The organism is Rhodococcus sp. IEGM1339, assembly GCF_050321925.1.
GTDB classification, from domain to species: Bacteria; Actinomycetota; Actinomycetes; order Mycobacteriales; family Mycobacteriaceae; genus Rhodococcus; species Rhodococcus pyridinivorans.
On the sequence record NZ_JBNQFT010000025.1, the window covers coordinates 1 to 54,887 of the forward strand.

A 54,887-nucleotide genomic window follows, 5' to 3' on the forward strand; every position below is an offset into this window, starting at 1 on the left:
GCTCTCGGCGTCGGCATAGGTGTCGAATGTCGCAATCACCTGGCGAGCAGGTGGGTGTGGACTTACGGCGGAGGTTCCGCCACTGGACTCTGACATCACGCCCCCTCGGCGTCGATGGTGTGGGGTTTCGCCGAGCCTGTGCGTACCCGGTACGGCCCGGCTGTCGGTCAACCGGTTGGGCTCACGAACGGCCTAACCGCAATGCGAGTTCTTCATCCGCCTTCGGGCTGTCAACACAATTCGCCTATCGACAGTCCTGGCTTGCAATCACTGAAATGACGCTAACCCTTGTCGGGGGTCGACGCAAATTCGCCTATCGGGCGTCGACAATAAAGGCGCAATGGCGTCCATACCTGCCCTGGGCATAGATGTCCGCCGGAACCCGCTCGAGGCGACCGGTACACGCAACTCCGGGTACCGGCCACTACTGCGGTGCGTCCACGAGTAGAACTCCCGATGCAGTCATCTTCGCAGCCGACGCGGTGAGTGGCAAGGCCCGCACAAGTCGAAAGCGGGAAGCGAATTCCGCAATGACAGTACAGTCGCTGACACGCTGGCAATAGCCGTTCCTTCATGCTCACGTACAGGAGCAGGTGCTCGATGGCGGAACGACAAGTTCCTGGCGCCGAGAGAAACCGGCGGGAGAAATCCATTTTCCGAACGGTCGGTTTATCCATCCACTGGAGCCATGCCCACCGGATTCCACTGGTCGGCAACCGAATCGGAGACGCTCCAGATTAGAATTGTATGAAAAGTTGGCAGCGCAACAAGATACGAAGCATCTTGGCTCTCAGTGGTGGAGCATGCGCGCTGCCGTTCGTCGATGCCGGTTGCCTGGGTGCATCGAAGCGGTTCGGTGACCGGTCTCGGGCGCCGCCGGGGGTATGTTGATCGGGTGTGCCCGCTCGCGGCAGGTGCAAGTAGGAGACCGATTCCTCACGGAGGTGGTGGCTGATGCGCGTACCGTCGACCGTACGTTCCTCGATCTGGGTGCCGCTGGTCGCGATCGTGGTCCTCCTCCTCGCGGGATGCGGCGCCTCGGCTCCCACCACCTCGACGCCCTCAGCGGGACCTGCCGTAGACCTGCCGGCACTGGTCCGGCAGGTGGAGGCCTCGGTTGTCACCGTGCTTACCGGGTCCGGTGTGGGCAGCGGCATCGTCTACAAGACCGACGGCACCGTCGTCACCAACGCCCACGTGGTCGAGGGTGCCCGGCAGGTGAGTGTGGCCTTCGCGGACGGGCAACAGGTGTCCGCGAACGTGCGGGCCGTCGATCGTGTGACCGACGTCGCGGTCCTTCAAGCGGACCGCACGGATCTGACTGCGGCGACGTTCGAGACAGCGTTGCCAGAGGTCGGCGCGCTCGCCGTAGTCGTGGGCAGTCCGCTGGGGTTCGAGGCCACGGTCACCTCGGGCATCATCTCAGGATTGCACCGTCAGATCCCCGGGTCGGCTTCCACCGGGGCGCCGCTGGTCGACCTGATCCAGACCGACGCCGCGATCTCGCCGGGTAACTCCGGGGGTGCCCTGATCGACGGACAAGGGCGGGTCGTGGGGATGAGCCAGGCCTACATTCCCCCGTCGGCGGGTGCGGTGGCTCTGGGCTTCGCCATCCCCGCGGCGAATGTCGTCGACGTCGCAGACCAACTGCTGGCCTCGGGAACTGCCCAGCATGCGTACGTCGGCATTCAGCCCGGCACGCTGAGCCCGCAGATCGCCGAACAACTGGCAGTCGACCGCACCAGCGGTGCCGTCGTCCTCGAGGTCGTCCCGCTCGGTCCGGCTGCGACGGCGGGTATCCGGCCGGGCGATGTCATCACCGCGGTCAACGGCCACGACATCGAGTCGGCGGAGGACTTCATCGCGGCGCTCCGTGCCCTCGACCCGGGCGATCGAGTCGATTTGACCGTGCTCCGCGGTGGCGAGACCCAGCAGATCTCGGTCACAGTGACAGACCGCCCCGCCAGCTGAACGACTATTCCAAGAACGACCAAAACGGGGCGGGCGGGATCTGTGTTGCGGGCGGTCCGGCCCGCAGCGTTGCGGATATCGCAGGCGTTGAGCAGCATTACCGTCCGCGTGTCCTTGGGACACAAAATTGGGAATACCAACTTCAACTTCGGGTCAGCCACGAACTGGGTGGACTGTCCTGTGCTCATCGGATTTGCTGACGCTCCTGATGGGCGCCGAGGGTGACGAGGGCCTCGATGCCGACTTTGTCGGCGGCGAGGTCGCAGAAGGCCTCGAATCGGGTCGTCGCGGCCGTCCTGTCGTATCGGGAGGTGGGATCGTCGATGTCGGTGGCCTCGGCCAGCGCGGTCAGATACCGCTGGGCCGTGCACAGGTCGTCGTTGGCCTCGATTACGGTGGCGTCGCGCAAGTCGTGCCGGCAGAACGGACGCACCTTCCGATCGGCGCTCTCGCGCGGACACCGTTGGGGGCAGTGCCATGGCGGGCCGTGGCTGCCGAGCCAGGTGGTGTCGGAGAATGGCACCTGCCCGCAACCGGGACACCGGGTCTGCAACCGCAGTCGGTGCCGCAGGCAGATCGGAAGCAACGGGTGCGCCCATTGCCTCTGCCAGATGCAGTCCGGCTCGGCGAGACACCGTGGACAAAACCGGGACCCGCTGAAGTGGTGCCGGATCCCGCGGCGGTGCGCGAGGTAGCGGCCGAGCGAGGCCTCGGCCGGCCAACCACACAATGCCGGCGACAAGGCCCGCGGCGCGAGGCCGAGGCACCAGGTGATCTCCCGCGAGCACTCGGCGACCTGGTCCAGTACACGGTCGACGGTGGCGGGCCGGGAAGTGAAGCCGAACTCCCGCAACAACTGCGCCGGAGACAGCTGGTACCGGGAGGCGAAATGCAGCAGCCATCCGGGGATGGCCTCGCCGGGGCGGATCGGGACGGTGATCGGCCAGCGGTCGATGTCGTAACCGCCGGGAATCGGCCTCAGCCGCGCCGCCGGGGGCGCGGTGGAAGGTGTGGGTCAGGCCGTGCGGGCGGCGGATTCGCCGGCATTGTCGATGGTGGTCGCGGCGATCAACTCGGGTGATCGTCTCGGTGCCGGAGGCGATCGCCAGGTAGCAGACGCGGTCGATGAGGTTGGTCAGCGACGCTATCCGGCCCTGGGTGCGCCGGTGCAACACCTTCGCCTGCTCGACGAGCATCCCCTCGTGGGCGTCGGCCAACTTGATGTGCCCCTCCAACGTGCGGAGCAGGCTGATCCAACTCCGCAGCCCCGGATCGGTATCGACCGCGAACGGGGCGACCGGGCAGCGGGTGGCACGGCGGCTGGTCTGCGCGTAGGCGGCCTGTTCCCCGAGCTGCCCTTCATCGAAGAACCGCTTCTCGGCGAGCTGAACTCCGACGTAGACGAACGTCGCCGCCATCTCGTTGGCCAGACCCTTGAGGTGGTTGGACACCTCGATGCCGTTGCGATGCTTGAAGTCCACGAAGTGCAGGTCGTCGAGCACGACCAACCGGGTTTCGCAGCTGGTGACACAGTCGACGGCCAACGCACCCAGCTTGGAGGTCGACGCCCGGTCGATGGCGGGGTGGCCGTAGAACTGCAGGATCTGCTGGTTCAGACCCTTCAACGTGATGCCGGCGCTGAGCGGGACGAACGCCACCGGCAACCGCTGATGCCCACCTAAGGTGACCGGGCCCTCCCGGCGGTAGGCGCGGCGGTGGAAGTCGCGGGCGTACCGGGTGGCGATGGTCGTCTTCCCCAAACCGGGTTCGGCGTCGATCACCACCGACCCGCGCAGCTTGTCCCCGTCCCGCCGCCCGGAGGCCAGGACCTGATCGATCACCGAGTACGCGGCGGTCGTGGTATCTATCGAGCCCGTTCTGCGCGCGGCGCCAATGGTCCGGATATTCGCCAGCACCACCGGGTCCGCGCCTGTCCACACCTCGTACGACCAACCCCGCGAGGCGTACACCCGCCCAGTCCAGGCGAATACCTGCGCCGCCTCCTCGCGGCGGGCGAACTCTTCCGGTTTGACGTCCACGACCGTGAACCCACCATCAGCATGTTCGAGAAGCATGTCGGGAACGTGCCTACGTGTGCTCGTCCCGTCCGAGCCGCACATCCACATCGGTTGCGCCGCCATCCGGATTACCCCCGGAGCGAAGTCGGCCAACCACAGCCGATCGAGCTCCAACCGGCTCTCGTAGAGCACGTGGTCACGATTGGTCGCTGACCAGAACCAGCCCGCGTAATGCCTCCGTCGAGGATGACTTCGCACTCGTCGAACCGGCAAACCGCGCACTATTCGTAGCGGATCCGCGGCGGCGACCGTCGTCGCGACAGGACCACCGTTGCCCTGCACGTACCTGACCTCGACCTCACCGCTTCGCGGCACCTACATAGCTTCACTCGTGCTGACACGAAAATGAGAAACCAACACGCCGCTGACAGACAACTGACACGAAATTGAGAAACTGACACCGATCGCGAGAACCTACACCTACGAGGGTGATTGCGCCGCGACCCTCGAGGAACTTGCTGCGGCATACGAGGAACGGTTCGCCGCCGAGGCGGACGTGCGCCGTGGCCGAGCACCGAAATCCGATTGACGGTGCTCGGGCGCTCGGTACCCTGGAGATCATGATCCAGGCGCTCTACTTCCACTGACGACACACCCTCCGCGGCTCGGGACGTCCTCCGAGGTCGCGGTTCGAGCCGTACCCGAATACGGCCGAGTGTCCGGCCGTTCGTCAGCGAGCGCATCCTCCCACCCGTGATCCGGGGACGAGTGCGCCTCCGCACGGAGGAAACCACATGACCATCAGCATCACCATGCCCCGGCGCTCTCGCGCCCAACTCGGCGCCGTCGACGTCCACCTCGCCCGCGACGGTCATCCCGTCCTGCGCGGCGTCGACCTCGCGGTCACGCCGGGCTCCCGGCTGGGCGTCGTCGGGGAGAACGGGCGCGGCAAGTCCACGCTGCTGCACGTCCTTGCCGGCCGCCTCGAACCGGACTCGGGGACGGTGCGTCGGTTCGGCTCGTTCGGTATCGCCGAGCAGGAGATGACCGTCGCCGAGGGGCGCACCGTCGGCGATCTCGTCGACATCGAGCTGGCGCACGTCCGCGCCGCGCTGCGGGCGCTCGACGAGAGCACCGCAGCACTCGCCGACGAACGTCCGGGCGCCGCCGACGCGTACGCCGACGCCCTCGAGATCGCCGAGCAACTCGACGCGTGGGACGCCGACCGTCGCGTCGACACCGCCCTCGAAGCGCTCGGCGCCGTCACCGACCGCTCGCGACCGCTGGCGGAGATGTCGGTCGGGCAGCGCTACCGCGTGCGCCTGGCCGCACTGCTCGGCGCCGAACACGATTTCCTGTTGCTCGACGAGCCGACCAACCATCTCGACGCATCGGGGCTCGACTATCTCACCGAACGCCTGCAGCAGACCCGCAGCGGCGTGGTCCTCGTCAGCCACGACCGCGCCCTGTTGACCGACGTCGCCACGTCGATCCTCGACCTGAACCCGAGCCGCGACGGTCGTCCACGCCTGTACGGCGGGGGATACGCCGGCTTCCGGACGGGACGCGAGGCCGAATATGCCCGTTGGGTGAGCGAATACGCCCGTGAGCAGGCCGAGCGGGCCCGGCTGGAATCGGACCTCGAGTCCGCGCAGGATCGGCTCGTCACCGGCTGGCGGCCGGAGAAGGGCACCGGCAAGCACCAGCGTGCCACCCGCGCGCCGGCGCTCGTGCAGTCGGTGCATCGCCGTCAGGAAGCGCTGGACGACCATGCCGTGCCGGTACCGGTACCGCCGCTGCAGTTCTCCATGCCTGCGCTCGGCGCGGAGGCCGACGGGATCGACCCGGACACACCCTTGGTGCGCGTCGAGGACGTCATGGTGCGCGGCCGACTCGACCGTCCGGTCGATCTGGCCGTCCTCGCCGGTTCGCGGCTCGTCATCACCGGACCCAACGGCGCCGGCAAGTCGACGCTGCTCGCGGTCCTGGCCGGCGAGGTCGAACCGACGGCGGGAACCCGCGAGAGTGATCCCGTCGTACGGATCGGCCGGCTCGCCCAGGAGTCGCCGGCACCGTCGGTGGCGCGGGTACAGCAGGTCTACGACGCGCACGTCGGCGAACTGATCGTCGCCGGCCTCGTCCCCGACCAGGGAGCCGTCGATCTCGACGAACTCGGACTGTTCACCGAACGTGACCTCGGCAAGCGGGTCCGAGACCTGTCGATGGGCCAGCAACGACGCCTCGACCTGGCGATGGTTCTCGCCGCGCGACCGCACGTGCTGCTGCTCGACGAGCCCACCAACCACCTGTCGATCACGTTGGTCGACGAACTGACCGACGCCCTGGGGGCGACCGACGCCGCGGTCGCCGTGGCCACCCACGACCGGCAGATGCGACGCGACATCGCCCACTGGCCGCATCTGGCGCTGGGGCTCGCCCCGAAGGAATGCACCCGGAAAGGACCGAAGCCATGAACGCTCGGGTGCGCGCACTGGCACCCCTGCGGCACCGCGACTACCGCCTGCTGATCGGTGCCGTCGCGGCGGAATTGTTCGCGGCCGGGATGTGGACGGTCGTGATGGTCTTCCAGGTGATCGCCATCCGCGACACCCCGACCGCCCTGTCGATGGTCGCGGCGTGCCTGAGCGCCGGCCTGCTCGCGTTCGCGCTCGTGGGCGGGATCGCGGCCGACCGGTTGCCGAAACGGGCCGTGCTGGTCGCGGTGCAGGCGGTGAACCTCGTGACGGTTTCTCTCGTGACGGCGCTGGCGCTCTCCGACGCGATAGCGCTGTGGCACATGGCGGTTGCGTCGGCGGTGCTGGGCGCGGGCACGGCGTTCTTCTTCCCCACCTACACCGCGCTGTTGCCGAATGTGTTGCCCGCGGAGGAACTTCTCGCCGCGAACGGGATGGAGGGCGCGCTGCGACCGACCCTCCAGCAGGGCGCCGGACCGGCCGTGGCCGGAATGGTGGTCGGGGCGTTCATCCCGGCGACGGGCGCGTTCATCGTCGCCGCCTTCCACGCGTGTGCGCTCGTGTTGTTGTTGTGCGTGCGCGTCCCCCGGGAACGGATGGAAGAGACCGAGTCGCAGGAGAAGACGAGTGTGCTCGCCGATCTGAAGGAAGGCATCTCCTTCACGATCACCACACCGTGGCTGTTGTGGACCCTGATCGCCGCGTGCGTCATGACCTTCGTCGTCATGGGGCCGGTCGAGGTGTTGCTGCCGTTCATCACCCGCGAATTGTTCGACAACGGGGAGCAACGGTTCGGCACGATCCTCGCGGCCTTCGGTGTGGGTGGAGCCCTGGGTTCGTTGGCGGTGTCGTCGCGACCTCTGCCGCGTCGCTACCTGACCATCATGCTGATGTGCTGGGGTGTGGGAACTCTGCCGTTGGCCGTCTTCGCCTTCACGACGTCGTTCACGGTCATGATCATCGCGACGTTCGTCATCGGATTCGCCGACGCGGCGGGCATGGTCCTGTGGGGGACCCTGCTGCAGAGGCGCGTACCGCTCGGCATGATCGGCCGGGTGGCGAGCCTGGACTTCTTCGTCTCGCTCGCCCTCATGCCGGTGTCGATCGCGGTAACAGGTCCGCTGTCCACGGTGGTGCCGCGGTGGGTGCTGTTCACCGTGGCTGGTGTGGCACCGCTGGTGCTGATGCTGATCGCGCTCGTCGCCGGGCGGATGTTCGCGGACGAGATCGCGAACCCCCTGGACACCGGCAACGAGCGCGTCGACATCGTGGTGGAACCGGCTCAGCGTGCCGAGTCGGTGGAGACGGCGGCAGGCACCGCCTCGGACGAGGCGTCCGCCGAGTGTGCCGGGCGCAGCGCGAACAGTGCCACTGCGGCGAGCACGACCACGCCGGCCACTCCGAAGTAGAGCTGTTCGGGCGTCCATCCCGCATCGAGGAGCACACCGGCCGCGGTCGGTGCGAGGATGGCACCCGCTCGGCCGATACCGATGGCGGAACCGACGCCGGTGGCCCGCACCTGCGGTCCGTAGAGGGACGGCGCGAGGGTGTACAGGCCGGCGATGCACCCGTTGATGAGTCCGCCGATCAGGATGCCGAGTGCGAACGCCAGCGTCAGCGTCGAGATCGACATGATGAAGACGGTCATGGTCGCGGCGGCGGCGATGGTGAAGGTGAGCAGGACCGACCGGGTGGCCCAGCGGCTGGCGAACACTCCGAAGAGCACCGAACCGACGGTGCCGCCGAGGGTGAGCATCATGCCCGCCGTGGCGCTCTGGTCCTTCGTGAGACCGGCGGTCTCCAGCAGCGACGGCGTCCACGAGTTGACGAAGTAGAAACCGAACATGGTGGCGAAGAAGGCCGCCCAGAGCAGCACCGTCGAGCGGGTGTTGCTTCCGGAGAACAGGTCCGAGATCCGTCCTGCCCGCGGTGCCGCCTTGTCGGCGGAACGGGCGAGCGCCGGGACGGGGCTCTGGCCGATGCGTCGCGCGATGGTGTTGATCCGGTCGAGATCGCCTGCGCGTCCCCGGCTGGTGAGGAAGTCCAGGGATTCGGGCAGCAGGACGACGAGGAGGGCGAGTGCCAGGCCGGTGAGGACGGCGCCGGTGACGAAGACTGCACGCCAACCGTATCCGCTTTGCAGACCGACGGCGGCCATGCCGCCGATCGTGGCACCTACACCGTATCCGGCGGTGTAGATGCTGATGGCCAGACCACGCCAGCGGGCCGACGAGTATTCGCTCGCGATGACGGTGGTGCAGGCGAGGACGCCACCGATACCGAGTCCGGTGATGACCCGCCAGATGCCGAGTTCCCACGCCGATCCGGCGCTCGCGGACAGGCCCATGCCGGCGGTGGCGAGTGCGACCGACATCAGGATCAGGGGCCGTCGGCCGATCCGGTCGGCCATCGGGGCGAGAGCGAGAGCGCCGACGGCCATGCCGATCAGACCCGCGCTGAGCAGCACGCCGAGTTCCGATCCGCCGAGGCCGAAGTCGCTGCCGATGCTCTTGGCGGTGAACGCCAGGGCCATGACGTCGAATCCGTCGAGGATGTTCAGCACGACGCACAGGGCGACGACCATCCATTGGTAGGGATGCATCGGCGAGGCGTCGATGCGTGCGCGAAGATCCATCGTGTTTCCTCGTGGTGTGAAAATGCGCGGTTGTCAGGGAAGGTCGAGCGTGACGACACCCGTCGTCGATCGGGGCGATGCCGAATCGCGCACCACGCGTGACACGCAGGCGCACATCCGACGCGAGGAGCGCTTCTGCTCCTCGCTGAAGAAGACATCGCGGTGGTCGACGCGACCGTCGAGCGAGGCGACGGAGACCTCGCACAGGCCGCATTCGCCCTTGCGGCAGTCGAACATCATGTCGACGCCTGCACGCCGGAGGGCGTCGAGCATCGATTCGTCGGAACCGACGGTGGTGGTGACGTCGAGTTCGGGCACGGTGACCGTGAACTCCTCGGCGTCGAACCATCCACTGTTGCCGAAGGTCTCGTAGCGGAGGTTCGGCATCGGCAGGTCGCGGTCGTGCCACCGGCGCCGCACGGCGTCCATCAGGCGGATCGGACCGCACATGTACAGCTCGGTGGTGTGATCGACGCCGTCGACGAGCGCGGCGACGTCCAATCCTGTTCCCTCGTCGTCGATGTGGACGTCGAGACGGTCGCTGTGGAGGGCTTCGAGTTCGGGCAGGAAGGCCATCGCGGAACGGCTGCGACCGACGTACACGAAGCGGTAGTCGGCACCGAGGCGGCGGAGCACGGCTCCCATCGCGCGGACGGCGGTGATGCCGATGCCGCCGGCGAGCAGGACGTAGCGCGGTGCGCCGACCCGCAGCGGGAAGTTCTGGAGCGGCTCGGTGATCTCGAGTTCGTCGCCGGGACACAGCGAGTGCATGTACTCGGAGCCGCCGCGCGAGGTGGGGGAGCGGTGGACGCCGAGTGTGAGGCGACCGTCCGGACCACCCGCCGCGAGGGAGTACGAACGCGTGTCGCCAGAGGGGAGACGCACGTCGATGTGGGCGCCTGGTTCGACGCGGTGGGCGGTGTCGGCGGCGAGGGTGATCTCGGCGATCGAATCGGCGGCCCGCTCGACACTCACGACTCGGGCCCGCTGCCAACGGATCTGGTTGTTGCTCATGTCAGTGGGCTCCCTCGGGAACGGCGGTGGCCGAGTTGAGGTTCCGCTCCGCTTCGACCATGCGCTGGATCAGGCGTCGCACCCACATGCCGCCGGCGTCGATGTTGAGGTTGTAGAACTCGTGATCCGGGTTCGCCTCGATGGCCTTCTGCTGCGCGGTGAGCATCGCCTCGTCCTCACCGAACACGCCGTGCACGCCGTCGCGCAGCTGCGTGGTGATGAGCTGGCTGTCGAGGCGGTAGTTGCGCATGAACGCCCAGAAGTAGAGGGCGGTGCTCTCGTCGACGGGGGAGATGGTGTTCATGACGAAGCCGTTGACGCCCTGGCTGCGGTCGACCTCGGGAGCACCGGTGCCGGCCTTGGCCACACCGACGTCGATGCGGATCGTGGACGGTGCCTGGAACTCGATGATCTGCCAGCGGTCGACCTTGCCCTCGAAGCCGGGGAACTTGTCGCGCATGTTCTTGAGCCAGAACGGTGGTGCGTCGATGTCGTGCATCCAGCGGGTGACCGTGACGGTGCGGTCGTCGTGGGTGACGACGAAGTCGGACTCGCTCAGCTCGTCCTGGCCGATGGACGACGAGTGCACGAACTCCTCGTGGGTGAGGTCCATGAGGTTGTCGAGGACGAGCTGGTAGTTGGCCTGCACGTCGATCGTGCGTCCGTCGCCCGCCCAGTCGGGGGAGTCCATCTGGAACATGTCCGGGATGAGATCGGGATCGGCCTGCGTCGGGTCGCCCGGCCAGACCCACACGAAGCGGTGCCGCTCGACGACGGGATAGGACGCCACCATCGCGGACGGGTTGATCGTCTGCTGGGCGGGCATGTGTGTGCAGCGACCTGCGGAGTTGTACTGAAGACCGTGGTAGGGGCACTGGATGCCCTCGCTACCGATGAGCTTGCCCATCGACAGCGGCGCGAGGCGGTGCCAGCAGGCGTCGGCGAGGGCGACGGGACGGCCCTCCTCGGTGCGGTAGAGGGCCATCGGCTTGCCGGCGATGGTGCGGGCGAGGATCTCGCGGCGACCCACCTCGTGATCCCAGGCGACGACGTACCAGGCGTCGAGCGGGTAGGCCATGTTCTTCGCGGTCGCCCCGGTGGGGCCGAGATCGGTCATGTCGGATCCTCCGAACACTGAGGGTGAAATAACTATCTACATAGATAGTCGGTGAGCTGGAGCACACACTATCTATCGAGATAGTTATTCGCAAGGGTGGAATACTCGCCCGAGGAAAGGTGGTGGTCCATGAGCCTGCGATACGCGCTGCTCGCGTTGCTCACCGCCGAGCCTCTGACCGGCTACGACGCGGCGAAACGGTTCGGCGGGTCGGTCGGGCACGTCTGGCATGCGCCCGACTCGCAGATCTACCCCGAACTACGCCGGATGGAGCGCGAGGGCCTCGTCGAGGGCGAACAGGTGCGCTGGGGTCCCAACAGCACCAAGACCCGGTACTCGATCACCGGGGAGGGCGTCCGGGCCTTCCGCGAATGGATGTCCACCCCGCTGGACTACGCCCCGGTGCGCGACGCCGCCCACATGCGCGCGGCCTACTTCGAATGGACCGACCCGGACAGCGCTCGCGAGTGCCTGGAACGGCACATCGATCACTACACCGAACAGATCGCCCAGTGGACCACGGTGCGCGATGCGATCCTCGACCTCAGCAACGCGACCATCGCGCGACGCGTGCAGAAGTATCCGGCCGAGGACCACGAGCGGATCATCGCGTTCAAGGCGTTCGCGTACGACGGTCTCATCGGCCGGGGCGAGGCCGAGATCGCGTGGGCACGTCAGGGCCTCGAACTCCTCGACAAGCTGTCGCCGCGCAACTGAGGCGCCCCGGGACCGCAGCGACGCGCGAACTGGTCAGCGGAGCGCGGAATTGCACGCACCGATGACCGTTTCGCGCTCCGACGTGTGCGATCGGATCACGGCGTGCTGTCCGTCGGCGGCACGATCGAATGGGCGAGCGCCCGCATGAGGAACTCGAGTTCGGGATTGGGCGTCGCGTTGCTCCGCACCACCCCGCACACCGGAACCTGCAGCCGGTGGTGGATCTCGCGCATGAACTTCAGCCCCTTGCGGGGTGTGTCGGCCGCGGTGCCGGCGTAGAGCACGGTCCACGCCCTCGGGTTGGTGAGCACCTCGAGAGTCGCGGTGTGGTCGCTCGCGATCGGAGGTCCGAGGCGCACGCGACGACCGACCTCGACGAAGGCGTCCTCGACCACGCGGTGCAACAGCACCTGGCTGCCGCGCGGCGGCAGCAGCAGCGGGTAGTGGGCGAGGTCGCCGAGGTCGACGGTGGAGAACGCCGACAGCGGGTGCTCGCTGGACGTGACGATGACGAGTTCTTCGATGCCGAGACGGATCGCCTCGAGCCCCGGGCGGTCGACGTCGCCGCGGATGAGCGCGAGATCGGCATCCCCGGACGCGACGGCGTTGACGCGGTCGGTGAAGTCCTTGATGACGAACTCCACGTCGATCTTGGGGTGACGTTCGCGGACGCTGGAGATGGCGTCGAGGCTCTGCGCCGCGAAGCTCATGTTCGCCGTGATGCGGATGCTCTCCCGCGGTTCGTGGCCCACTTCCAGGGCCTTCGCCTCGAGGCTGAGCACCTCGGCGGCGATCGGCATCAGGCGTCGGCCGGCCGAGGTGAGCTTGACCGAACGGGTGGTGCGGTCGAACAGGGTGGTGCCCAGTTCGTGCTCGAGCTTCGCGATCTGATGGCTGATCGCCGACTGCGAGATGAAGCAGCGCTGGGCAGCACGGGAGAAGCTGCCCTCCTCGCCGACGGCGAAGAAGTAGCGCAACTGACGGAAATCCATGGCTCCTCCCGGGAACGTGCCATCCTCATTTATGAGCGAAACAGATAGCAGTTTTTCGAATATCCCAGGTTAGTGGATAGTGAGGGTACTTCGTCCCTACCTTGGTAGTCATACATCAACGGAGATGACAAGTACGTGGAGGTTTACGACAGCATGGACGATGCGGACACAGCGACCCTGGTCGATCGGACGGACGTCGTCATCGTGGGTTCCGGCTTCGGAGCATTGGCCACCGCCAAGAAGCTCGCCAAGGCCGGCACGCCCTTCGTTCTGATCTCGGAGACCACCGAGCATCTTTTCCAGCCTTTGCTCTACCAGGTCGCCACCGGCGTCCTTTCGCCCGGCGAGATCGCCCCGTCCGTGCGCGCGATCCTGGCCGAATACCCCAACGCCGACGTCCGCCTGGGCCGCGTCGTCGATGTGCTCCCCGAGGAGAACACGGTTGTCTACGAGGCCGGCGGTCAGCGCCTGCGTCTCGGCTACAAGTACCTCGTCGCCGCGACCGGCGCCCGCCAGGCGTACTTCGGACGCGACGAGTTCGCCGACCTGACGTACGCGCTGAAGACCGTCGAGGACGCCGAGAAGCTGCGTCGCCAGATCGTGCGCTGCTTCGAGGAAGCACACGTCACCACCGATGCCGAGCGTCGGAAGAACCTGCTCAGCTTCATCGTCGTAGGCGCCGGCCCGACGGGCGTCGAGCTCGCGGGACAGATCAAGGAGCTCGCGCAGCGCTACTTCGCCGAGAACATCGGCAACATCCGCGCCGACGACGTCACCGTCACGCTCGTCGAGGGCGCAGACAAGGTTCTGCCCCCGTTCGGTGGCAAGCTCAGCGAGTACTCCAAGGAGTCGCTCGAGAAGAGCGGTGTCGACGTCGTCCTCGGCACGATGGTCACCGACATCGACGAGCACGGTGCCACGCTCACCACGCCCACGACCGAGGAGACCCGCCGCCTCACCGCGGAGACCATCATCTGGTCGGCAGGCATCCAGGCCAACGACTTCGCCGACGTACTCGCCGAGCGCACCGGCTGCGAGACGGTCCGCGGCGGACGCCTGCTCGTCGACCCCGACTTCACCGTCGGCCGCAGCGACAACATCTTCGCCATCGGCGACATGGTCACCCTCGACAACCTGCCGGCGCAGTCGCCGTTCGCCATGCAGGGTGGCCGCCACGTCGCGAAGATGATCACCGGCAAGGTCGCGATGGGCACCCCGTTCCAGTACAAGGACAAGGGAAGCATGGCGATCATCAACCGGTTCCGCGCCATCACGCGGGTCGGGAAGATCGAGCTCACCGGCTTCATCGCGTGGGTGCTGTGGCTCGCCGTCCACCTCGTCTACCTGGTTGGCTTCCGCAACCGCTACATCGCCGTCATGTCGTGGTGCGGTTCCTTCCTCGGACACCGCCGCCCCCACTTCTACTATGCGCAGGACGCCGTCCCGGTGCCCGCTGCGGAGAAGGAGGAGCCGGCAGCGAAGGACGAGCCGGAGAGCGACAAGGAACCCGTGCGGACGTCCGCATAACTTCAGATCCCCGAAAGGCTCCGACCACCCGGTCGGGGCCTTTCGTCATTGACGCGCCGAACCGGGATCGACGCCGCGTGTTGCGGTGGCGAGCCCCGGTTCACCGCGTGAACCGACGCGCCCGGCGGGTGAAAGTCGGGGTGATTTCCGGGATGTCCTGCAAGCCAGAGACGTTCGGCTGGTGTACATCGGCCGACCTGCGGCTACCGTGTGCAGCGCATCCCGAGGAGTGACCATGAACGATGGCAGCGGCCCCCGCGTCGCGACGACACGTGTCGGCTGCGATGTCGTCACCGTCCGAGACATCGCGTCGAGCATCGACCGGTTCGGCGACCGCTACCTGCAGCGTGTGTTCACCCCGCACGAGCTGGACGTATGCACCGGACCGGGGCGCGCCCAACGCCTCGCGGCGCGCTTCGCCGCGAAAGAAGCCGTCATGAAGGTCCTGCGTCCGCGCGAGCACGCGGTTCCCTGGCAGGCCATCGAAATCCGCCGCGCGGACTGGGGCGGATGCGCTGTCGTACTGGCCGGTAACGCGGCCGCCCTGGCGCGAGATGAACAGGTGACCGACATACAGGTCTCGATCTCCCACGAGTCCGAATACGCCATCGCGACGGTCGTGGCGACCCGCGTCGACGAAGCAGAAACTGGAGAACACCCATGACGGAGCAGGTGATCCGCAAGGTCCTCGGTGAGCACGCGAAGCTGTCGGTCGACAGCACGGCGCTCGACCCCGCCGCCGACCTCTACGAGCTCGGCCTGACATCGCACGCCAGCGTGAACGTGATGCTCGCCCTCGAAGACGCCTTCGACGTGGAATTCCCCGACGAACTGCTGCGCAAGAGCACCTTCGCGAGCGTCGGCGCCATCAGGTCGGCGTTGACGGAACTGGGCGTCGCGTGACGTCGACGTCCGCGCCCCTCACCGTCGCGGAGAAGGCCGGGCTGTCGCTGCTCGCCCGTGCCGAACTCGTCGGACGCGAGAGCGCCGGCCCCGCGGCCGCCGCGGTGGATCGTGAGGGACGGTTCCCGCACGAGGCAGTCGACGCGCTGCGCACCCACAAGCTGCTGAACTGCGCCGTCCCCGTCGATCAGGGTGGGGAGGGAGCATCCCTCGGTGAGCTGTGCGCCGTCGCCCGAATCCTCGGCCGGTACTGCGCCTCCACCGCGATGATCTTCGCGATGCACCAGACGCAGATCCTGTCGCTGGTGCATCACTCCACTCCCGGTCTGGCCACCTTCGTCGCCGAAGCGGTGGCGAACGATTACCTGATCGCTTCGGCGACCACCGAACTCGGCACCGGTGGCGACGTGCGCAGCAGCGTCTGCGCCGTGGCCCGCGACGGCGACACCGTCACGCTGACGAAGAACGCGCCGGTCATCTCGTACGGCGAGTACGCCGACGCGATCCTGGTGACCGCGCGTCGCACCGCCGACAGCCCGCCCAGCGACCAGGTGCTCGTCGTGTGCCGACGCGACGACGTGACCCTCGAACCCACCGGCAGCTGGGACACCCTCGGGCTGCGCGGTACGTGCAGCCCCGGATTCGTCCTCACCGCCACGACGTCCGCCGATCTCGTGGTCGGCACGGCCTACGCCGAGATCTCCTCGCGCACCATGCTTCCCGTCTCACACAGTGTGTGGTCGGCGGTGTGGCTCGGAATCGCCGACGCGGCGCTGGAGAAGGCCCGCTCGTTCGTGCGTTCGGCGGCCCGCCGCAGCCCGGGGGTCACCCCGCCCGGTGCGCTGCGACTCGCCGAAGCGGCCGCCGTGCACCAGCAGTTCTCCGATCTCGTCGCCGCGTCCGCCGCCCGGTTCGACGCCGCCGCGTCGGCGCAGGAGGAATCGATGTCGGGCATGGGTTTCTCGCTCGCCATGAACAACCTCAAGGTCACTGCGTCCACGCTCGTCGTGGATCTGGTGAACCGCGCGATGCTCATCTGCGGGATCGCCGGATACCGCGAGGATTCGCAGTACTCACTCGGCCGCCACCTGCGCGACGCGCACGGTGCCGCCGTGATGGTCAACAACGACCGCATCATGAACAACTCGGCCCAATTGTCGATCGCCTACCGGGGGACGCTGTGACAAGTACAGCCATTGCCAGCACCGCAACCGACGAGCTGTCCGAGCTCGAGCGTGCCCGCCTCGACTTCCAGCAGCAGTTGCTCGAGGCCGAACTGCTCGTGGAGACCGGTGTTCCCGGCCTCTACGGTCGGTCGGGTGTCTTCGAGGACATCGTCGACGGCATCGACCGCGTGGTGGTCGCGGCAGGTCCGGGCCGGGCCGCGACGCGCCTGCGCTTCCCGCCGGTCTTCCCGCGGACGAGTTTCGAGCGCACCGACTACATCGCCTCCTTCCCGCACCTGACCGGAGCGGTGAACACCTTTACGGGCAGCAACGCCGAGCACGCCGAACTGCTCGCCGCGCGGTCGAAGGGCGAGGCGTGGGATCCGTGGCTCGAACCCGCCGACACCGTGCTCGTCTCCGCCGCATGCCATCCCGCCTACTCGCGGTACACCGGTACGCTGCGTGAGGGCGGTGAACTGCTCGACGTTCTCGGTTACTGCTTCCGGCACGAGCCGGCCGTCGACCCCGCTCGCATGCAGGCCTTCCGGATGCACGAGTTCGTGCGTATCGGTACCGAGAACGACGCTGCGCAGCATCGTGATTCCTGGGTGGAGCGAGGACTCGAGGTGCTCGACTCGCTGGGCCTCGACGCGACCGCTGTACCTGCCAACGACCCGTTCTTCGGGCGGGCCGGGCGCATGCTGGCCGTCAACCAGCGCATCGAGAACCTCAAGACCGAGCTGACGGTCCGGCTCTACGGCGACCTCGACGACGGCACCGCCGTGGTCTCGTGCAATTGCCACCGCGAGCACTTCGGCGAGACCTTCGAGATCCGCACTGCCGACGGCGAAGTCGCGCACAGCGCGTGCGTCGGATTCGGAATGGAGCGGATCGCCCTGGCGCTGTTGCAGACCCACGGACTCGACGTCGACCGCTGGCCCGCACCGGTACGCGACAGGCTGTTCCCGTGAGCGATCGGCTCATCGACGTCCGCGTCGACGGGTACTCGCCGCACTTCGTGCACGCTGCCGACCGGATCTGGACCGAGACCAACTGCTACGTCGACCTGTGGGTAGAGGTGCTGCATTCGCTCGGCCACGATCCGGTCCCCGCTGCCGCGTGCGCGTTCTCGGCCCGGTTCGACGGCGCCCAATGGACCTTCCTCAAGTTCCGCCCCGAGGATCTGTTGGCGCTGTACGGGATCGACGTCGCGGAGATGAACGTCTGGCGCCGCCCCGTGGATCACCTCGAGGACAATGCCGCCGCCGGACTGCTGTCGACGATCGAGGTGGACGCCTTCTGGTTGCCCGACACCGAGGGAACCGGTTACCGGGAGAGTCGTTCGAAGACGACGATCGTGCCCAATCTCATCGATCGCGACAGCGGGACGCTCGAGTACTTCCACAACAGCGGCTATCACGTTCTCACCGGTGAGGACTTCCGCGGAGTCTTCGGCCTCGACGAGCCGGTACCCACCTGGCCTCCCTATCTCGAACAGGTGCGCCTCGACGCGGCACAACCGCAGTGCGACGCCTTCGACACCGTGGTGCTCCGGCACCTGCGCATGCGCGCCGGCTCGAATCCGGTGCGCGCGCTCGGCGAGCGGGTGCTCGCCGACATCGACCCGATTCGCACCGGAGGGATGGACGTCTTCCATCCGTGGACGTTCGGGGTGCTCCGTCAGTGCGGTGCCACCGCCGAACTTGCCGCGGACGTCAGCGTCTACATGGACGGTCGCGGATATCCCGGTGCGGCTGCCGCAGCCGACGGATTCCGCGCGGTCGCCGAGGGCGCGAAGAGCGTGCAGTTCCGGATGGCGCGTGCGGCACGCGGCCGCAATGTCGACCCCGGCGACCAGCTGATAGCGATGGCCGCTGCCTGGGAGGACGCCATGGCGACCGTCGTCCGCGCCGCCGGGGTGCGGTGACAGGATTCGACGCACATGGATCTCCTGCACGATGCGCGATGGCGTTGTCTCCGTGTCGCTCCCGGGGCAGTCGAGCACCCCGGTGACTTTCCGGCGGACGGTCCTTGGCTGCCGGTCCGTATACCCGGGACGGCGGCAGGCGCGATCCGGGAATCCGAGGGAGTCGCGGCGGCCAGGGTGTCGTCTCCCGACAGCGACGACTGGTGGTTCGTCACCGACGTCGAGGTGTCCGGCGACGGACCGTGGCGTCTGACCTTCGACGGGCTCGCGACACTCGCGGACGTGTGGGTCGACGGCACACTCGTCGCGACGTCGGAATCGATGTTCGTGCCGCTGACCGTCGTCCTCGGCTACCTGCCGTCGACGATGCGGATCGCGGTCCGGTGCGCCTCGCTCGACGCTGCTCTCCGCAAGCGTCGGCCACGCGGACGGTGGCGTTCGTCGCTCGTGTCGGCCCAAGGATTGCGGTGGTTCCGCACCACCATGCTCGGGCGAGCCTCGGTGTACGCGGGGGCTCCGGCGCCGGTCGGTCCGTGGCGTCCCGTGCGTCTCGTCGATTCCGGTGAGCCCGTTGTGCTGGAACGTGGGATACGGACAGCTCTGCGGGGATCCGACGGGATCGTCGACGCCGATCTCGTGCTGGCCGGCACCGCCGTCCCCGAGGTGACTGTGGAGATCGGAGGGGCGACGGCGCACGTCCGACCCGAATACGGGCCGGACGGGACAGCACGCGTGCACATGCAGGTGACGCTCCCCGAGGTGGAACGGTGGTGGCCGCACACCTACGGCGCCCCCCACCTGTACGCCGCACATCTGATTCTGGGTGGGCAACGAATGACGCTGGGGAACATCGGATTCCGGTCGGTCGAGCGCTCACCGGGCGACGGGTTCGGCTTACGGATCAACGACGTCGACGTCTTCTGCCGCGGCCTGGTGTGGACACCGACCGATCCGATCTCGCTGAACGACCCGAGCGCAACCCGGCGCATCCTCGAACGCTGCGTATCGGCGGGCGTGGACACGATCCGCATCCCCGGCACGATGGTCTACGAGGACGACGAGTTCTACTCGGCGTGTGCGGAACTGGGCATCATGGTGTGGCAGGACGTCATGCTCGCCACCACCGACCCGCCCGACGATCCGCACTTCCGCTCGCTGCTCGAGGACGAGATCCGTGCGCTGGCGCGCCGATGGGGCGGGAACCCGGCACCTGTGGTGATGTGTGGGGGCAGCGAGACCGAGCAGCAACCTGCCATGCTCGGACTGATGGAGGCATCCATCCCGGCGATCGACGACTGGTTGCCCGCAATCGTCGACCGTGAGCTACCGGGCACGGTGTGGGTGTCGTCGTCACCATCCGCGCCCCCGCGCAGCGACGTACTGCCGATCGCAGTGGGTTCGGGTGTGGCGCACTACTTCGGTGTCGGGGGTTACCGCCGTCCCCTCGGCGACGTGCGTGCCGCCGGCGTGCGCTTCGCCGCTGAATGCCTCGCGTTCTCGATTCCGCCTTCCGACATGGCGATCGAGGCCGAGCTCGGCAGTGTGAATGTCGCGGGTCACCATCCACGATGGAAGGCGGCTGTGCCGCGCGACAACGGGGCGTCGTGGGACTTCGAGGACGTGCGAGACCACTATGTGCGCACGATCTTCGGGGTCGACCCCGCCGAGGTGCGGTGGGTGGATCCCACGCGATATCTCGCGCTCGGACGGGCAGCGATCTGCGAAGCGTTCACCGAGGTACTGCAGTACTGGCGACGATCCGGATCAGGATGTCGCGGTGCCCTGATCCTCTCCGCCCGCGACCTGCAGCCGGGTGCCGGGTGGGGCGTGCTCGACGCCGACGGGAACCCGAAGGCGCCGTGGTGGGTCCTGGCACGGGTGTTCGCCCCCGTCACCGTGCTCCTCACCGACGACGGGCTCGACGGCCTGCGCGTGGACGCGATCAACGACACCGCCGAGATCCTCGACGTCACGCTGCAGTTGCAGGCCCATACGCCCTCCGGTGCGGTACCGGTGGACGTGTCGGTGCCGCTGCGTCTCGAACCGCACGAGACCCGGGTGTTCTCGTGGGCCGCGGTGACGGGCGGTTTCACCGATGTCAATTTTGCGTATCGATTCGGGCCGCGCACTTTCGACACGGCGACCGCCCGACTGGTCGACCACACCGGTGCAGTGTTGGCGGAGTCGGTGTATCTCGTGGGTGGTCCGGCACGTCCCGTCGAGCGCGGGATCGGTCTCGCGGCGACCGCTCGACCCGTCCCGGACGGGTGGAGTGTGGAGGTGCGGACCGAGGGTGCGGCACAGTACGTGCATCTCGACATCACCGGCGGTGACCTGCAGGATTCCTGGTTCCACCTGCCGCCCGGAGGTACTCGCACGATCGCCGTGCGGGCCTGCGTTCCGGCCGCGACGTTGAGCGGCTGGGTGGGGGCATCGAACTCGGCCACGAGTGTGCCGATCCGGGTGCTTCCGACCTCCGAGGGCAACGAGGTCGACGGGTAACCCCCTGGGGCTGCAGGCGGGGGCGGTGTGCGGCGCGCCGAAATCGACAGGTGCATATCGGGCATCGACGGGGTATATGTATTTCCCAAGGGGTCGCTCACCCGATTTGCACCTTCTGCACGGTGCCGGTGGCCACCTCTCCCCGCCTTCCGAGAGGAGATCGACATGGCGATCCGCTCCACGTCACAGATGGGTGCTTCGCGCACCGCTTCGTCCACTCGCCGTCCTGTCCGGGTCGAGCAGGACGGACCGTCCTTCACCGAGGTCATCCACTCGCAGCTGTTCTCGAACTACCAGGTGCCGCGCGGCGAGGTGCAGCACAGCGCCTGATCGGGACCACCTCAGGCGCGGCATCGTGCCTGCCGGGGTGCTCCCGCGCGGCGTTTAGGACGCCAGCGCGTGCGGCACACTGTCGGCATGAGTGAAGCCACGACGAGTCAGAGCACCCGCATCGTTCTCGCATCGCGCCCGGAGGGGGCGCCCACCGCCGACAACTTCCGTCTCGAGACGGTGGATCTGCCCGAGGTCGGCGACGGCCAGATCCTCCTGCGCGTCGTCTACCTGTCCCTCGACCCGTACATGCGCGGTCGGATGAGCACAGCGAAGTCGTATGCCGCGCACGTCGAACTCGGGGACGTGATGGTCGCCGGAACGGTGGGCCAGGTCGTCGAATCGCGGTACGACGGCCTCGAGCCGGGCGACTACGTGCTGGCCGGAGCCGGCTGGCAGTCGCATGCCGTCCTCGACGGCTCCACCGTTCGTAAGCTCGATCCGCAGGCCGCACCGATCTCCACCGCTGTGGGAGTCCTCGGAATGCCCGGCTTCACAGCCTATTCCGGGCTCCTGAAGATCGGGCAGCCGAAGAAGGGTGAGACCGTCGTCGTCGCTGCCGCCACCGGGCCCGTGGGATCGGCGGTGGGGCAGATCGCGAAGCTGAAGGGCGCCCGCGCGGTCGGTATCGCCGGCGGCCCGGAGAAGTGCCGCGCACTGATCGACGAGTTCGGTTTCGACGCGGCGATCGACCACCGCGACCCGAACTTCGCCGACAAGCTGGCGGAGGCGGTGCCCGACGGTATCGACGTGTACTTCGAGAACGTCGGCGGCCCCGTCCAGGAAGCGGTGTGGCCGCTGCTCAACACCTATGCGCGAATCCCGGTGTGCGGTCTGGTCGCGCAGTACAACGGTGCTGACCTCAACCGCAAGGACCGTCTTCCGGGACTGTTCAACTCGATCCTCACCAAGAGCCTCACGATCCGCGGCTTCATCCAGAGCGAGTTCGTGAAGGAGATGTACGGCGACTTCCTGCGTGAAGCCTCGGCATGGGTCCGCGACGGAAAGCTCCAGTATCGCGAGGACATCGTCGACGGACTCGAGAACGCCCCGGAGGCGTTCATCGGCATGCTCGAAGGAAAGAACTTCGGGAAGATGCTCGTGCGGGTCGCGCCGGAGTAACGGGCACCAGGTCCGCCCTCCGGCGCCGGCCGCGTCAGCGTCGGGGGGTTCCGGTGGACCACAGGGCCCACAGGACGAGCACGGGCTGGAAGAACAAGCGGATCAGGCGCTTACGGTCGGTGTCGAGACCGAAGGCGCTGCGCTTGCCGAGATACTGGGCGATGTTGCCCGGGAAGACGGCGGCGAAGAACAGTGCGGCCAGGCGGCCGACACGGACGCGGTCGCGGTTCGCCACGGCGAGTCCGGCGCCGAGCATGATCTCGACACCGCCGGACGCCATGACCACGCCGTCCTTGTCCATCGGCACCCAGTCGGGCACCTGCGCCTGGAAGTCCTTGCGGGCCCAGAAGAGATGGCTCAGTCCGGCGAAGACGAGTGAGGCGGCCAGCAGATAACGCGCGAGGGTCCGGGCTCGTGTCGTGGGCGGAGCAGGGGCTTCGGTCGGGGGAGTTATCTGAACTTCGCTCATGATCACGAGCGTACGGACTGTACGGTGCTCGCGACGGGGATCGCGTCGCGAGCACCGTAGGTCACGTCAGGCGATGCGTTCGAATACAGCGGCGAGCCCCTGGCCGCCGCCGATGCACATCGTCTCGAGTCCGTAGCGACCCTCACGACGATCGAGTTCGCGCAGCAAGGTGGCGAGGATGCGTCCGCCGGTCGCGCCCACCGGATGTCCGAGGGAGATGCCGGAGCCGTTGGGATTCAGGCGCGAGTCGTCGGCCTCGATGCCCCACGAGCGGGTGACGGCCAGGGCCTGTGCGGCGAACGCCTCGTTGAGTTCGATGACGTCCATGTCGGCGAGCGTCAGTCCGAGGCGGCCGAGCGCCTTCTCGCTGGCGGGCACCGGGCCGATGCCCATGGTGCGCGGCGGCACACCGGCCACCGCCCAGCTTGCGAGGCGGGCCAGCGGACGCAGACCCAGCGCGGCGGCCTTCTCTGTGGTGGTGACGATCGCGAGGGCGGCACCGTCGTTCTGGCCGCTGGCGTTGCCGGCGGTGACGGTGGACTCGGGGTCGATCTTGCCGCGGATCGGGCGCAGCTTGGCGAGGGTCTCCATCGAGGTGTCGGCGCGGGGGTGCTCGTCGGTGTCGACGACGAGCGGATCGCCCTTGCGCTGCGGCACGCTCACGGACACGATCTCCTGCGCGAACACACCGTTCTTCTGCGCGGCGACGGCCCGCTGGTGCGACTGCACGGCCAGGGCGTCCTGGTCCTCACGGCTGATGGAGAACTCGGCGCGCAGGTTCTCGGCGGTCTCGATCATGCCGCCGGGCACGGGGAAGTCGCGTCCGCCGGCGGTGACGCGGGCACGGGCCAGGCGATCGGACAGAGCGACGGCTTCGCCCTTGACGCCCCAGCGCATGCCGGTGGCGTAGAACTCGGCCTGGCTCATCGATTCGGCGCCGCCGGCGAGGATCAGGTCGCTCGCGCCGGTCTGCACCTGCATGACGGCCTGCACGATCGCCTGCAGACCCGAGCCGCAGCGACGGTCGACCTGCAGGCCCGGAACGTTCACCCCGAGGCCGGCGTTGAGGGCGGCGACGCGGCCGAGGGCGGGGGCCTCACCGTTGGGGGAGGCCTGGCCGAGGAAGACGTCGTCGATGTCGGAACCGGTGATACCGGTGCGGGCGACGAGTTCGCGGATGACGGTGGCCGCGAGATCCTCGGGGGCGATGTCCTTCAGGACGCCTCCGAACCTACCTACCGGGGTGCGCAGGGGTTCGCAGATCACTACGTCGGTCATGATGTACCTCGATCGGGGTTGTTCACTGGTGGGTCTGGGTGCGGGCGAGATCGGTGGAGATCGCCCCGGCGGTGGCGAGCAACGCCGGGACGAGCTCGTCGTGCACGGTCTCCATCCGGTAGCGGGCCGCGTGGGTCGACAGGTTCACCGACGCCACAACGGTTCCCGACGCATCGCGGATGGGCGCGGCGAGCGAGCGCAGGCCCTCCTCGAGTTCCTGGTCGACGATGCAGTATCCGTTGCGTCGTACCGTGGCGATCTCGGCGCGCAATTCCTCGGCGGTGGTGACGGTGTTGCCGGTGATGGGAGCGAATTCGGCGCGCGCGAGGTAGGCGTCGAGTTCGTCGTCGTTCAAACCGGCGAGCAGTACCCGTCCCATGGAGGTCGCGTAGGCGGGGAAACGGGTGCCGAGGGTGATGGTGACGGTCATGATGCGGCTGACGGGAACTCGTGCGACGTAGACGACGTCGGTGCCGTCGAGCACCGACACCGAGGTCGATTCCTTGACTTTCTCGGCGAGCGCCTCGAGATGGGGTCGCGCGACCTCCGGCAGCGTCAGTGCCGACAGGTAGCTGTAGCCGAGTTCGAGCACCCGTGGGGTGAGCCAGAACTGGGATCCGTCGGTGCGGACGTAACCGAGTTCGATGAGAGTCAACAGGAATCGGCGCGTAGTAGCGCGGGTGAGTCCGGTCGCGCGGGCGACGTCGGAGAGCGACTGCCGCTGGGCGTGCGCACCGAAGGCCTTGATGACCGACAGGCCACGTGCCAGCGACTGCACGTAATCGGGCGACGCCCCGGGGTTCTCGCGAACGACCTCGGGGGCGGTGACGTCGGGAGTGCTCACGAGCCCGCACCTCCCTCGGTGTCGGCGAGTGCCTGCTTGCCGAGCGCGAATGCCCGGTTGCTGTTGGGGACACCCGCGTAGACCGCGGTGTGCAGAAAGACCTCGACGAGGTCGTCGGGATCGATCCCGGCGCGCAGGGCTGCACGGATGTGCATGTCGAGTTCGTGCTCGTTGCCGACCGCGGTGAGGATCGCGAGGGTCAACAGCCGGCGGGTGCGGTGGTCCAGACCCGGACGCGCCCAGATGTCTCCCCACGCGGTGCGGGTGATGAAATCCTGGAAGGGCCGGGTGAATTCGGTGGCCGACTCGATGGACCGGTCGACGTGTGCGTCACCGAGGACGGATCGGCGCACCCGCAGACCCTCCTCGAACGCCGCGGTGCGGTGTGCGGCGGACGGCGTGACGCGCGACGAGATGTGCTCGCGGATCAGCTTCGTGACCCGTCCTGCCTGCTCCACGTTGGCGAGGTGTGCGCCGGGGGAGAGGACGTGGAAGGTGGAGTCGGCGATTCCGTCGGCCAGTTGCTGCATCGTCGACGGCGGGGTGGCGGGGTCCTGCTCACCGGCGATCACCAGGGTGGGCGCGACGATCCGGGCGAGGTCGGGACGGCCGTCCCAGGTCGCCAGTGCCTCGCAACACGCGGCGTAGCCCTCGTCGGTGGTGCCCTTCACCATCTCGACGTGGCGGGCGACGAGCTCCGGATCGTGTTCGGCCAGTTCGGGAGTGAACCACCGCGAGACGATCGAATCGGCGATCGAGGCCAGGCCGTCGTTGCGGACCGATGCCGCCCGGTCGTACCAGGGCTGGGCGGGCTGGAAGGCCGGCGAGGTGCACAGCAGCGTCAGCGTGCGCACGCGCTCGGGGTGATGCGCCGCGAGCCACTGCCCGACGGCACCGCCGAGCGACAGTCCGACGTAGTGCACGGCGCCGAGTTCGAGCGAGTCGAGCAGGGCGACGACGTCACCGGCGAGTTCCTCGATCGTGTAGGGACCGGACGGCGCGGGCGATGCGCCGTGCCCGCGATGGTCGGCCGCGACGACGTTCCAGTCGGTCGCCAGGGCGTGGATCTGCGGTCCCCACATCGACAGGTCCGAACCCAGCGAACCGAGGAACAAGACGGTCGGCTTCGTGGGGTCGCCGTACTGTTCGTAGTTGAGCGTGACGGTCATCGGGCATCTCCTGTGGTTCGGTTCGTGCTGTCGTGACGGGCGAGAACGCGATCGACGATGTCTGCGGCATGGCCGAGATAGCGCGTGGGATCGAGAAGTTCGCGCACGTCCTGCGGGTCGAGATGTGCGGTGATGGCGGGATCCTCGTCGAGCGACCTACCGGCGACCGCCGCATCGGTGACGATCGAGCGGGCGTCGTCGGTGTGTTCGGCGAGTGCGGCCGTGACCTTCTCGGCGAGGATCGCCCCTCCGGTGAGCGCGAGATTGCGGTCGAGCGCGTCGGTGTGGACGTGCAGACCGTTCAGGCTCGTCGAGAGTTGGTGCGCGGCACCGCCGGTGAGGCGCAGGATGTCGGCGAGGGTCTCCCATTCGGCGTGCCAGGCGCCGGCGGCCCGCTGGAACTCGTGGTCGGTCGACGACAGGATCGTCGAGACGAGACCGGGAACGCGCCGGGCAGCGGCGCGCGCGGTGATCGCCGCGACGGGATTGCGCTTGTGCGGCATGGCCGACGAACCGCCGGGCGCATCCTCGCTCACCTCACCGAACTCGGTGCTCGCCATGAGTACGACGTCGGTGGCGGGTTTCGCGACCGCGCCCGCGGCGACACCGAGTGTGCCCGCGAGGGTCGTGACGGGGGTGCGGGCGGTGTGCCACGGCGCGACGGGACGCGCGAGCCCGAGCAGGTCGGCGACCGCGTCGGCGAACGCGAAACCGTCGGGATGGACGGCGGCGAGCGTGCCGGCGGCTCCGCCGTACTGGGCGGGTAGGGCGGACAACACGCGGTCGAGTGCGCCGGCGGCGTCGTCGAGGGACAGGAGCCAGCCGGCGGCGAGCGCGCCGAAGGTGGTCGGCAGTGCCTGCTGGCCGAGCGTGCGCGCGACCATCAGTGTCTCGCGATGGGTGGCAGCGAGGCGGGCTGCGCCGTCGGCTGCGGAGCGCAGGTTCGCCAGGGCGATCCCTCCTGCGCGGCGGGCGAGCAGCATCAGCGCGGTGTCGAGCACGTCCTGGCTGGTCGCGCCGACGTGCACGGCGCGCGCAGGGGCGTCGGCGCGCTCGCGTAGCAGGGAGACCAGGGGGATGACGGCGTTGCCCCCCGCCGCGGACCGTCGACCGAGGTCGGCGGGATCGAGTTCCTCGGCGAGCGAGGCCGCGGCTGTCGCGACGGCGTCGGCGTGGGTGTTCTTGACACGGCCGAGTGCGGCGGCCGCGCGGGTCAGCGCGACCTCCACGTCGAGCAGGGCACCGATCCACGCGCGATCCGACAGGGCGACGCCGAGTTCGTCCGCGCCGAAGACGGGATCGAACAGCGGACCCCGATATCCGGGGTCGGGGGATGAGGGGGACACGGACCTCCGATCCGAAACGTTCGCTATGTGGACGGATGGACGCTATGCGAACAGGCTAGTGCGGCCGTTCTGCGCGCGCAACGATCCTACGCGGGTTTGTTCGCATTGCGGACGGGAGTTCACATGACGTACACCTGAGGGTATCGTGGCACACATGGACAAAGTCGTTGCCTCCGCCGCCGAGGCCGTAGCCGACATCCCCGACGGCGTCACGATCGCTGTCGGAGGGTTCGGTCTGGTCGGCATCCCCGAGATCCTCATCAACGCGTTGCTCGATCAGGGCGCCACCGACCTCGAGACCGTCAGCAACAACTGCGGTACCGACGGCTTCGGGCTCGGCCTGCTGCTCGAGAAGGGCCGCATCCGCCGCACCATCTCGTCGTACGTCGGCTCCAACAAGGAGTTCGCGCGCCAGTACCTCGCCGGTGAACTCGAAGTCGAACTCACTCCGCAGGGCACGCTCGCCGAGCGCCTGCGCGCCGGTGGTGCGGGCATCCCCGCCTTCTTCACCCCGGCAGGCGTCGGCACGGCCGTCGAGGAAGGCGGACTCCCGCTGCGCTACGACGGTCACGGCGGCATCGCCCTCGCGTCGCAGCCGAAGGAGACCCGGGAGTTCGACGGCGAAACCTACGTGCTCGAACGCGGCATCGTCGCCGATTACGCGCTCGTGCACGCCTGGAAGGGCGACCGCCACGGCAACCTCGTCTACCGAGCAAGCGCCCGCAACTTCAACCCGCCGGCCGCCGCCTCGGGGCGCATCACGATCGCGCAGGTCGAGCACCTCGTCGAACCCGGCGAACTCGACCCCAACGAAATCCACACGCCCGGCATCCACGTGCAGCGTGTCGTACACGTCGGCCCCGTCGAGGTCGGCATCGAGAACCGGACGGTGCGCTCATGACACAGGCAACGAAGAAGGGGCTGACCCGCGAGGAGATGGCGGCACGCGTCGCCAAGGAACTCGAGGACGGCCAGTACGTCAACCTCGGAATCGGCATGCCCACCCTCGTGCCGAACTACCTCGAATCCGGCGTCGAGGTCATCCTGCACTCGGAGAACGGTGTGCTCGGCGTCGGCCCGTACCCGACCGAGGACGAACTCGACCCCGAGCTCATCAACGCCGGCAAGGAGACGATCACCGCGATCCCCGGCGCGTCGTACTTCGACTCGGCGCAGTCGTTCGGCATGATCCGCGGCGGCCAGATCGACGTCGCCGTCCTCGGCGCGATGCAGGTCTCCGCCAAGGGCGACATCGCCAACTGGATGGTGCCCGGTGCGATGGTCAAGGGCATGGGCGGCGCGATGGACCTCGTCCACGGCGCCAAGCGCGTCATCGTGATGATGGATCACGTCACCAAGAAGGGCGACCCGAAGATCCTCGAGGAGTGCGTCCTGCCGCTCACCGGTCGTGGATGCGTGCAGCGCATCATCACCGACCTCGCGGTCATCGACGTCACCGACGAGGGACTGAAGCTCGTCGAGACGGCACCCGGCGTGACCACCGAGGACGTCGTCGCTGCGACGGCGGCGAAGCTGATCGTCTGATCGGACGACGACGGGGCCGGGCGCGAGAAGATCTCACGCCCGGCCCTCTCGTCTCTCAGTCGTAGTCGTCGTTGTCTGCCGTGAGCTCCGGGGCGTCGGGTTCCGGTTCCTCTCCACCCACCTCCGGGATCAGTTCGTAGCGGTGCCCGAACGACTCGGCCAGCGCCTGCAGGATCGCCACCACCGGCACGGACACCAGAGCCCCCACCGGGCCGAACAGGGTGGCGCCGACGATCACCGAACCGAACGCCACCGCCGGGTGGATCGACACCGTGCGGGCCGTGATGCGCGGGTGCAGCACATAGTTCTCGATCTGCTGGTAGACCGTGCCGAAGGCGATCACCCACACGCCGTCGAGCGGTTGCTGCACCGCGGCGATGAGCGCGGGGAGCCCGATCGCGAGATAGGTGCCGAGGGTGGGGATGAACTGCGAGACCACCCCGGTCCAGATCGCGAGGGGCAGCCAGTACGGAACCCCGATGATGAGGAAGAAGATTCCGGTGAAGATCGACGCCGCGGCGGCGAGGATCAACCGGGAGACGACATAGCCGCCGGCCTTCTCCACCGAGGTCTCCCACACGTTCGCGATCAGCTGCTGCTGCCGGGCCGGGAACCAGCTCGCGATCGTCCGGCGCATCTTCGGCCCCTCGGCCGACATGTAGAAGACGAACAGCAGCATCGTCAGGATCTGGAACAGGGCACCGACCAGAGTGCTGAGGACGCCGAGGACACCGGGCGTGAACCGTTGCGCCAGATCGCGAACCGTATCGGGCGTGATCTTGAACAGTTCGTCCCCGGTCTTGAAGTTGGTGTCGAAGGTGCGGTTCGCCCAATCGGTGATGCGTGTGAGCGCATCCGGAAGTGTGGTGAGCAACTGGGCGATCTGGTCGAACAGGAGCGTGCCGAACACCGCGAAGAACCCGATGGTGAGTGCGATCAGGGAGAACAGCACGAGGCCGGTGCCGGCACCGCGACGCATCCCGAACCGTTCGAGGCGGTCGACGATCGGTTCGATGGTGATGCTGAACAACCACGCCAGGAACAGCAGGCCGAGGAAACCCTTCAGATTGTGGAAGAGCCAGCCCGACATCTGATAGAAGGCGACGGCCAGCAGAACACCGACGATCGTGGGCCGGAGCCAGCGGGGAGTTCGTGGTCGATCGGCGACGGTTGCGCGCTTGGCCATCACACCCTCCCGCTCTGCAGAGACTCTGCCGCGAAATCTACTCGGTGAGCGCGGCCGGGGGAGCCGTACCGAGACCGAGGAGCATTCACAAAAGAACCGGCCCGGACTCGTGTGAGTCCGGGCCGGTCGGTGGTAGCGGGGACAGGATTCGAACCTGCGACCTCTGGGTTATGAGCCCAGCGAGCTACCGAGCTGCTCCACCCCGCGTTGCATGTCCAACCATACACGACTTCCGAGGGTGCTCCGACCACCCCTCGTCCGGGCCGCCGAATCGAGGGGGAGGTTGTGTGCGACTTCCGCGGTTCCGACGCACACAACCTCCCCTGGCTTCGCCTCCCGACAGCCGCGGTCGTCGTCAGAACAACGGCCCGCCCCCGAAGATGTCCCGGTGTGAATCGGGTTGGTTGCCTTCGGCGTCCACGATGCCGTAGTCGAGTGCGGTTTCGGCGGTGATGAGGGTGCGACCGCTGCGCGCGTTCACCTCGGGGTCGGCCGCGAGCGCGACGATCACCCGTCCGATGAACTCCGGTGTCTCGGCGTTGGCCAGCGAGAAGCCCTCGAAGTTGTCGATGCCGCGGGCGAGCATGGCCTCGTTCTTCACCAGCCCCGGCCACAGCGACAGGGTGGTCACCCCGGTGCCGCGGAGTTCGACGGCCATATCGGCGGCCATCTTGTCCAGGCCCGCCTTCGACATGCCGTACAGCACCGAATGCAGGTAGCCGCGGGTGCCGAACGACGAGATATTGATGATCATCCCGCTGTTGCGCGGCACCATCAGTTGCGCGGCTTCGACGGAGGCGACGTAGTGCGCGCGGAGACCGACGCCGATCAGGCTGTCCCAGTCGCTGATCGGACGCTTCCAGAACGGTTCGGAGAATCCCGCGAACCCCGGCGGTGACGCCCACACGTTGTTGACGAGCAGGTCGAGGCGGGAGTCCTGCTCGTCGGCGATCCGGCCGAACAGTTCGTGGATCTGCGCGTCGTCGCGGTGGTCGCACTGCACCGCGATGCCGTACCCGCCGCGTTCGGTGACCTCCGCCGCGGTGCGGTCGAGCGGTCCGTCGACGCCGACGGGGCCGCGGGCGGTGACGTAGACGGTCCAGCCGTCGGAGCCGAGCGCGCACGCGATGCCCTTGCCGACGCTGCGACTCGCGCCGGTGACCAGCGCGACCTTTGCTTCTGCCATCACTGCACCACTTCCACGTCGTCGGTGAGAGCCCGCTGGATCGACCACAGCACCTTCACGTGGCAGCGGGAGATCTTCCATTCGCCGTTCTCGACCACGTAGTCGTCGTCGTAGTCGAGCGCGGTGACCCGTTCGGTGCGCGCACGCAGATCCACCTGCCGAAATCGCAGCGTCCAGGCGCCGGTCGCGGTGTCGGACCCGGTCAGGTGGATGCTCGGATGCATGCCGTGATGCATGTCGAGCACGACGTAGCGGTCGTCGACCCGTTCCAGAGCGATCCGGGAGTAGATGTCGACCAGGGCGTCGGCATCGTCGAAGCTGCCCAGCGCCGGTCCGTAGTAGATGTCGGCGCCGTGCGCGACGAAGCATGCACGCATCGCCTCCGGGTCCTTGGCGTCGCACGCCCGGAAGTAGCGATGCTTGAGCATCCTGATCTCTTCGAGGGCTTCGAGTCGGGCCAACCGTTGTTCGACGGTGTCCATCGGGTGCCTTCCGGTCGGGGACGAACGGTGTCCCGGACCCTAGCCCGCTACCGCGAGACCGGCGGTGCGATGTTCCCACTCACCGGGTGGGCGCACGCGTCTCAGCCCTTCAGCTTCCATTCCGCGAGATCGACTGCGGTAGAGATCGCTTCGAGCAGCACGGCCATACGTTCGGCCGGACCCGGTGCGGCGAGAACCGCGTACCGGTCCGCTTCGCCCATCGGTACGTACCGGGCGAGCGCGAACAGTCGCGCCCCGGGATCCTCCGGTAGTTCGGTGGTGGCGGGAGGCAACGGAGCACGGCCACCCGTGAGGCGGTCGAGCACCCCGTACAACCGGCCCATCGGTCCGGTGATCGCGGCGAAATCCACCGGCCCCGAATCGGTGTCGGGCCAGGACTCCACCTCGGCGATGGGGTAGGGATCGTCGGGCAACCATCGGATGACGCGAATGCGTTCCTCTGCAATGCATTCGAGTTCGCGGCGACCTGCACCGACGTCGGTGTCGACCATGATCCGCGCGACGGTGCCGACGTCGTGTCGCTGCTCGCCTCCGCCCACCTCGTGTCCCCGGGCGATGAGGACGACTCCGAAGCGGGGGCCGTCCGGCGATGCCGTGCAGTCCTGGACGAGTTGCTGGTACCTCGGCTCGAAGATGCGCAACGGCAGGTCGGACCCGGGAAGCAGCGCGGTGCCGAGCGGGAACATGGGCAGTGTCGGCATCAGGGCATCCTCAGGCGCGGGGTCGGGGGAGCGGGGATCGGTTCGTCGCGAGCGATCTCGGTGAGCAGATGATCGGCCCAACTCGCCAGGCCGTCGATGTCGAGCCGGTACGGCGGTTCGTCCTCGTAGTGCCGCACCCGCGCCTGTCCCTGCTTCAACAGTGACTCCGCGCCGGTGGGGTTTCCCCGGAGCAGGTGGGTCAGCCCCACGGCGAGCTGGGCGAGGCCCTGCCACAGGGGCCGTTCCTCGGGTGGTGCCTTCTTCCACATTGCCTCGAAGACCTCGTGGGCATGGAACGGAAAACCGTGGTCGAGGAGACGCTGACCTTCGGCGATGGTCTCCTCGACATCCAGATCGAGGTCTTCGGGAACACGTTCGACGCCTTCTTCGTCCGGCGGCAACGGACGCCCCAGGGCGTCGCGCGGACGCGCGTTCTGCGGCCTGCCGTCGGGTGTGCGGTCCCGGTCCGTCATGTCGCCAGCCTAGACGAACGGCCGCTTCGGGAAGGGATCACTGGCGTCGCAGAACGCCGCTCCGACCCTCGTGCGAGGGCCTGCGCATCCGGGACAGTTGCGCCGACAGTTCCCGGACGAAAGCGTCGACGGTGCCCGGTGCGACGCGGAGGTCGGGACCGGGGACGAAGAGATACCGGCCGTCGCCCACGACGTCGAACCAGCCGATGTCGGCGACGGGTGTGTACCCCGGATTCGAGTACCGCAGGATGCGGATGCTGCCGGTGGCCGTGCGTTCGCGACGCAGCAACCGGCGCAACGACTCTGCGTGCGTGCCACCCGCAGGGCGCCGGACAGCGCCGAATTCGGAGGGCTCGAGCACATCCCGGCTCGGCGCGGTGCGTGCGTGTTCGCGGCCCGCTGCCACGACCGGAAGGTGCCCGAGGATCGCACCCGCGAGGTCGGTGGTCGTGGTGATGCGGATGTCGCCTGCGGCAGGCGCCTGACGGGCGAGGACGGCCTGCTCGCCGGTCGCGGCGGCACGGACGAAGACCTCGTAGGCCGGGTCGGTGGAGCGGCCGTAGACCTCCACCGCGACCTCCCCGATCAGCAGGATCCGCATCGCGTCGTCGAGGGCAGGGTCGGGTGTCTCGTGCAGCCACGTGCGGGCGGCCTGGAGGTTCGCGGCGTGCTCGTCCTCCCATATCGCTGAGGTGCGATAACGCAGTGGGAAGGGGAACTCGTCGCCGCCCGCGGCGGTCCACGCCGCCAGGAATCGGTCGGGTGTGAGATGCCGGTCCATAGCGTTCAGGCCCCCAGAATCGGCGGGGCGGTGTCGGGCAGCGACCCGATCAGTTCGTTCCCGTTCTCACCGGTGACGAGATAACCGGCCGCGCGTTTGTCCTGCTCGTCGCCGCGGGACGAGGCCGGCGGGATCATTCCCGGCATCATGCCGAACGGACGGGCGCCGGCACCCCGCGCTGCGGCGGCACCGGGCCCACCGGCGACACCACCGGCGGGCGCAGCTCCGGCGACGAGCGGAGCGGGACCCGCCGCGGGCGATGCGCCCGCAGAGCCGACCCCCCCGGCGCCCGGTAGGCCACCGCCGACACCTCCGCCCGACCCGGAGGGCGGCGAACCGTACGACTGACCGGTCGGGCTCGCGGAGTTGCCGCCCGCGGCCGGGGAGGTGGATGCAGGAGTGGTCGCTGCGGACTCGTTCGAACCCACGCCACCTGCCGAATCGGTACCTTCCGCCCGGCCGTCCGTGCCTTCACCGGACGACGGTGCGTCCGTACGGTTCTCCGCTTCCGCGGCGGTCTGCCCACCCGGACGTTCTCCGTCCCCGCCCGGGATTCCGGTCGGGTCGCCGGCGGTCCGGGCGCCGCCGACACCTGGTGTGGTGTAACCCTGGGGAACGAATGCCTCCGTGGCGCGACTCGTCGTGGCGGCATACGGGGAGGGCAGGACCGGAACCGCCGTGCCGGAATCGCGGTAGTACGGCTTGTAGAGGGCTTCCATCACCCGCACGGCCTGGGCGCGAACGGCTTCCTCCTGGCGGGCGGCAGCAGCACCTGCGACGGGATCGAGCGCGTACAGCACCGACGACGTAATCACCGTGGGTGGAGGCACGGACGCTCGCACCCGTTCGCCGACGTCGGCGGCAATACGGAGTTTCTCGGACGTCGCGCGTGCGGCATCGGACAACTGTTGTGCGGATTCGCCGAATCGCACCGTCGCGCCCATCGCGGCGTCGGCCGCCGGACCCTCCCAGTGTTGGCCGATGAGCTTGCGGATCATCAGCGTTCCCCACGCGACGGTGAGGCTGAAACCCTTTCCGAGTTCGGCCCATTCGGTGGCCAGGGTGGTCATCGCGACGGGATTGATGCTCTGGGCGAGCCGGTGGATGTCGGCATGCTCCATGCCGTGGAAGTTCTCGAATGCTGCGATGTATTCGGGATCGACTCCCGCGTCGATGCGCGCGGCCAGCGCGTCGTAATTGGACTGCCGGCGGGCGACGGAGTCGGGGGCTGGGGCGTCGACCCCGAGCGACACCAGTAGTCGGTCGACGACGTTGTCATTCGTGGACATGGACGACAGCTCCCCCTCGATGCTCTCGCGTCTCGAGGAGCCGACGGCGGCGCGATATCCCCCTGCCCACGTAGATCCCCCCGATCCGATGGTGGCGACGATGCTAACGCACGGCACCGACCAGACGCAGGGCAAGATCGGCATACAGGTCGCTGATCGTCGCGGCGTCGTCGTAGCGGCCCGAGGGATACCAACGGCACACGTCGACGCAGAGCGACATCAGGGCGAGAGTGACACCTTCGGCATCCGGGAAGGTGAACTCGCCCGAGACGTGGCCGGCGTCCACGACACCCCGCACGACCTGCGTGGTCTGCCGTCGTAGTCCGACGATCGTGCGGTAGTGCTCGCGGTCGAGCGCGGCCAGCTCGTACTGGATGACCCGGCTCCATCGGTGGTTCTCCGCCTGCCAGGCGGCGAAGCGGCCGATGACGGAGGCGAGCCGAACGGACGGCTCGGCATCGGGGCGGTCAGCGTTCTCGACGACCTGCAGGGCGAGCGCGTGTCCCTCGTAGGCGATGGCGAAAAGTAGCTCCTCCTTGGACGCGTAGTGCGGATACATCGCGGCGGGACTCATGCCGAGTCGCGCCGCGATCCGGCGCGTCGTGGTGCCGCCGTAGCCGTGCTCCGCGAACTCGTCTATCGCGGCCGTGCGGATGCGAGCCGCGGCCTTGGATCCGCCGACGACGTCGTCCCATGCATCACTCACGAGAGCGCTTCCGTTCTGTCCGGTTGGTGTTGACAAGCCCGCTACGGCATCGCACGATAAGCGAGCGCTTAGAAATAAGCCAGTGCTTATCGACTTGGTAACGGTGGGTGCGACGCGGAGTCCTCTCCGCGCTGCAACGCCCGCGGCAACATAGGATCCGCCGAAGAGACGAATAGGAACTGGCTCTGAAAGGCATTGCTGTCCAATCAAATTGGATACAGGCTGTTTGCTGGATGAGAAGGCGGTCGGCTATACAGTTCCTGTAGGCCCCGTCACAGCGAGGAGATGACGTATGTCCGTGCTCGACCGCTTCCGTCTCGACGGCCGCGTTGCCATCGTCACCGGTGCCTCTTCGGGCCTCGGTGTCGCATTCACCCGAGGGCTGGCCGAGGCAGGGGCCGACGTCGTGCTCGCCGCACGCCGCGTCGACCGTCTCGAGGAGACCGCCGCGCTGGTCCGGGAGACCGGACGGCAGGCCGTCACGGTCGAGACCGACATCGCCGATCCCGAACAGGCGCAGCGCATGGTCGATCATGCGGTCGAGCAACTCGGCCGGGTGGACATCCTCATCAACAATGCCGGTATCGGCACCGCCGTGCCCGCCACCAAGGAGACCCCCGAGCAGTTCCGGCAGGTCATCGACATCAACCTGAACGGATCCTATTGGGCGGCACAGGCCGTCGGCCGTGTGATGCAGCCCGGTAGCTCGATCGTCAACATCTCGTCGGTTCTCGGTCTCACCACGGCAGGCCTGCCGCAGGCCGCGTACTCGGCCAGTAAGGCGGGCGTCATCGGCCTCACGCGCGACCTCGCGCAGCAGTGGGGAGCACGCAAGGGAATCCGCGTCAACGCCATCGCACCCGGCTTCTTCCGGACGGAGATGACGGACGAATACCAGCCCGGATACCTCGACTCGATGAAGCAGCGAATCATCCTCGGCCGGACCGGCGATTCCGAGGAGATCGCGGCCACCGCAGTCTGGCTGGCATCCGACGCCGCCGCCTACGTCACCGGTCAGACCATCGCCGTGGACGGCGGACTCACCATCACCTGACGGCACCACCCATCCCCCAACGGAGGAACGCTATGAGCACACAGCCCCGCACTGCCATCGTCACCGGAGCCGCACGCGGCATCGGCGCAGCCGTAGCGAAGCGGCTCGCCGGCGACGGCTACCGGGTCGCCGTCCTCGACCTCGACGAATCCGCCTGCCAGGACACCGTTTCGGCTATCGAGTCCGCCGGTGGCAAGGCACTCGCCGTGGGCGCCGACGTCTCCGACGAGAAGTCCGTCGCCGCTGCCGTCGAGAAGGTCGCCACCGAACTCGGCGAGCCCACCGTCCTGATCAACAACGCCGGCATCACGCGCGACAACCTGCTGTTCAAGATGACGGTCGAGGACTGGGACGCCGTCATGAACGTGCACCTGCGTGGCGCCTTCCTCATGACGCGTGCCGTCCAGAGCTACATGGTCGACGCCAAGTTCGGTCGCATCGTCAACCTCTCGAGCACCTCGGCCCTCGGCAACCGCGGCCAGGTCAACTACTCCGCTGCCAAGGCCGGCATGCAGGGCTTCACGAAGACCCTCGCGATCGAGCTGGGCAAGTTCGGTGTCACCGCCAACGCCATCGCGCCGGGCTTCATTGCCACCGAGATGACCGCCGCGACCGCCGAGCGTCTCGGCCTGTCGTTCGACGACTTCAAGTCGAACATCGCGGCCGACATCCCGGTCGGCCGTATCGGCGAGGTCGACGACATCGCCCACACCGCATCGTTCCTCGCGTCCGAGGGCGCGGGCTTCGTGTCCGGTCAGGTCATCTACGTGGCCGGTGGCCCGAAGGCCTGATCCCCTTCCGTACATCCGTGCCGCCGCGTCCCATCCGGGACTGCGGCGCCGCGGTCTTTTCTGTTGCGGATCGAACGGAACGGCCCGACCGTGTCGGTCGCCGCGGTTGACCTCTCCGGCATGAGCGAGAAGGTCAAGGGGCCCCAGTCGTACTTTCCGTCGATCGAGCAGAAGTACGGACGCCCGATCGAGGAGTGGAAGAACATCATCCGCGCCTCGGATCTCGCCGAGCACATGGAGCTCGTGAACTGGCTGAAGCAGGAACACGGGATGGGCCACGGGCACGCGAATGCTCTCGTCGCCCACACTCTGAAGGAACAGAAGTCCGAGTGACGAGAGCGTCCGACTACGCCAGCCGCGGGGGTGCGGTGCGGTAGGTCGCAGGGGTGGCGCTGAGCCGGATCGGGTTGGCGATCTGACGAAGCGGAGCGTCCCGGTCGGGATCGTCGATCGACACCACCGGCGACAGGCCGAGTCGTTCGGCGAGCGCGACCGCGTCAGCGATGTCGTTGAGCGGTCCGCATGGCACCCGGGCTGCGGTCAGAGCGTCGAACCACGCGTCGGCGGTGTCCGTCGACAGCAATTCGTCGAGGATCTTCGTCAGCTCCTCCCGGTTCGCGACGCGGGCGGTGTTCGTGGTGAACCGCTCGTCGGTGGCGAGTTCGGGTGCGCCGAGAACCGCGACCAGGGAAGCGAATTGACGGTCGTTGCCCACGGCGAGGACGAACGGCCGGTCTGCCGTGTGGAACATCTCGTAGGGCGCGATGCTCGGATGGCGATTGCCCATCGCCTTCGGCACCACTCCTGCCGCGACGTAGCCGGACGATTGGTTCGCCAGCGCCGACAACAGGGACGACAGCAGGTTCACCTCGACACGCTGGCCCTCGCCGGTGCGGTCGCGGTGCCGTAGCGCGGCGAGAATGCCGAGCGCAGCGTGCATTCCGGTGATGATGTCGACCACGGCGACACCGACCTTGGTGGGTGTCGCATGGTCGGGCCCGGTGATGCTCATCAGACCGCCGACGGCTTGGATGAGCAGGTCGTAACCGGGCAGGTCGTTGTGCCCGCCGAAGCCGGTGATCGAGGTGTACACGATGCCGGGGTCGAGTTCCCGGACCTGCTCGTATCCGAGCCCGAGCCGAGTCATCGTGCCGGGCAGGAAGTTCTCGACGACGACATCGGCGCGGGCGACGAGATCGCGTGCCTGCTCGAGTCCTTCGTCGGTGGTCAGGTCGATAGCCACCGATTTCTTGTTGCGGTTGACGCCGAGGAAATAGGTCGACTCGTCGCCGGCCCAGGGTGGTCCCCAGTGCCGGGTGTCGTCCCCGAAGCCGGGTCGTTCGATCTTGACGACCTCTGCCCCGAGGTCGGCGAGCAGCATGGTGGCGTAGGGGCCGGCGAGCACGCGACCGAAGTCGGCGATCACCAGCCCTTCCAACGCTCCGCTCACCGGAAGGCTGCCTCACCGGTCAGCGCCTTGCCGATGGTCAGCTGATGGACCTCGGAGGTGCCCTCGTAGGTCAGCACCGATTCGAGGTTGTTGGCGTGACGAATGACGGGGTACTCGAGCGTGATTCCGTTGGCGCCGAGGATGGTCCGGCACTCGCGGGCGATGGCGATGGCCTCACGCACGTTGTTGAGCTTGCCGAGGCTGACCTGCTCCGGGGCGATCTCGCCGCGGTCCTTGATGCGACCGAGGTGGTAGGCGAGCAGGTGGCCCTTGCCGACCTCGAGCGCCATGTCGGCGATCTTGGCCTGGGTGAGCTGGTAGCCGGCGAGCGGCTTGTCGAACACTTCGCGGGACTGCGAGTACTCGACGGCGGTCTCGAGGCAGTCGCGGGCGGCACCGATGGCACCGAAGACGATGCCGAAGCGGGCCTCGCCGAGGGAGGTCAGCGGTCCGCGCAGACCCTCGGCCTTCGGCATCATCGCCGAGGAGGGCAGACGCACGCCGTCGAGGATGAGCTCCGATGTGACCGAGGCGCGCAGCGACATCTTGGAGTGGATCTCCGGTGCGGAGAAACCGGGGGTGTCGGTGGGGACGACGAAGCCGCGGATGCCCTTGGCGCCTTCTTCGAGGTCGGTCTGCGCCCAGACGACGGCGACGTCGGCGATCGAGCCGTTGGTGATCCACATCTTGGTGCCGTTGAGGATCCAGTCGTCGCCGTCGCGCTTTGCGTTGGTGCGCATCCCGGCGGGGTTGGAACCGAAGTCGGGCTCGGTCAGGCCGAAGCAACCGATGGCCTCACCGGCGGCCATGCGGGGGAGCCATTCCTGCTTCTGCTCCTCGCTGCCCCAGTGGTGGATGGAGAACATCGCCAGCGAGCCCTGCACGGACACGAGGCTGCGGATGCCGGAGTCGACGGCCTCGAGTTCGAGGCAGGCCAGGCCGTAGGCGGTGGCGCTCATGCCGGCGCAGCCGTAGCCGTCGAGGTGCATGCCGAGCACACCGAGCTGTCCGAGTTCCTTGGCGAGCTCGCGTGCCGGGAGCTTGGCTTCCTCGAACCACTGGGCCACGTGCGGGCGGATGCGCTCGTTGCCGAACTTGCGGACGGTGTCGCGGATGTCGATCTCCTCCTGCTCGAGCAGGGAGTCGAGGGCGAACAGCTGGGTGAGCGACTGAGCGTTGGACATGGCCTTCTCCGGTGGTCGAGGAAACGTTTGTCAGAACGATTGTGAGAACGTTTGCGCGATCGATTGCATGGCCTACGCTAAAGATACGTTCCGGGCACGTCAACTCGGAATACGAACTCGATGCCGTACGAGCAGGAGAGCCGCATGCCCCGTCCCGACCGCGCCCCGACGCTCAAGGAGATCGCCGAGCGCGCCGGTGTCCACGTCTCGACGGCATCCCGTGTGCTGCGCCAGCCCGAACCGGTCGACGGCTGGTCGGACTCGGCACTACGGGTGCGGGAGGTCGCGGTCGAACTGGGATATCGCCCCAACCTGTGGGCGGCGAGCTTGCGGACCCGCAAGACCACGACCCTCGGTGTCGTCATGCCGCGACTCACCGACGGCGTGGTCGCCACGACCTACCAGGGCATCGAGGAAGCCGCCACGAAAGCGGGCTACTCGGTACTGCTGTCGAGCCCACCCGACGACCTCGAGGCACAACGTCGCGCCATCGCGCTGCTCGTGGGCCGGCAGGTCGACGGTCTGCTGCTGAGCAGCATGCACCTCCCGGGTGGTCCGTTCGTCGAGTCGCTGGTACTCGGATCGCTGCCCATCCTCGCGGTCACCCGGCACGCCGATGCGGGGTTGCCGTTCGTGGTGGGCGACGACTACCGGGGTGGAGCACTGGCCGCCCGGCACCTTCTCGACCGCGGCTACGACGACCTGGCGATCATCGCCGGCCCCGACCACGCCAGCACCGCCCGCGACCGCCGCGACGGCTTCGTCGACACTCTGAAGGAAGCGTCGGCGCCACTGCCGCCCGAGCGGATCATGCGGTCGAGCTTCGACGTCGCCGGGGGTGTGGAGGCCGCGCGTGCGCTGCTGGACCGCCCCGACCGTCCCCGCGCGATCTTCGCGGTCAGCGACACCATCGCCATCGGCATCCTCGGTGTCGCCCGCGACCTCGGTCTGTCCATCCCGGACGATCTCGCCGTGGTCGGCTACAACGACATCCCCGTCGTGGCGCAGCTGCCGGTTCCGCTCACCACCGTGCGATCGCCCGCGCACGATATCGGGGTGACGGCCATCGAGCGGCTCCTCGAACTCGTGCGAAACGGAGAAACGGAATCGACGCGACTTCCCGTCGAACTCGTGGTGCGCGCCTCGAGCTGAGCGATCTCACCCGTTACCGCGGCCACTGTTCCCGTTGCCGGTGTTCCCGTTCCCATTGCCGTTGTTGCCGTTGTGTTTCCCGTTGTTCCCCTGCGAGTTTCCGTTACCGTTGTTGTTGCCGGGTCCGCTGTTTCCGCGGGACTCGGGTTCGGACCTCGTGGGCCCGGCATCCGCAGGCGGTGCGACGGGAGCGGTCTCCGGAGCGGGCACGACGGGCGGAACCACGGCGGTCTCGTCCACTGTGCGCGCCGGGGCGACCGTGGATTCGGGGGTCGCAGGAAGCTCGGTGGTTGCCGGTACCCGCTCGGGCGTCGATGCGGACATGCCCGGCGTCCGCGTCTCCGGTGTGGCCGCCGGCGGGGAATCGCCCCGCCCGAATCCGAGTGCGAGACCGCCCACGGCGAGCGCCCCGACCAGCGTCAGACCCGCTGCGACGAGAACTCCACGTGAACGGTCCGTGCCTGCAGTGGTCGTCGGTCCGCCGATCTCACTCGCCGGCAGGAAGGCTGTCGCAGCGCGGTTTCCGTCGGAATTCTGCAATGCCGCGAGCATCTCGTGCGCACTGCGGAACCGGTCGGAAGGCTCTCGTGCCATGGCCCGTTCGATCACTGCGACGAACCCCGGATGGGCGACCGGGCGGAGATCGGCGAGTGGCCGCGGACGGTCGTGCGTGATGGCCCGTGCCAGCGCGAGGATGTTGTCCTCGGCGAACGGCCTCCGCCCGCACAGAGACTCGTAGCCGACGACCCCGACCGCGTACAGATCGTCCGTCACGGACGCGGGGTGTCCGGTGATGCGGTCCGGGCTCAGATAGGCGACGGTCCCCACGAGTTCACCGGTGTGGGTGAGGTCGTCGCCGACGCTCTTCGCGATACCGAAGTCGGCGACCTTGATCTCGCCGTTCTCTGTGATGAGCACGTTCGCCGGCTTGATGTCCCGGTGGAGGATCCCCGCACCGTGCGCGGCGACGAGCGCCTCGAGAATTCCGGCGAGCACCGTGCGCACCCGATCGGCGGGTAGGGGTCCGCGGGTGATGTCGTCGGCGAGGGTCCGCCCGGAGAGCCGTTCCATAACGATGTAAGGACGTCCGTCGTGTTCACCCGTGTCGTACACGGCGACGATGCGAGGGTGGTTCAGGGCCGCGGCGGCCCGGGCCTCGACTTCGAAACGACGTCGTACGTCCGGTCTGCTGCAGACCTCCCGTCCGAGCAGTTTGACGGCGACGGGCCGGTGGAGGCGGGTGTCCCAACCGTCGTGGATCTCGCCGCTGCCGCCCACGCCGAGCAGACCGCTCAGCTCGTAGCGGCCGTCGAGAACTTTGTGGACGGTCACAGGTCGACGGTAGCCGTTCGAAGGGGGGAGTAAACAAAATGCGCTGGTGGGAGGATGTGTGCCCGAGCTTCATCCGTGATCTTCACCCGGTGCTCGTAACGCGTTTGTAATTCGTGCCGATCTCATGCCCGGGAGAACCACGCTGCCGGAGGGTCTGGATGAAGACGATTGTGCGAGCCGGGATCGTCGCCGGCATGGCAGCTGCATCGATGGTGTGGCCGGTGTCCGCGATGAGCGACCCGGGTAGCGAGCAGGGCATCCGATACGTCGCGCTCGGTGACTCGCGTGCCGCCGGACCCTACCTCGACGCAGCGGCGATGCTCAGCGGATGTGCCCGCGCGGATGCGGGATATCCGAACCTCGTCGCGCGTTCGCTTCAGACCGTCAGCTTCGTCAACGTCGCGTGTTCGGGTGCACGCACCGAGCACATCACGTCCGTCCCGCAGCAGACGTCGACCGGATCGGTCCCGCCGCAGATCGATTCGCTCCCTCCGGACACGAATCTCGTCACGCTGAGCATCGGCGGCAACGATGTCGGCTGGGCGGGGCTCGTCTCGGCCTGTTACACCGAGCTTCCGGGCGGCGATGCGCACTGCCGCACCGATCCGGGCACCACGTCGCGCATGGACACCGCCCTGAGTGCACTCGGACCGAAGCTCACCGCGACACTCACCGCCGTCCAGCAACGCGCACCACGCGCACGGGTTTTGCTGGTCGGGCACGGCGGTGTTTTCGGCAACCGGGGTTGCTGGCCCAACATCCCCACCAGCGATGCCGACGCCTCCTTCGTGACGAACTTCTTCGTGCGGATGAACCGAGTACTCGCCCGCTCCGCCGGCGAGGCCGGTGCCGAGTTCGTCGACGTCATGGCCGGATCCGAAGGACACGACGCGTGTGCGCCCTCCGAGCAGCGCTTCTACGAGGGACGGCAGTCGCTGTCGCTGGCGAAGGCACTGCACCCCACCGCTGCGGGGATGCGGCACATGGCGCAGCGGGTGACGAACGTCTGGTACCAGCGAGGCTAGGAACCGACGACCAGCGACGTTTCGTTCGCGACACTCGCCGGACACGACAGCGAAAAAGTGGAATGCTGCACTCCACTGCGTGCTCACATCCGTCGAACCGGTCCTGCGCGGGAGGCCTCGATGACGATCTACCGACAACAGCTCGGCGGAACCGGTTACGTCTTCGACGGCCTCGTCGACCTGCTCGGGAAAGCCTCTCCGCGCCGTTCGGGCGATGAACTCGCCGGATGCGCTGCCACCTCGGATGCAGAACGCGCCGCGGCACAGCTGGCCCTCGCCGACCTCCCGCTGACCACCTTCCTCACCGAGGCAGTCGTCCCGTACGAGACCGACGAGGTCACCAGGCTGATCGTCGACACCCACGACGCGACGGCCTTCGCGCCGGTCTCGCACATGACCGTCGGGGAACTGCGCGACCACCTCCTGGAGGTCGCGGCCCGACCGGACTCCGCCGACGTGCTCGCGGCACTCGCGCCGGGACTCACCCCGGAGACGGTCGCGGCGACCAGCAAGATCATGCGCAATCAAGACCTCATCGCGGTCTCCCGCGCTGCGACGGCGACCAGCGCGTTCCGCACGACCATCGGATTGCCCGGGCGGCTCGCGACGCGCCTGCAACCGAACCATCCCGTCGACGACCCGCGTGGGGTCGCCGCGTCCGTCCTCGACGGCCTGCTGATGGGATGCGGCGACGCGGTCGTCGGCATCAATCCGGCGAGCGACTCGCCGCACGCCGTGTCCGACCTGCTGCACCTGCTCGACGAGATCCGGCAACGATTCGAGATCCCCACCCAGTCGTGCGTGCTGACCCACGTCACCACCACCATCGATCTGATCGAGAAGGACGCACCCGTCGACCTGGTGTTCCAATCGGTCGCCGGCACCGAGGGCGCCAACCGCAGCTTCGGTGTGGACCTCGCAGTGCTGCGGGAGGGCAACGAGGCCGGCAGGTCGCTGCGACGGGGGACCGTCGGCAACAACGTCATGTACTTCGAGACCGGGCAGGGTTCGGCGTTGTCGTCGGGAACCCATTTCGGAACCGGTGGCAGGCCGGTGGATCAGCAGACCCTCGAAGCGCGCGCGCATGCCGTTGCGCGCGAGTTCGAACCGCTGCTCGTCAACACCGTCGTCGGGTTCATCGGACCGGAATACCTGTACGACGGCAAACAGATCATCCGCGCGGGTCTCGAAGACCAGTTCTGCGGCAAACTCCTCGGCCTGCCTATGGGTGTGGACGTCTGCTACACCAATCATGCCGAGGCCGATCAGGACGACATGGACACCCTGCTGACCCTGTTGGCCGTTGCCGGAACAGCATTCGTGATCACGGTGCCGGGTGCCGACGACGTGATGCTCGGCTATCAATCGCTGTCGTTCCACGACGCGCTGTACGTGCGGGAGGCCGCCGACCTGCGGCCGGCACCGGAGTTCGAGGACTGGCTACGCAGGCAGGGTATGGCGGACGATATCGGTCGCATCCTACCGGTGGACGTCGGCACGTCCCCTCTGCGCGCACTCGGAGGTGCCTTGTGAGCGACCTGTGGGACGAATTGCGCCGGAACACCCAGGCACGGATCGGCCTGGGACGCACCGGGAACAGCATCCCGACGCGCCGTCATCTGGAATTCGTGGCGGCCCATGCCGAGGCGCGCGACGCCGTGCACGTCCCGCTCGATGTGCATTCCTTGGCTCAGCGGGTTCGTGATCTCGGGCTCGGTGAGCCATTGATCGTGGAAAGCGCAGCAGGAGATCGCAGTACGTATCTGCGTCGCCCCGACCTCGGCCGGCAGCTCGCCGAGGGGACCACGCTGCCGCGAACAGAGGCCGATCTCGGTATCGCGCTGTGCGACGGGTTGTCGTCCACCGCTCTCGACGCCCACGGACCCGATCTGCTCGCGGCGATCGTCGCTGCCCTGCCCGGGTTGACCGTGGCGTCACCGGTGATCGCGACGCAGGCCCGCGTCGCGCTGGGCGACCATATCGGTGAGCGGCTCGGCGTCACGACGATGCTCGTGATCATCGGCGAACGGCCCGGCCTGTCGGTGGCCGACAGTGTCGGCGTGTACCTGACGCACCACCCGACGCCGGGACGCAGTGACGCCGAACGCAACTGCGTGTCGAATATCCACCCGCCCGGCGGGATGACCTACGAGCATGCAGCGCGCGTCGTCGCGGCCCTCGTGAACGGCGCGCGACAGTTGGGGGCCTCGGGGGTCGCGCTGAAGGACACCTCGCGGGATCCCGCACTCACCGACCCCGACAGCGGAGCGGGAATCGGTCAGCAAAGCGCGTAATAGCGCGCACCTATGACCACTTCGCACTCTGCTGCCCTCGGTCGAGGGCGGAGGATTGCGCCGTTGTGTGCAGATTGCCAGGGTACATCTCACTCGTCCCACTGCCTATGTTGCTGTGTCCGAGCAAGCTTTTCGAGAGGTAGACAACCTGAAGATGAGGGTCACAACCCTGCTGGTCGACCATCTGGGTTGTGAGCCTCACCTTTCAGTTGCGAACCTCGCTCCCGGGAGGGATGCCATCGCGATTGCGGGGTTTCTTCGCGACGGTCGTCGACGTCAGGAACAGGATTGCCGACGAGATCACCACCAACCACAATCCCCAGCCGATCTGGACGCCGATAGTCTCTCCGAAGAACTCGGCAGTGTGCGACGAGACGTCCATGATGTCGTAGATCGCGATACCCAGGCAGATCACACTCGCGGCGGGTGCGACCCACCGAATAACGGTCCCGCCGGCCGACCCCCCGGGAGAACAGTGTGAACATCGCGACGGCAGACAGTACGCCCAGGATCAAAGTGATCATGCCGTCCCCCTCGAGGCCGTTCTTGGTGAAGGCCATGAAGCTTGCCCAGGGGCCGATGCTGCCGAGCATGATGCCGACGCTTGCGGCGAGCGACGCGATCAGATGTGCGTTGTAGCGCTGGTCGAAATCTCGAGTACTCATTGGGTCTCCTGTTTGCGATTCGTGGAACTTGTTCGGGTCAAGCGGTTTCGGGAAGCGGGTTCTTCAACGAAGCGACGATGTTGTTCGCGATCGTCGACGCCACCTCCGGCGAAACGTTCGCGTCGTGGCAGCGCCTCGCCGCGACCGCCAGCCGATCGGCGACCTCGTTGAGCGGGTGTCCACTGTGCCCGCGCACCCACGAGAACTCGACAGTGCGACCCTTGATCCGATTCCGGATGCGCTCCACGACGTCCGCGATCTCGGGACGGCCCTCGTAAGTGCCCTCGATGCAGGCGAGGGCAAGCCGGCTGTCGGTGAGGATGTGCAGCTTGGGGTGCATGAAGCGAGCGACGGCCATGTCGATCGCGAGGAGTTCGCCTTCGAGGATCGATCGGGCGTCGCAGGCCATCCGCATGTGATGTACACCGGCGTTCGATACGCAGCCGAGTCCGGTGCCGCGACGATTGCGAGCCTTCGATGCGTCGGTCGCGACCACCAGCGGCGGACGGGCCTCGAGTTCCGCCTCGCGGCGTGCTTCGTCCGCTGCGAGCAGAGCCGCGACGTGTGCCCCGATGGTGTCGGATGCGCGAGCGAGAAGCGCGCCGAACGGGCCGAAGGCCGTGTCGACGAACTGTGCGGCCGGGAACGACTCGGCGACGTCCTTCAAGGTGCGACGCAACACGCCGTCGGAGATGTGGACCCGGGCGGGTGAGGTCTGCGCCCGCCGGACCGCCGGACCGTCGCACCAGCGCTACCAAGCTCGTTATCGAGCAGATGGAGGCCATCGCACCCACCATGGCCGCATGACCTCCATCAACGGCCTCCCGTAACGACGAGGGGCGGTACTCCGACACCAGTTCAGGAAGGCACTCAGCGCGTGTGCGGTCGAGAAAGCAGCGGCACACGGGGCCTGGTGTCGGGTTGAAGGAGAAACATGAAGTTCGTCGTCCCCTACCTGCGAGTCGTAGCGGGGATGTTCGCCGCCATCACGCTGTGGCTGGCGATCGTGGAAATAGTCAACGGCAACTTTGCCGACGCGATCCTGTTCGTGGCATTCGCGGCCGGCCTGGGATATCTCGCGATCGGCAAGCCCCTGCGCGACCGCCGCAAGCGGATCAAGGCCGAACAGGACGCGATCGCCGCACGTGCCGAAGCCGGCCACCGCGCGTTCCTCGCGGGGGATGTGCGGGCGGCGATGGCGCCGCCGCCCGAGCCGCCGAAGCCTCCGAGGATCCGGCGCGGGGTGGTCATCGCCGCTGCCGTCGCCGGACTGATCGTCCTTATGGGAATCATCGGTGACATCTCGGACGGGCTGGATTCACCCACGAAGGACGACGCGAGTACGACTCCTCGCGCTGCCGCACCGACGACCACCACGCCGTACACGACCTCGGCTGCCACCACCGCACGGACCGTCGCTCCGGAAACCACTCCCGCCACGAGAGTTTCCACCACGCAGGTCGCGGCGGTCGCGTCCACCGCGGTGATGCCGAACGTCGTGTGCATGGATCTCCAAACGGCACAGGATGCTATCCAGGCTGTGGGCGTGTTCTACTCCACGAGCGTCGACGCGAGCGGTCAGGGACGCGCGCAGGTGTGGGACAGGAACTGGGTCGTCGTCGACCAGACTCCTTCGGTGGGAGCATCGATCGGTGAAGGCGACCCAGTGCTGTCGGTTCTGAAAGAGGACGAGTTCAGCGGTTGTTAGGCCATCGGTTGCTCCGTGCGGGAGAGATCCTCGGTGGCGGTGTTCGACGGATGCCGGCCGCCCCTCGGGAATCCCACCGATCCCGGCCGTAGGGCCTCGACCCGCAGGCCCGCCATCGCGGACTTCAGTCCGAGATCCTTGATGGTCGAGGCGATTCGGCCGGAATAGGCCTGTTCCTTCGGGGTGCCGTCCCGCTCGCGGAACTGAACGACGCCGGTCACGTCGGCCCCTCCCGTAGACCCGTGCTCCGATCACAGCACTCCACCCGGGGTTCGCGCAACGAGGATGAGTTCGATCGGGAACGAATCGGGCGCCCTGCGGGCGGCTGCCCTCGACCGATCGGAGACCCTTCGGGTCCCTGAGTCGCCGTCCCCTTCCCCAAGGCTGCCCGGTCGCCATGCCCCGATAGACCGTCTCGGCCAGCACGGATAGCCCCACGTCGTAGAAGACGTGCGGCTCGCACTGGACCCGGTCGTTCGTGTCGACCCGCACGATCGGGTGCTCCACCACCAGCTGTGGAGACGAAGGATACTGGCGCCCAGTCGGTTTCGAGACAGGGAACGACCCCGGCTCGCAGCGTCGGCGCGCTGACGTCGGACTGTGGGAGACGAGCGACGAGCTGCGTCGACGCGCCTCGGCTACCGGAACGGCCCTCGTGCGCGACGATGCAGGTGAAACGCCTCGAGCCCTCCGATCACGGTGGATCGGAGGGCTGGAAAGTCAGGACGTCGGGCGTGAACCCGGGGGAGCGGGTGTGCGGCGACCGGCGCGGACGAATGCGCTCGCGGCTCGTTGCTGGAATACGCCTCTCGAAGGCGTGTGGATAGACTCCACCCTACGGTGCATGACAGCGCTTTCTGTCGTGTGCCCAGACCCCGGTTCGGTGTTGGCGCACCTGCCGGGGTCGACCTGTTTTCAGGTCGGTGGAGGGATGGTCGCACGGGTGTGCGAAGTCGTCAACTCGAACACACGTTCTGTTTCTGTCTGTTCTGCAAGTACGGGAAGCGCAGTGATTCGTCCGAATGGCGCCTCTTGCAACGATTGTCGCGCTTGTTCATGGATAGACCAGTGGTTCGGATGTAAAACCGATTGTCAGCCGTCATCGAATCCGACGCGGCCTATGGTGATACTTCTTCGCGTCGAGCTCCAACTTCCCACACGTGCGCGTCGAGATGGCACAGTGCGGCACGGCCGATGTCCGGGAAGAAAGGGGGCTCGCGTGGGAGCTGTGCGACGCACGGTGGTGGCGACCGCAGTCGCGGCCACAGCCGCGGTAGGTGTATCGACGGGGCAGGCAGCGGCGACTCCTGCAATCGACACCGTCGTGAACGGTGCACTGTCCGTCACCCCGCTGTGCCAGGGAACCATCGACGCGCTGATCATCGCGTGCACCGAGCTCGAGAAGCTGACACCGCACTTCCCGCTGATGCTCGACCTGAATCCGCGGGGTACGCATCTTGTCGTGCTCGGGGCCGGACTCACCGATGACGGCAAGATCCGACCGGTGCTCGAAGAACGGCTCGAGGCAGCTCTTCGTGCAGCGCAACGCTATCCGGAATCTCCGATCGTCGTCACCGGTGGCGTGCCGCGCAACGGCGTCACCGAAGCGCAGGCCATGAAGGACTGGCTGGTCGTGCGAGGCATTCCGCCGGAGCGCATCACCGAGGAATCGCAGTCGACCTCCACCGTCGAGAACGCACGCTTCACCAACGACGTTCTGCTCGAACGGCGAGCCACGGGCGCTGTGCTGGTGACGAACCGCGACCACCTCGAACGCGCGATGATCAACTTCCGGCAGGCGGTCGACGCGCGCATTCCGATCGCGGGCATCGTCCCAGCGTAAACGCAGGAAGTATCAGCCCGGCGTATTCGCCTTCCGCGTCAGTACCTGACTGATCTCCGAAACATTCTTCGCCAGTTCGAAGTTGACCCACCCGGCTACTTCCCACAGAGGTGAAGGTTCGGGCATGAGGCCGACGATCGTCTTCTCGATGTCGGCAGTCTCGAGAAGCGCGGCCCATTCGGTGCGAAGAGCCCGGATGCGGCCGGTCGAGCCGGACCACTCGTAGGCGTCCGGCCCGACCGCAGTTCCCCCACTGCAGACCGCCACGGTGTTCGTCCACCACCACTCGATGTGCCAGAGCAGCCACGCAATCGTGGGCTCGGGGAGGGCCTCGGCCGTCTCGTCCGGCCAGTCGGCGACGAGACGCCCGTCGACCCGCCGGACGCCCACGGAGTTCGACGACGGCTCCCAGTGCACGGCAGCCTCGTCGATCCGCGGCAGGACATGTTGTTCCGTGAAGAGCCAGACCAGGTCGAGTTGCTTCAGCAGCGTGCGCGTGGCGAGTGGCAGGGTGTCCGAGGGCATGCATGCAATCATCGCGGACATAGTGGACATGTGCTCGATGTCGACACCGTGTATCTGTCCCCGGAAGTGTGCAAACGTTGCTGTGCAGTTATCCGCCTTCACGCGGTTGGTGTCGCCACTCCCAGCGACAGCGCACCGAAGAACTTCGGCGTCTTCTCCTCGTAGAAGGTGTCGAGTTCGCGGATCTCGAACCCCGCACCGCGGACGAGGTTGGCGATTTGTCGTGTCAGATGGCAACCACCCGCGACGCGCTTCTGGATCGGTTCGAGCCGGTGCTGCCACCGCCGGACGTTCTCGTCCGGCGCGAGTCCGTGTTCGACGAAATGCAGGGTGCCGCCCGGTGCGAGGACACGACGTATCTCGCGCAGAGCCGCGTCGGCATCGGGGATGGTGCACAGCGTCCACGTCGACAGTGCGCTGTCGAAGGTGTTGTCCTCGAACGGGAGTGACTGACCGTCCAGGCCGGATCGTTCGATGCGCACGGGGGAGTCATCGATGCGCGAACGTGCGAGCTTCCATCCGAGGTCCGCGGGTTCGACGGCGCTGACCGACTCGACGGTGGTGGGGTAGTAGGGAACGTTGAGGCCGGATCCGAATCCGATCTCGACGACGCGGCCGCTCAGGCCGGCGCACACTCGTTTCCGGTTCGCTTCGGTGAACGACGGTGCACAGGCGATGTTCACCAGTCGCGGTACGACGTGATCGTTGTAGAGGCTCATGGCAGTCCCTTCGCCTGGTGGCGTGTCGATCTGCTCGATCCATCATGACACCTGCCCGGCCGAACGGAACCCCTCGTTTCTGTCGCACCGAACGGACTGTTAAGTTACCTTTACATGTAAAGTGTGCTTTACGGCGAAAGGGGAAACGATGGACAGCGGGGGTGCCGGATCGGTGGTCGGGCGAAGCAAGTGGGGCAAGGTGCGGGTGGGGTCGCGGTGGATCGGTGCGGTACCGCCGGCGATCGCCCTCGGAATCCTGGCCACAGCCGTTCTGGCAGCGGTGGTAGCTGCTCTGGGGCTGGTGCCCGGCTATCCCGTGGCCGCCGGCGTGGCGGTCGCGCTGGCGACCGCACCCTCACTGTCGGCCCTGTCGTGGGTGCTCCTCGTGGATCGGTCGACCCTCGAAGGCGTCACGGACCGGCCCGAGGATTCGGTCGAGTCGTCCTGGTACGAGAAAGCCGCCTCGGGCGCTTTCACCGACATCCTTCTCGTCACGGGCCTGGGGTGCACCGCTCTGGCGTTCGCTCCGATCGAGGTCGAGGGCCTGCACGCGCTGATGGCGGTCATTCTCGTGGCTTTCGCGTCGTTCGGTGTGCGCTACGCCGTGCAGCGTCGGAAGGGCTGAGGGTGCGGAATTCGCTGGCGGCCCTGCGCGCGGAGAACGGATGGTCGCAGCAGAGGCTCGCCGACGAACTCGGGGTATCGCGCCAGACGATCATCTCGATCGAGAAGGGGCGATTCGACCCGTCCCTTCCGTTGGCGTTCCGCATCGCGCACCTGTTCGGACGTCGAATCGAGGACATATTCCTGCCCGACGAGGGATAAGCGAAGGGGCCGAGCGGATCCCCCGACGGAACCCGCTCGGCCACTTGCCGATCACTCGAGCGTACTACCGGCGTCAACGGTGAGTGTGAGTCCGGTGATGTCGTCGACGTACACCTCGCCCTCCCTTCTTGACCGGCATCCAAGATGCCTTTACCGTAATCGTCACGCCTTCTTGAATGGCGTCCAAGAAATGTGGTGGTGAAGCGGGAGGGTGCTAGTCATGAACATCGGTGAGTCTGCCGATCGGCGCGAGGTGGTAGCGGTGCAGCGGCGCGAGGTCTCGTTCGTCTCCGGCCAGGACGAGTGCGCGGCATGGCTGTACACCGCACCCGACCTGAACGGTCCGCGCCCGATGGTGATCATGGGGCACGGGCTCGGAGCGGTGCGGGAGATGCGCCTGGATGCCTACGCGGAACGGTTCGCCGCCGCGGGGTGGTCGGTGCTGGTGTTCGACTACCGTCACCTCGGGGCCAGCGGCGGAGCGCCGCGCCAGATCCTCGACATCGGCCGGCAACGCGCCGACTGGCATGCCGCTCTGGCCTTCGCGCGCACACTTCCTGAGGTCGACGTCAACCGGATCGCCTTGTGGGGCAGTTCGTTCGGCGGAGGTCATGTCCTTCGAGTCGCCTCCGAGGACACCCGTATCGCGGCGATCGTGGCGCAGTGCCCCTTCACCGACGGTCCGGCGTCGTTGCGCGCGCGGATACGGACCGGCCCGCTGAGCGTGGTGGCGCTGACAGCGGCAGGCATTCTCGACACGGTCGGGTCGTGGTTCGGCGCGAAGCCGATCCTGTTGCCGATGGCGGGGACGTCCTGGATGCCCGCGTTCGTGGCCTCACCCGACGCCCTCGCCGGCGCTTCCGCACTCCTGCCCGCGGGGACCCGGCTCTCGCGGCGCACCAGCGCGGTGTTGAAACGACTTCCGTCGGTGCGGGCTCAGCTGTCGAAGAACATCGAGCCGACGGAGATCGACGGTGGGGAAGAACCCGAGACCGGGGTCGGCCGCGACAGCGTCTGGGGTGTACTGCGCGGTCCGAACGGCGAATTCGAGGCGGCCAATGCCCTCGCTGCCCGGCTGGCGCTGCGTCTTCCGCTCGATCGACCCGGTCGTGCGCTGGCCCGCTTCAGCATTCCGACGTTGCTGTGTGTCTGCGACAACGACGCGGCCGCGCCCGCGAAGACCACGAAGCGTCACGCACAGGGTCTGGCGCACGTACAGGTTCAGAGCTACGTGTGTGACCACTTCGACATCTACGTCGGTGACCACTTCGAACGCGCCGTGCGTGACCAACTCTATTTCCTGGAAAGGCAATTCGACCGCACCGCACAGTAGGTCGCTCCGCGTTCGTGGACGCGCAGATCAGGTGCTCAGCCGGTGGCTGCGGCACGACTGCGAGCGCTGTTGAGCAACGTCTCGATCACCGCGCGCCGCTGAGCCTGATCCGTCGGGTGCATCAGCAAGCCCTCGACCACGAAAACGCCGATCGCCACCAGCGGATCGACTTCGTCAGCGGGCACGCCGAGTTCGATCAGCTCTGCCCGGAACAATCCTTCGGCCAGTGTGTGGAACTGCTCGTGCCATTGCTGAACGGACGCGGACTTCTCGGCGCGTGTGTGCACCGTGCTCACCAACCGACCCAGTTGCTCCAATTCTTCGACCAACCACAAGAGTCGATCGGCCAGGCCCGAGCCCAGTATCTCGCTGTAGGAGGCCATCGAGTCGGCTAGAACCGCATCCAGGACCGCGATCAATATCGAGTCCTTGTCCTGGAAGTACCAGTACAGCGTGTTCGACACGACTCCGGCGTCACGGGCGATCCGCGTCATCGATGCCGCGTCGTATCCTTCCTCGACGAACAACCGTCGGGCGGCTACCACGATCTCTGCGCGTTTCTCTTCCCGATCCTGCGGACGTCTGTTGCGGGGCATCTCCAGTCCTGACCTAGTTCCCGCCCCGATGCTATCTTGACCGGCCCCCAAGAGCGGGCCCGGCCGACCGTTCCGGAACGAGGTCCGTAGCCGTCTCGAACAGATGATGAGGCAGGCGAGCCAGAGCAGCTCTCGATACAGACCGGCTCGTACTTCGGGTCACTCGACTTCGGCGAGTCCGTACTCGGGTCGTCCGGCAGGCCGATACACGGTGATGACGACACCGGTCGAGGTGGTGCGCGATTCGACGAGATCGAACTTCGTGTCGCGACCCCCGACGGGGAACAGCCGCCGCCCCTGACCGAGGACGACCGGGAACGTGATGAGGCGGTACTCGTCGACGAGACCGTGTTCGAAGAGGGTGTGGACCAGACGGATGCTGCCGTGCACCTGCAGTTCCCGTCCCGGCTGCTTCTTCAGTTCCGCGACCGCGGTGGGCACGTCGCCCTCGAGGACCGTCGTGTTCTGCCACTCGGGGGCGGTGAGCGTCGTGGAGGCGA

Annotated in this window: 54 protein-coding genes, 1 tRNA gene and 4 pseudogenes (1 of these 59 running past the window's edge); 27 read left to right on the forward strand and 32 right to left on the reverse strand. The window is 67.5% G+C overall.

The genetic code is table 11. The annotated features are described in order from the left end of the window. Positions 1-96, reverse strand: a pseudogene (locus tag ACQR3U_RS19395) (general stress protein); the annotation flags it as partial. 858 nt (positions 97-954) lie between these two features. Between ACQR3U_RS19395 and ACQR3U_RS19400 the strand changes: the two are divergent. Then, positions 955-1,971: a S1C family serine protease gene (locus ACQR3U_RS19400; protein ID WP_019288211.1), complete on the forward strand. Its 1,017-nt coding sequence runs from the start codon at positions 955-957 to the stop codon at positions 1,969-1,971. Between the two features lie 184 nt (positions 1,972-2,155). Here the strand turns inward: ACQR3U_RS19400 and ACQR3U_RS19405 are convergent, their stop codons facing one another. The 3 genes and pseudogenes from ACQR3U_RS19405 to ACQR3U_RS19415 all read right to left on the reverse strand — a co-directional run. Next, positions 2,156-2,494: a hypothetical protein gene (locus ACQR3U_RS19405; protein WP_064870063.1), complete on the reverse strand. Its 339-nt coding sequence runs from the start codon at positions 2,492-2,494 to the stop codon at positions 2,156-2,158. Positions 2,495-2,533: 39 nt separating this feature from the next. Next, positions 2,534-2,953 (reverse strand): annotated as a pseudogene (locus ACQR3U_RS19410) (TniQ family protein); the annotation flags it as partial. Positions 2,954-3,380: 427 nt separating this feature from the next. Continuing rightward, a pseudogene (locus tag ACQR3U_RS19415) lies at positions 3,381-4,364 on the reverse strand (TnsA-like heteromeric transposase endonuclease subunit); the annotation flags it as partial. A gap of 419 nt (positions 4,365-4,783) precedes the next feature. Here ACQR3U_RS19415 and ACQR3U_RS19420 point away from each other — a divergent pair. Further along, positions 4,784-6,463 (forward strand): ABC-F family ATP-binding cassette domain-containing protein, encoded by a 1,680-nt coding sequence (locus ACQR3U_RS19420; RefSeq protein WP_230811223.1) that lies wholly within the window; start codon positions 4,784-4,786, stop codon positions 6,461-6,463. Beyond that, positions 6,460-7,704 (forward strand): annotated as a pseudogene (locus ACQR3U_RS19425) (MFS transporter); the annotation flags it as partial. The gene ACQR3U_RS19420 and the pseudogene ACQR3U_RS19425, both read left to right, overlap by 4 nt. Before the next feature lie 41 nt (positions 7,705-7,745). Here ACQR3U_RS19425 and ACQR3U_RS19430 read toward each other — a convergent pair. The 3 genes from ACQR3U_RS19430 to ACQR3U_RS19440 are packed head-to-tail and all read right to left on the reverse strand — an operon-like array spanning position 7,746 to position 11,229. Beyond that, a complete protein-coding gene (locus ACQR3U_RS19430) occupies positions 7,746-9,098 on the reverse strand; it encodes an MFS transporter (protein ID WP_039584239.1) in 1,353 nt (450 codons plus the stop codon). Between the two features lie 33 nt (positions 9,099-9,131). Then, on the reverse strand, positions 9,132-10,112 hold the full coding sequence (locus ACQR3U_RS19435) for a PDR/VanB family oxidoreductase (RefSeq protein WP_024102345.1): 981 nt from the start codon (positions 10,110-10,112) through the stop codon (positions 9,132-9,134). A 1-nt stretch (position 10,113) separates the two neighbouring features. Further along, positions 10,114-11,229, reverse strand: a complete 1,116-nt coding sequence (locus ACQR3U_RS19440) for an aromatic ring-hydroxylating oxygenase subunit alpha (RefSeq protein ID WP_230811222.1) — start codon at positions 11,227-11,229, stop codon at positions 10,114-10,116. A gap of 129 nt (positions 11,230-11,358) precedes the next feature. Here ACQR3U_RS19440 and ACQR3U_RS19445 point away from each other — a divergent pair, with 129 nt between their 5' ends. Further along, a complete protein-coding gene (locus tag ACQR3U_RS19445; protein WP_024102343.1) occupies positions 11,359-11,946 on the forward strand; it encodes a PadR family transcriptional regulator in 588 nt (195 codons plus the stop codon). A 95-nt stretch (positions 11,947-12,041) separates the two neighbouring features. Here ACQR3U_RS19445 and ACQR3U_RS19450 read toward each other — a convergent pair whose 3' ends face one another. Continuing rightward, positions 12,042-12,938, reverse strand: a complete 897-nt coding sequence (locus ACQR3U_RS19450) for a LysR family transcriptional regulator (protein WP_006553175.1) — start codon at positions 12,936-12,938, stop codon at positions 12,042-12,044. A gap of 153 nt (positions 12,939-13,091) precedes the next feature. Here ACQR3U_RS19450 and ACQR3U_RS19455 point away from each other — a divergent pair, with 153 nt between their 5' ends. The 9 genes from ACQR3U_RS19455 to ACQR3U_RS19495 all read left to right on the forward strand — a co-directional run bounded on the left by ACQR3U_RS19455 (position 13,092) and on the right by ACQR3U_RS19495 (position 22,415). Next, positions 13,092-14,465, forward strand: coding sequence for an NAD(P)/FAD-dependent oxidoreductase (locus tag ACQR3U_RS19455; RefSeq protein ID WP_006553176.1), 1,374 nt, complete (start codon positions 13,092-13,094; stop codon positions 14,463-14,465). Between the two features lie 235 nt (positions 14,466-14,700). Continuing rightward, positions 14,701-15,129: a holo-ACP synthase gene (acpS, locus tag ACQR3U_RS19460; protein ID WP_033097557.1), complete on the forward strand. Its 429-nt coding sequence runs from the start codon at positions 14,701-14,703 to the stop codon at positions 15,127-15,129. Beyond that, positions 15,126-15,368, forward strand: coding sequence for an acyl carrier protein (locus ACQR3U_RS19465; RefSeq protein WP_024102340.1), 243 nt, complete (start codon positions 15,126-15,128; stop codon positions 15,366-15,368). Before acpS ends, ACQR3U_RS19465 begins: the two co-directional genes overlap by 4 nt. Further along, positions 15,365-16,552 carry an acyl-CoA dehydrogenase family protein gene (locus ACQR3U_RS19470; protein WP_064852568.1) on the forward strand — a complete coding sequence of 396 codons (1,188 nt, stop codon included), beginning with the start codon at positions 15,365-15,367 and terminating at the stop codon, positions 16,550-16,552. The genes ACQR3U_RS19465 and ACQR3U_RS19470 overlap by 4 nt, the downstream gene beginning before the upstream one ends. After that, positions 16,549-17,505, forward strand: a complete 957-nt coding sequence (locus tag ACQR3U_RS19475; RefSeq protein ID WP_230811221.1) for an amino acid--[acyl-carrier-protein] ligase — start codon at positions 16,549-16,551, stop codon at positions 17,503-17,505. Before ACQR3U_RS19470 ends, ACQR3U_RS19475 begins: the two co-directional genes overlap by 4 nt. Further along, complete coding sequence (locus ACQR3U_RS19480) at positions 17,502-18,461, forward strand: DUF1839 family protein (protein WP_230811220.1); 960 nt, start codon at positions 17,502-17,504, stop codon at positions 18,459-18,461. The genes ACQR3U_RS19475 and ACQR3U_RS19480 overlap by 4 nt, the downstream gene beginning before the upstream one ends. 15 nt (positions 18,462-18,476) lie before the next feature. Next, positions 18,477-20,963 (forward strand): glycosyl hydrolase 2 galactose-binding domain-containing protein, encoded by a 2,487-nt coding sequence (locus ACQR3U_RS19485; RefSeq protein ID WP_269065947.1) that lies wholly within the window; start codon positions 18,477-18,479, stop codon positions 20,961-20,963. A 165-nt stretch (positions 20,964-21,128) separates the two neighbouring features. Continuing rightward, positions 21,129-21,293 carry a hypothetical protein gene (locus ACQR3U_RS19490; RefSeq protein ID WP_169823814.1) on the forward strand — a complete coding sequence of 55 codons (165 nt, stop codon included), beginning with the start codon at positions 21,129-21,131 and terminating at the stop codon, positions 21,291-21,293. An 87-nt stretch (positions 21,294-21,380) separates the two neighbouring features. After that, entirely contained in the window at positions 21,381-22,415 is a 1,035-nt protein-coding gene (locus ACQR3U_RS19495; RefSeq protein WP_024102335.1) for an NADP-dependent oxidoreductase, read from the forward strand. Between the two features lie 34 nt (positions 22,416-22,449). On the opposite strand, the gene ACQR3U_RS19500 is transcribed toward ACQR3U_RS19495, so the two are convergent. From ACQR3U_RS19500 to pcaB, 5 genes are all read right to left on the reverse strand, one after another. Next, the gene (locus ACQR3U_RS19500; RefSeq protein WP_174556246.1) at positions 22,450-22,884 is read right to left on the reverse strand and encodes a DoxX family protein; all 435 of its coding nucleotides are present in this window, start codon (positions 22,882-22,884) and stop codon (positions 22,450-22,452) included. A 66-nt stretch (positions 22,885-22,950) separates the two neighbouring features. Next, entirely contained in the window at positions 22,951-24,162 is a 1,212-nt protein-coding gene (locus ACQR3U_RS19505) for an acetyl-CoA C-acetyltransferase (RefSeq protein ID WP_006553185.1), read from the reverse strand. 22 nt (positions 24,163-24,184) lie between these two features. Then, on the reverse strand, positions 24,185-25,006 hold the full coding sequence (locus tag ACQR3U_RS19510) for an IclR family transcriptional regulator domain-containing protein (RefSeq protein ID WP_230811218.1): 822 nt from the start codon (positions 25,004-25,006) through the stop codon (positions 24,185-24,187). Further along, on the reverse strand, positions 25,003-26,175 hold the full coding sequence (gene pcaD / locus ACQR3U_RS19515; RefSeq protein WP_033097462.1) for a 3-oxoadipate enol-lactonase: 1,173 nt from the start codon (positions 26,173-26,175) through the stop codon (positions 25,003-25,005). Before pcaD ends, ACQR3U_RS19510 begins: the two co-directional genes overlap by 4 nt. Continuing rightward, a complete protein-coding gene (pcaB, locus tag ACQR3U_RS19520; protein ID WP_230811217.1) occupies positions 26,172-27,521 on the reverse strand; it encodes a 3-carboxy-cis,cis-muconate cycloisomerase in 1,350 nt (449 codons plus the stop codon). The genes pcaD and pcaB overlap by 4 nt, the downstream gene beginning before the upstream one ends. A gap of 154 nt (positions 27,522-27,675) precedes the next feature. Here pcaB and ACQR3U_RS19525 point away from each other — a divergent pair, with 154 nt between their 5' ends. Both ACQR3U_RS19525 and ACQR3U_RS19530 read left to right on the forward strand, forming a co-directional pair. After that, on the forward strand, positions 27,676-28,422 hold the full coding sequence (locus tag ACQR3U_RS19525; protein WP_006553189.1) for a CoA transferase subunit A: 747 nt from the start codon (positions 27,676-27,678) through the stop codon (positions 28,420-28,422). Continuing rightward, complete coding sequence (locus ACQR3U_RS19530; protein WP_019288227.1) at positions 28,419-29,066, forward strand: CoA transferase subunit B; 648 nt, start codon at positions 28,419-28,421, stop codon at positions 29,064-29,066. Before ACQR3U_RS19525 ends, ACQR3U_RS19530 begins: the two co-directional genes overlap by 4 nt. A 55-nt stretch (positions 29,067-29,121) precedes the next feature. Here the strand turns inward: ACQR3U_RS19530 and ACQR3U_RS19535 are convergent, their stop codons facing one another. The 9 genes from ACQR3U_RS19535 to ACQR3U_RS19575 all read right to left on the reverse strand — a co-directional run bounded on the left by ACQR3U_RS19535 (position 29,122) and on the right by ACQR3U_RS19575 (position 35,891). Further along, positions 29,122-30,252, reverse strand: coding sequence for an AI-2E family transporter (locus ACQR3U_RS19535; protein WP_019288228.1), 1,131 nt, complete (start codon positions 30,250-30,252; stop codon positions 29,122-29,124). 130 nt (positions 30,253-30,382) lie between these two features. Continuing rightward, positions 30,383-30,459 (reverse strand) — tRNA-Met (locus tag ACQR3U_RS19540). A gap of 148 nt (positions 30,460-30,607) precedes the next feature. Then, a complete protein-coding gene (locus ACQR3U_RS19545) occupies positions 30,608-31,438 on the reverse strand; it encodes an SDR family NAD(P)-dependent oxidoreductase (protein WP_019288229.1) in 831 nt (276 codons plus the stop codon). After that, positions 31,438-31,920 carry a nuclear transport factor 2 family protein gene (locus tag ACQR3U_RS19550; protein WP_006553193.1) on the reverse strand — a complete coding sequence of 161 codons (483 nt, stop codon included), beginning with the start codon at positions 31,918-31,920 and terminating at the stop codon, positions 31,438-31,440. Before ACQR3U_RS19550 ends, ACQR3U_RS19545 begins: the two co-directional genes overlap by 1 nt. Before the next feature lie 101 nt (positions 31,921-32,021). Further along, the gene (locus ACQR3U_RS19555) at positions 32,022-32,642 is read right to left on the reverse strand and encodes an LON peptidase substrate-binding domain-containing protein (RefSeq protein ID WP_230811216.1); all 621 of its coding nucleotides are present in this window, start codon (positions 32,640-32,642) and stop codon (positions 32,022-32,024) included. Then, positions 32,642-33,115: a DUF309 domain-containing protein gene (locus ACQR3U_RS19560; RefSeq protein WP_230811215.1), complete on the reverse strand. Its 474-nt coding sequence runs from the start codon at positions 33,113-33,115 to the stop codon at positions 32,642-32,644. Before ACQR3U_RS19560 ends, ACQR3U_RS19555 begins: the two co-directional genes overlap by 1 nt. 37 nt (positions 33,116-33,152) lie before the next feature. Beyond that, positions 33,153-33,896, reverse strand: a complete 744-nt coding sequence (locus ACQR3U_RS19565) for an ESX secretion-associated protein EspG (protein ID WP_230811214.1) — start codon at positions 33,894-33,896, stop codon at positions 33,153-33,155. A gap of 5 nt (positions 33,897-33,901) precedes the next feature. Beyond that, the gene (locus tag ACQR3U_RS19570; RefSeq protein ID WP_230811213.1) at positions 33,902-35,185 is read right to left on the reverse strand and encodes a PPE domain-containing protein; all 1,284 of its coding nucleotides are present in this window, start codon (positions 35,183-35,185) and stop codon (positions 33,902-33,904) included. A 103-nt stretch (positions 35,186-35,288) separates the two neighbouring features. Continuing rightward, positions 35,289-35,891 carry a TetR/AcrR family transcriptional regulator gene (locus tag ACQR3U_RS19575; protein ID WP_230811212.1) on the reverse strand — a complete coding sequence of 201 codons (603 nt, stop codon included), beginning with the start codon at positions 35,889-35,891 and terminating at the stop codon, positions 35,289-35,291. A gap of 292 nt (positions 35,892-36,183) precedes the next feature. Here ACQR3U_RS19575 and ACQR3U_RS19580 point away from each other — a divergent pair, with 292 nt between their 5' ends. The 3 genes from ACQR3U_RS19580 (at position 36,184) to ACQR3U_RS19590 (ending at position 38,069) form a co-directional block, all read left to right on the forward strand. Next, positions 36,184-36,945 carry an SDR family NAD(P)-dependent oxidoreductase gene (locus ACQR3U_RS19580; RefSeq protein ID WP_230811211.1) on the forward strand — a complete coding sequence of 254 codons (762 nt, stop codon included), beginning with the start codon at positions 36,184-36,186 and terminating at the stop codon, positions 36,943-36,945. A 32-nt stretch (positions 36,946-36,977) separates the two neighbouring features. Then, the gene (gene fabG, locus ACQR3U_RS19585) at positions 36,978-37,736 is read left to right on the forward strand and encodes a 3-oxoacyl-ACP reductase FabG (RefSeq protein WP_033097457.1); all 759 of its coding nucleotides are present in this window, start codon (positions 36,978-36,980) and stop codon (positions 37,734-37,736) included. 120 nt (positions 37,737-37,856) lie between these two features. Continuing rightward, positions 37,857-38,069 carry a DUF4287 domain-containing protein gene (locus ACQR3U_RS19590; protein WP_230811210.1) on the forward strand — a complete coding sequence of 71 codons (213 nt, stop codon included), beginning with the start codon at positions 37,857-37,859 and terminating at the stop codon, positions 38,067-38,069. Positions 38,070-38,082: 13 nt separating this feature from the next. Here ACQR3U_RS19590 and ACQR3U_RS19595 read toward each other — a convergent pair whose 3' ends face one another. Both ACQR3U_RS19595 and ACQR3U_RS19600 read right to left on the reverse strand, forming a co-directional pair. Further along, positions 38,083-39,186 (reverse strand): CaiB/BaiF CoA transferase family protein, encoded by a 1,104-nt coding sequence (locus ACQR3U_RS19595; protein ID WP_230811209.1) that lies wholly within the window; start codon positions 39,184-39,186, stop codon positions 38,083-38,085. Further along, the gene (locus ACQR3U_RS19600) at positions 39,183-40,370 is read right to left on the reverse strand and encodes an acyl-CoA dehydrogenase family protein (RefSeq protein WP_019288237.1); all 1,188 of its coding nucleotides are present in this window, start codon (positions 40,368-40,370) and stop codon (positions 39,183-39,185) included. The genes ACQR3U_RS19595 and ACQR3U_RS19600 overlap by 4 nt, the downstream gene beginning before the upstream one ends. Positions 40,371-40,514: 144 nt before the next feature. Here ACQR3U_RS19600 and ACQR3U_RS19605 point away from each other — a divergent pair, with 144 nt between their 5' ends. Next, positions 40,515-41,522, forward strand: coding sequence for a LacI family DNA-binding transcriptional regulator (locus tag ACQR3U_RS19605; protein WP_371683086.1), 1,008 nt, complete (start codon positions 40,515-40,517; stop codon positions 41,520-41,522). A gap of 6 nt (positions 41,523-41,528) precedes the next feature. Here the strand turns inward: ACQR3U_RS19605 and ACQR3U_RS19610 are convergent, their stop codons facing one another. Beyond that, positions 41,529-42,854, reverse strand: a complete 1,326-nt coding sequence (locus tag ACQR3U_RS19610) for a serine/threonine-protein kinase (protein WP_230811208.1) — start codon at positions 42,852-42,854, stop codon at positions 41,529-41,531. Between the two features lie 158 nt (positions 42,855-43,012). Here ACQR3U_RS19610 and ACQR3U_RS19615 point away from each other — a divergent pair, with 158 nt between their 5' ends. From ACQR3U_RS19615 to eutC, 3 genes are all read left to right on the forward strand, one after another. Beyond that, the gene (locus ACQR3U_RS19615; protein WP_372477713.1) at positions 43,013-43,879 is read left to right on the forward strand and encodes an SGNH/GDSL hydrolase family protein; all 867 of its coding nucleotides are present in this window, start codon (positions 43,013-43,015) and stop codon (positions 43,877-43,879) included. A 120-nt stretch (positions 43,880-43,999) separates the two neighbouring features. Continuing rightward, the gene (locus tag ACQR3U_RS19620; protein ID WP_230811206.1) at positions 44,000-45,412 is read left to right on the forward strand and encodes an ethanolamine ammonia-lyase subunit EutB; all 1,413 of its coding nucleotides are present in this window, start codon (positions 44,000-44,002) and stop codon (positions 45,410-45,412) included. Continuing rightward, on the forward strand, positions 45,409-46,173 hold the full coding sequence (eutC, locus tag ACQR3U_RS19625) for an ethanolamine ammonia-lyase subunit EutC (RefSeq protein WP_230811205.1): 765 nt from the start codon (positions 45,409-45,411) through the stop codon (positions 46,171-46,173). The genes ACQR3U_RS19620 and eutC overlap by 4 nt, the downstream gene beginning before the upstream one ends. Before the next feature lie 161 nt (positions 46,174-46,334). Here eutC and ACQR3U_RS19630 read toward each other — a convergent pair whose 3' ends face one another. Together ACQR3U_RS19630 and ACQR3U_RS19635 are read right to left on the reverse strand one after the other, a co-directional pair. Beyond that, positions 46,335-46,838, reverse strand: a complete 504-nt coding sequence (locus ACQR3U_RS19630) for an MFS transporter (protein WP_230811204.1) — start codon at positions 46,836-46,838, stop codon at positions 46,335-46,337. Between the two features lie 37 nt (positions 46,839-46,875). Beyond that, positions 46,876-47,520 carry an RNase H family protein gene (locus tag ACQR3U_RS19635; protein ID WP_052040070.1) on the reverse strand — a complete coding sequence of 215 codons (645 nt, stop codon included), beginning with the start codon at positions 47,518-47,520 and terminating at the stop codon, positions 46,876-46,878. A gap of 252 nt (positions 47,521-47,772) precedes the next feature. Between ACQR3U_RS19635 and ACQR3U_RS19640 the strand changes: the two genes are divergently transcribed. Continuing rightward, positions 47,773-48,546 carry a PASTA domain-containing protein gene (locus ACQR3U_RS19640; RefSeq protein WP_230811203.1) on the forward strand — a complete coding sequence of 258 codons (774 nt, stop codon included), beginning with the start codon at positions 47,773-47,775 and terminating at the stop codon, positions 48,544-48,546. Here ACQR3U_RS19640 and ACQR3U_RS19645 read toward each other — a convergent pair. Further along, entirely contained in the window at positions 48,543-48,767 is a 225-nt protein-coding gene (locus tag ACQR3U_RS19645) for a hypothetical protein (RefSeq protein ID WP_230811202.1), read from the reverse strand. The genes ACQR3U_RS19640 and ACQR3U_RS19645 overlap by 4 nt on opposite strands. Positions 48,768-49,774: 1,007 nt before the next feature. Here ACQR3U_RS19645 and ACQR3U_RS19650 point away from each other — a divergent pair. After that, positions 49,775-50,389 (forward strand): YdcF family protein, encoded by a 615-nt coding sequence (locus ACQR3U_RS19650; RefSeq protein ID WP_024102311.1) that lies wholly within the window; start codon positions 49,775-49,777, stop codon positions 50,387-50,389. A 12-nt stretch (positions 50,390-50,401) separates the two neighbouring features. Here the strand turns inward: ACQR3U_RS19650 and ACQR3U_RS19655 are convergent, their stop codons facing one another. Both ACQR3U_RS19655 and ACQR3U_RS19660 read right to left on the reverse strand, forming a co-directional pair. Further along, positions 50,402-50,914: a DinB family protein gene (locus ACQR3U_RS19655; RefSeq protein ID WP_033097554.1), complete on the reverse strand. Its 513-nt coding sequence runs from the start codon at positions 50,912-50,914 to the stop codon at positions 50,402-50,404. A gap of 98 nt (positions 50,915-51,012) precedes the next feature. Then, positions 51,013-51,633, reverse strand: a complete 621-nt coding sequence (locus ACQR3U_RS19660; RefSeq protein WP_230811201.1) for a class I SAM-dependent methyltransferase — start codon at positions 51,631-51,633, stop codon at positions 51,013-51,015. Between the two features lie 148 nt (positions 51,634-51,781). Here ACQR3U_RS19660 and ACQR3U_RS19665 point away from each other — a divergent pair, with 148 nt between their 5' ends. From ACQR3U_RS19665 to ACQR3U_RS19675, 3 genes are all read left to right on the forward strand, one after another. Beyond that, positions 51,782-52,258 carry a hypothetical protein gene (locus ACQR3U_RS19665; RefSeq protein WP_230811200.1) on the forward strand — a complete coding sequence of 159 codons (477 nt, stop codon included), beginning with the start codon at positions 51,782-51,784 and terminating at the stop codon, positions 52,256-52,258. A gap of 2 nt (positions 52,259-52,260) precedes the next feature. Then, positions 52,261-52,458 carry a helix-turn-helix transcriptional regulator gene (locus ACQR3U_RS19670; RefSeq protein ID WP_006554696.1) on the forward strand — a complete coding sequence of 66 codons (198 nt, stop codon included), beginning with the start codon at positions 52,261-52,263 and terminating at the stop codon, positions 52,456-52,458. A gap of 220 nt (positions 52,459-52,678) precedes the next feature. Then, positions 52,679-53,791 carry an alpha/beta hydrolase gene (locus ACQR3U_RS19675; RefSeq protein ID WP_230811199.1) on the forward strand — a complete coding sequence of 371 codons (1,113 nt, stop codon included), beginning with the start codon at positions 52,679-52,681 and terminating at the stop codon, positions 53,789-53,791. Positions 53,792-53,826: 35 nt separating this feature from the next. Here ACQR3U_RS19675 and ACQR3U_RS19680 read toward each other — a convergent pair whose 3' ends face one another. Next, positions 53,827-54,387, reverse strand: a complete 561-nt coding sequence (locus ACQR3U_RS19680; protein ID WP_039583753.1) for a TetR/AcrR family transcriptional regulator — start codon at positions 54,385-54,387, stop codon at positions 53,827-53,829. Positions 54,388-54,546: 159 nt separating this feature from the next. Continuing rightward, positions 54,547-54,887, reverse strand: the 3' portion of a protein-coding gene (locus tag ACQR3U_RS19685) for a dihydrofolate reductase family protein (protein WP_033097447.1). 274 nt of this gene lie beyond the right edge of the window; the window shows 341 of its 615 coding nt (coding positions 275-615); its start codon lies beyond the right edge, outside the window; its stop codon occupies positions 54,547-54,549.

Excerpts from the sequence above, each read along its gene's own strand:
- ACQR3U_RS19420 (WP_230811223.1), top strand. The coding sequence starts at position 4,784 with ATGACCATCAGCATCACCATGCCCCGGCGCTCTCGCGCCCAACTCGGC.
- ACQR3U_RS19665 (WP_230811200.1), top strand. The coding sequence starts at position 51,782 with ATGGACAGCGGGGGTGCCGGATCGGTGGTCGGGCGAAGCAAGTGGGGC.
- ACQR3U_RS19605 (WP_371683086.1), top strand. The coding sequence starts at position 40,515 with ATGCCCCGTCCCGACCGCGCCCCGACGCTCAAGGAGATCGCCGAGCGC.
- ACQR3U_RS19680 (WP_039583753.1), bottom strand. The coding sequence starts at position 54,387 with ATGCCCCGCAACAGACGTCCGCAGGATCGGGAAGAGAAACGCGCAGAG.
- ACQR3U_RS19600 (WP_019288237.1), bottom strand. The coding sequence starts at position 40,370 with ATGTCCAACGCTCAGTCGCTCACCCAGCTGTTCGCCCTCGACTCCCTG.
- ACQR3U_RS19525 (WP_006553189.1), top strand. The coding sequence starts at position 27,676 with ATGGACAAAGTCGTTGCCTCCGCCGCCGAGGCCGTAGCCGACATCCCC.
- ACQR3U_RS19630 (WP_230811204.1), bottom strand. The coding sequence starts at position 46,838 with ATGAGTACTCGAGATTTCGACCAGCGCTACAACGCACATCTGATCGCG.
- ACQR3U_RS19655 (WP_033097554.1), bottom strand. The coding sequence starts at position 50,914 with ATGCCCTCGGACACCCTGCCACTCGCCACGCGCACGCTGCTGAAGCAA.
- ACQR3U_RS19505 (WP_006553185.1), bottom strand. The coding sequence starts at position 24,162 with ATGACCGACGTAGTGATCTGCGAACCCCTGCGCACCCCGGTAGGTAGG.
- ACQR3U_RS19495 (WP_024102335.1), top strand. The coding sequence starts at position 21,381 with ATGAGTGAAGCCACGACGAGTCAGAGCACCCGCATCGTTCTCGCATCG.
- ACQR3U_RS19560 (WP_230811215.1), bottom strand. The coding sequence starts at position 33,115 with ATGACGGACCGGGACCGCACACCCGACGGCAGGCCGCAGAACGCGCGT.
- ACQR3U_RS19430 (WP_039584239.1), bottom strand. The coding sequence starts at position 9,098 with ATGGATCTTCGCGCACGCATCGACGCCTCGCCGATGCATCCCTACCAA.
- ACQR3U_RS19490 (WP_169823814.1), top strand. The coding sequence starts at position 21,129 with ATGGCGATCCGCTCCACGTCACAGATGGGTGCTTCGCGCACCGCTTCG.
- ACQR3U_RS19485 (WP_269065947.1), top strand. The coding sequence starts at position 18,477 with ATGGATCTCCTGCACGATGCGCGATGGCGTTGTCTCCGTGTCGCTCCC.
- ACQR3U_RS19530 (WP_019288227.1), top strand. The coding sequence starts at position 28,419 with ATGACACAGGCAACGAAGAAGGGGCTGACCCGCGAGGAGATGGCGGCA.
- ACQR3U_RS19570 (WP_230811213.1), bottom strand. The coding sequence starts at position 35,185 with ATGTCCACGAATGACAACGTCGTCGACCGACTACTGGTGTCGCTCGGG.
- ACQR3U_RS19435 (WP_024102345.1), bottom strand. The coding sequence starts at position 10,112 with ATGAGCAACAACCAGATCCGTTGGCAGCGGGCCCGAGTCGTGAGTGTC.
- ACQR3U_RS19590 (WP_230811210.1), top strand. The coding sequence starts at position 37,857 with ATGAGCGAGAAGGTCAAGGGGCCCCAGTCGTACTTTCCGTCGATCGAG.
- ACQR3U_RS19615 (WP_372477713.1), top strand. The coding sequence starts at position 43,013 with ATGAAGACGATTGTGCGAGCCGGGATCGTCGCCGGCATGGCAGCTGCA.
- ACQR3U_RS19450 (WP_006553175.1), bottom strand. The coding sequence starts at position 12,938 with ATGGATTTCCGTCAGTTGCGCTACTTCTTCGCCGTCGGCGAGGAGGGC.
- ACQR3U_RS19465 (WP_024102340.1), top strand. The coding sequence starts at position 15,126 with ATGACGGAGCAGGTGATCCGCAAGGTCCTCGGTGAGCACGCGAAGCTG.
- ACQR3U_RS19535 (WP_019288228.1), bottom strand. The coding sequence starts at position 30,252 with ATGGCCAAGCGCGCAACCGTCGCCGATCGACCACGAACTCCCCGCTGG.
- pcaD (WP_033097462.1), bottom strand. The coding sequence starts at position 26,175 with ATGACCGTCACGCTCAACTACGAACAGTACGGCGACCCCACGAAGCCG.
- ACQR3U_RS19500 (WP_174556246.1), bottom strand. The coding sequence starts at position 22,884 with ATGAGCGAAGTTCAGATAACTCCCCCGACCGAAGCCCCTGCTCCGCCC.
- fabG (WP_033097457.1), top strand. The coding sequence starts at position 36,978 with ATGAGCACACAGCCCCGCACTGCCATCGTCACCGGAGCCGCACGCGGC.
- ACQR3U_RS19565 (WP_230811214.1), bottom strand. The coding sequence starts at position 33,896 with ATGGACCGGCATCTCACACCCGACCGATTCCTGGCGGCGTGGACCGCC.
- ACQR3U_RS19400 (WP_019288211.1), top strand. The coding sequence starts at position 955 with ATGCGCGTACCGTCGACCGTACGTTCCTCGATCTGGGTGCCGCTGGTC.
- ACQR3U_RS19580 (WP_230811211.1), top strand. The coding sequence starts at position 36,184 with ATGTCCGTGCTCGACCGCTTCCGTCTCGACGGCCGCGTTGCCATCGTC.
- ACQR3U_RS19640 (WP_230811203.1), top strand. The coding sequence starts at position 47,773 with ATGAAGTTCGTCGTCCCCTACCTGCGAGTCGTAGCGGGGATGTTCGCC.
- ACQR3U_RS19550 (WP_006553193.1), bottom strand. The coding sequence starts at position 31,920 with ATGGACACCGTCGAACAACGGTTGGCCCGACTCGAAGCCCTCGAAGAG.
- ACQR3U_RS19440 (WP_230811222.1), bottom strand. The coding sequence starts at position 11,229 with ATGACCGATCTCGGCCCCACCGGGGCGACCGCGAAGAACATGGCCTAC.
- ACQR3U_RS19445 (WP_024102343.1), top strand. The coding sequence starts at position 11,359 with ATGAGCCTGCGATACGCGCTGCTCGCGTTGCTCACCGCCGAGCCTCTG.
- ACQR3U_RS19620 (WP_230811206.1), top strand. The coding sequence starts at position 44,000 with ATGACGATCTACCGACAACAGCTCGGCGGAACCGGTTACGTCTTCGAC.
- acpS (WP_033097557.1), top strand. The coding sequence starts at position 14,701 with ATGAACGATGGCAGCGGCCCCCGCGTCGCGACGACACGTGTCGGCTGC.
- ACQR3U_RS19555 (WP_230811216.1), bottom strand. The coding sequence starts at position 32,642 with ATGCCGACACTGCCCATGTTCCCGCTCGGCACCGCGCTGCTTCCCGGG.
- ACQR3U_RS19675 (WP_230811199.1), top strand. The coding sequence starts at position 52,679 with ATGAACATCGGTGAGTCTGCCGATCGGCGCGAGGTGGTAGCGGTGCAG.
- ACQR3U_RS19545 (WP_019288229.1), bottom strand. The coding sequence starts at position 31,438 with ATGGCAGAAGCAAAGGTCGCGCTGGTCACCGGCGCGAGTCGCAGCGTC.
- ACQR3U_RS19455 (WP_006553176.1), top strand. The coding sequence starts at position 13,092 with ATGGACGATGCGGACACAGCGACCCTGGTCGATCGGACGGACGTCGTC.
- ACQR3U_RS19660 (WP_230811201.1), bottom strand. The coding sequence starts at position 51,633 with ATGAGCCTCTACAACGATCACGTCGTACCGCGACTGGTGAACATCGCC.